Raw genomic sequence first — 55,000 nt, 5'->3', positions numbered from 1 at the left:
CAACCACCGTCGCCGATGCAAAGCGCGTGGTCGCGGCAGCCAAGGCCAACGGCAAAAAACTGGTGATCGGCTACATCCTGCGCCATCACCCGTCCTGGATCCGGCTGATCGCCGAGGCGCGCAAGCTCGGCGGCCCTTACGTGTTCCGCATGAACCTCAACCAGCAATCCTCCGGCCATAGCTGGGAGACGCACAAGCAGTTGATGCAGACGACATCGCCGATCGTCGATTGCGGCGTGCATTATCTCGACGTGATGCTGCAGATCACCGACGCCAGGCCAGTCGAGGTGCGCGGCATGGGGCTGAGGCTGAGCGACGAGATCGCGCCGTCAATGTACAATTACGGTCATCTGCAGGTGCTATTCGACGACGGTTCGGTCGGCTGGTACGAGGCCGGCTGGGGGCCGATGATTTCGGAGACGGCTTTCTTCGTCAAGGACGTGATCTCGCCCAATGGCTGCGTGTCGATCGTCATGAAGGAGGGTGTCAGGTCCGACGACATCGACACCCACACCAAGACCTCGACCATCCGCCTGCACAGCGCGGCGACCGGCGCGGATGGCAAGTTCGCCAAACCCGACGAAATGCTGTCGATGCAAGGCGAGCCCGGCCATCAGGACCTCTGCGACCTGGAACAGGCGTTTGTGCTGAAGGCGATCCGCGAGGATCTGGACTTGACCCGCCACATGGACGACGCGGTGAAGTCGCTCGCCGTCTGTCTTGCCGCAGACGAGAGCGTGCGCAGCGGCCTCGCCGTGAAACTCTAGAACAGGGACGAAGCCGTGGGCTCGCTGAACATCGAGAATGTGAAAAAAGCCTTCGGGCCGGTCGAGGTGCTGAAGGGCATCAACCTCGAGGTGACGGATGGCGAGTTCGTCGTCTTCGTCGGTCCATCCGGCTGCGGGAAGTCGACGCTGCTCAGGGTCATTGCCGGGCTGGAGGACTCGACCTCGGGCCGCGTGGTGATCGACGGGGCGGACGTCTCCGCCACGCCGCCGGCCAAGCGCGGTATCGCCATGGTGTTCCAGACCTATGCGCTCTATCCGCATCTGACTGTGAAGAACAATATGGGCCTCGGCCTCAAGCAGGCGGGCACGCCGGCGGCCGAGATCGACCGCCGCATCGGCATCGCTTCCTCGATGCTGTCGCTGGAGCCCTACCTCTCGAGGCGGCCGGCCGAGTTGTCCGGCGGCCAGCGCCAGCGCGTCGCCATCGGCCGCGCCGTGGTGCGTGAGCCCAAGCTTTTTCTGTTCGACGAGCCGCTGTCGAACCTCGACGCCGCACTGCGCGTCAACACCAGGCTGGAGATCGCGCAATTGCATCGCCGGCTGAAGGCCACGATGATCTATGTCACCCACGACCAGGTCGAGGCGATGACACTGGCCGACAAGATCGTCGTGCTGAACGCGGGAAAGATCGAGCAGATCGGCGGACCGATGGAGCTTTACAATTCGCCGGCAAATGAATTCGTCGCCGGCTTCATCGGCTCACCGAAGATGAACTTCGTCGACGGGGCCAGGCTTGGCGAGACGGCCAAGACCATCGGTGTCCGTCCCGAGCACCTGACCGTCGATCCGAAATCCGGTGCCTGGAAAGGCACGGTTGTCCATGCCGAGCACCTTGGCGCCGACACCAACCTCTATCTCGACTGCGAGAAGGCCGGCTTGATCACAGTGCGCATCTTCGGCGTCTATAACGCCGAACCGGGTGCCACGCTCTACGCGACGCCGGATCCGGCAAAGACATACCGGTTTGGGGCTGATGGGAAGGTGCTGAAATAGCGCAGGCGCCGACTCCCCTTCTCCCCTTGTGGGAGAAGGTGGCCGAGCGAAGCTCGGTCGGATGAGGGGTGTTGGACGGATCGCTACGCTGAAGGCGTAAGTGCCTAAAATCCCCTGATGTTTTCACGCCTCGTTTTCTTGCAGCACCCCTCATCCGTCTCGGCGCTGCGCGCCGATCCACCTTCTCCCCCAAGGGGAGAAGGAAGAGCGCCTACAAATCCGCCTTGAACGTCTGCTTCTGGATGCCCAGCCCTTCGATACCGAGCTCGACCACGTCGCCGGGCTTCAGGAAGACCGGCGGCTTCATGCCGAGGCCGACGCCGGGCGGCGTGCCGGTAGAGATGATGTCGCCCGGGTGCAGCGACATGAACTGGCTGAGATAGGAGACGAGATAAGCGACGCCGAAGACCATGGTCTTGGTCGAGCCGTTCTGCATGGTCTTGCCGTTGACCGTCAGCCACATCGGGATGTTCTGCGGGTCCTTGATCTCGTCCTTGGTCACCAGCCACGGGCCGATCGGCCCGAACGTGTCGCAGGACTTGCCCTTGGTCCACTGGCCCTGGCGCTCGGCCTGGAAGGCGCGCTCGGAGACGTCGTGCGCGACGCAATAGCCGGCGACATAATCCAGCGCCTCGGCCTCGGTGACATACTTCGCAGTCTTGCTGATCACCACGCCGAGCTCGACCTCCCAGTCGGTCTTCACCGAGCCGCGCGGGATCAGCACGTCGTCGTTCGGCCCGACAATAGCCGAGCTTGCCTTCATGAAGATGATCGGCTCCGGCGGCACGGTGGCGCCGGTTTCGGCAGCATGGTCGGAATAGTTGAGACCGATGCAGATGAATTTGCCGGTGCCGGCGACGCAGGCGCCGATGCGTGGCTTGCCGGAAACCGCCGGTAGCGTTTTCGGATCGAGCTTCGACAATGTCTCGAGCGATGCCGGATCGAGCGTCTTGCCGGCAATGTCGGTGACATGGGCGGAGAGGTCGCGGATCGTTCCATCCGCATCGAGCAGGCCGGGGCGTTCGCTCCCCGCCTCGCCATAGCGCAGCAGTTTCATGCAGTTTTCTCCCAGTTGCGACCAGAGGCCGTTTGCAAACTCGCTCCGCTGCGGCGAATGGCGTGGGTTTCGAGAACCGGAGCGGAGCGTACTTAAAGTACGTGAGCACCGGAAGCGCAGAAAGCCGCGTCAGGCGCCCGGCGGAGTAGGGTTTTCAAATGGCCTCTTAGATCGACCAGCCACCGTCGATATTATAAGCCTGCCCCGACGTATAGGTGGCGCCGGCCAGATAGACGGCGAGGTCGGCGATTTCCTCGGGCGTGCCGAGGCGGCCCATCGGCTGGCGCGCGATGAAGGCGGCGCGAGCTGCTTCGTAGTCGCCCTGCGCATGCATGCGGTCCTGCAGCGACGGGCTTTCGACCGTGCCCGGACAGATCGCATTGCAGCGTATGCCCTTGCCGACATAGTCGGCGGCGACCGACTTGGTCAGGCCGATGACGGCTGCCTTGGTTAGGCCATAGACGAAGCGGTTCGGCACGCCCTTGGTCGAACTGGCCAGCGACGCCATGTTGATGATCGAGCCGTCGCCGCGCTCCAGCATGCCGGGCAGCACGGCGCGGATGGTGCGGATCATTGAGCGGACATTGAGATCATAGGCAAAGTCGAGGTCGCCGTCCTTCATCTCGAGGATCGAGCCGGAATGGACGAAGCCGGCGCAGTTGAACAGCACGTCGACGGCGCCGATCTCGGCAAACGCGGCGTTCACCGCCTCGTCGTTCAGCACGTCGAGCTTGCGGGTCTTGATACCGGGCGTCTTGCCGAGGTCGGCGAGCACCACCTCGTTGATGTCGGTGGCATGGACGACGGCGCCGGCCTTGGCGAAAGCCAGCGCACTTGCCCGGCCGATGCCTTGCGCCGCCGCCGTGACGACAACGATCTTGCCTGTCAGATCCGCCATGCTTCTCTCCTCGCCCGTCTGTGATCGTTCGGCTTTTTACCGGCACAAGGCCGGGGCGCAATGTGCCAGCCGGGCAGTACCATCCCGCCTGTTTCGATATTCGCCCTGCCAACCAAATGTTTTTTCTCGGTAAAGAACATTTGTTGGCCCGTCAAGCCCGGACGTCCCTCCGGGACACTCAGTCGCCGTAGGGCACCCAGACGTTCTTGACCTCGATCGCACGGCGCAGCAAGGCATCGCCGGCTGCTTCGTTCGAGGGCCAGTCGAGGCTGTGGCCGTTGCCGGTCCAGACGCGTTTGAGATTGCCGATGGACTCGGCCTCGGCCTTGGCGCAAGTCTCGGCATCGGCGAACACCCAGAGCCCGTCGACATCGTCATGCTTGGCCAATACGCCGGCAAGCTCGGCGCTACGGCCGGTAACGATATTGATGGCGCCTGCGGGAACGTCGGAATATTCGATGACCTGGTAGAGGTCGGTGGCAAGCAGCGGGTATTTTTCGGATGGCACTGCGACTACGGTGTTGCCCATGGCAAGCGCCGGCGCCACCAGCGAGATCAGGCCAAGCAGAGGCGCATTGTCCGGCGCGATGATGCCGACGACGCCGACTGGCTCGTGCAGCGCCAATGTGACGGCGCGGGCCGGCGGCTGGTGGACGCGGGCCTCGAATTTGTCGGCCAAGCCGGCATAGAGGAAAAGGCGCTCGATCGACAGCTCGACCTCGTCACGCGCCGCCTTGGCGGTCGCGCCGGTGAGCTGGGTCAAACGGGCGGCAAACTCGTCTGCGCGGCCGGAAAGGTTTTCGGCCAGGTAATAGAGCACCTGGCTGCGGTTGTAGGCGGTCGCCTCAGGCCAGGCCTTGCAGGCGCGCGCGGCCGCGACGGCGTCACGGATATCCTTGCGGTTGCCGAGACCGATCTCGCCGGCAAGCTTGCCCTTGGCGCTGGCGATGGCGAAGGAATAATTGCCGTCCGGCCGGACCTGCTTGCCGCCGATGAACAGCTTTGCCGTGCGGTCGATGGCGCCACCTTCCGCCTGCTCGACAGGTTGGGCCGAAGACGTTGCCGGTTTGATGATCGGGCCGAGCGGCAGTTTTGCCGAGAGATATTCGAACATGCCCTCGCGCCCGCCTTCACGGCCAAAGCCGCTCTCGCGGTAGCCGCCGAAGCCGCAGGAGGCGTCGAACATATTGGTGCCGTTGACCCAGACGACGCCGGCCTTCAATTGCGGCGCGACGTGCAGGGCAAGATTGATGTTCTCACTCCACACCGAAGCGGCCAGGCCATAGCGTGTGTTGTTGGCGAGCTCGATCGCTTCCTCGGTGTTGCGGAAGGTCATAGTGGCGAGCACCGGCCCGAACACCTCTTCCTGTGCCAGGATGTTAGCCGGCGAAACACCGGTCGCCAGCGTTGGCAGATGGTAATAGCCCGCGGCGGGCAGTGCCGAGTCCGGCTGCCAGCAGATCGCGCCCTGCTTGGCGCCTTCGGCGATCAGGCCCTTGACGCGATCGAGCTGAGTCAAATCGACCAGCGGGCCGATATCGGTGTTCTTGTCGAGCGGACTGCCGACGCGCAGCCGGCTCATCCGCGTCTTGACCTTGGCGATGAAGGCGTCGGCGATGCCTTCTTGCACCAGAAGGCGCGAGCCGGCACAGCACACCTGGCCCTGGTTGAACCAGATGCCGTCGACCAGACCCTCGACGGCGCTGTCGAGGTCGGCATCCTCGAAAACCACGAATGCCGACTTGCCGCCAAGCTCCAGCGACAGTTTTTTGCCCGAGCCGGCAGTGGCCTTGCGGATGATCTTGCCGACCTCGGACGAACCGGTGAAGGCAATCTTCTGGACGCCGGGATGGTTGACGATGGCTGCGCCCGCCTCCGGCCCGCCCTGGACGATGTTGACGACGCCCTTCGGCACGCCGGCGCGTCCGCAGATCTCGGCAAACAGGATCGCGGTGAGCGGCGTGAATTCCGCGGGTTTGAGCACCACGGTGCAGCCCGCAGCGAGCGCCGGCGCGATCTTCCAAGCGAGCATCAAGAGCGGGAAGTTCCACGGGATGATCTGGCCGACGACGCCGACGCCCTTGTGGCCGGGAAAATCCCTGTCCAGCGCCTGCGCCCAGCCGGCATGATGGATGAAATGGCGGATCGCCAGCGGCACGTCGATGTCGCGGCTTTCGCGGATCGGCTTGCCATTGTCGATCGATTCCAGCACCGCGAACAGCCGTTGGTGGCGCTGCATGGCGCGGCCGATGGCGTAGAGCACTTTGGCGCGTTGATATCCGGTGCTGGCGCTCCATTTCGGCAGCGCTTTTGTGGCCGCCGCAACCGCCGCGTCGATATCGGCGGCACCGGCATCCGACACCTTGGCCAGCAGCTTTCCCGAGGACGGATCGCTGGTGTCGAAGGTTTTGCCTCCGCTGGCTGCCTTCCAGTCGCCGCCGATAAACAGCGCTTTGCCGAAATCCCGCGCGGCAAGCCACGCATCGGCCTCGTTGCGCGCCTCCGGCGCCGGGCCGTATTCCATGGCGTGATAGCGTTCGAGAATGTTCATGAAGCGCTCCGAATCACGCCATCGCGTGGCGATGATTGGCCGAGTAGTGGCCGGTCAGATGATGCTCGAGCTGGCGCTCGATATCGGTCAAAAGGCTCGATGCTCCGAAGCGGAACAGCTCCGGCTCCAGCCACGGCCGGCCCAGTTCTTCTTTCATCAGCACCAGCCAATCGAGCGAGGCTTTTGCCGTGGAAATGCCACCGGCCGGCTTGAAGCCGATGAGATAGCCGGTTTCCTCGAAATAGGCGCGGATAGCGCGCACCATGGCAAGGCCGACCGGCAGCGTCGCGTTGACGCTTTCCTTGCCGGTCGAGGTCTTGATGAAATCTGCACCCGCCATCATCGCCACCATCGAGGCGAGCATGACGTTGCGCAGCGTGGCGAGGTCGCCGGTACCGAGGATCACCTTCAGATGCGCCTCGCCGCAAGCGGCGCGCATCGAGACGATCTCGTTATAAAGCTCCTGCCATTTCGCCCCGAATACCAGGCCGCGCGGGATGACGACGTCGATCTCGTCGGCGCCGTCGCGGACCGATGCTTCGATCTCTTGCAGGCGCGTCGAAAGCGGTGCAAGGCCATGCGGGAAGGCGGTCGAAACGGCGGCGACATGGACGCCGCCGCCGCGCAGCGCTTCTACGGCGGTGGCGACGAAGGGATGATAGACGCAGACCGCCGCCGGGCGGATCTTTTCACCAGTAATGCCCAGCCCCTCGACGATGTCGCGACGGAACGGGTTGACTGCCTTGGCACAGAGCCTGCGCACGCGCTCTTCCGTGTCGTTCGAGTTCAGCGTCGTCAGGTCCATGCAGGCGACGGCGCGCAGCAGCCAGGCCGCCTGGTTATCCGCCTTGATCGAGCGTCTTTTGGTCAGGCTGGCGACGCGGCGTTCCAGCGCCGAGCGGTTGACGCCGCGCATCGATTCCATGAAGCCGAGATCGAGCCTCATGCCGGGATTGCGAGCAATGCCATGGGCTTGCGGCATCGGCGCATTGGCGGCGGCGCGCGCCGGCAGCGGCGTGATCTTGGACGTGCCGAGATCGGTTTCGCGGATTGTGCTGCTCATCTCCTGCCCCTTGTTCAGCGACTTATGCCGAAGATAGACCGTGAAGCAGCGCTTCACGAGTCCTTCAAGCAGTCATAGCGGAAAAAGGCGGTCAAGGCAGCCGATTTTTGACCGCATGATCAAAATCAGGGTCTCGAACCAGTGGACGCTGAGCTGCGCGTCTCAGCCGACGAAGGCGCGCTCGACGACGAAGCTTGCCGGATGGTGCAGCGAGCCTTCCTGGAAGCCGAGGCTTTCGGCCAGTTCCTTGACGTCCTTGAGCATATGCATCGAGCCGCAGATCATGATGCGGTCGGTCTCGGGATTGAGCCTGTCGATGCCGAGATCGGTGTAGAATTTGCCCGAGCCGATCAGCGCGGTGATGCGGCCCATGCGCACGGAGGTCTCGCGCGTCGTCGAATTATACAGCGTGACGCGGCCGCCGGTCAGTTCGCCGATCAGCGGGTCCTTCTCAAGCGCTGTCACCAGCTCCTGGCCGTAGGTGAGCTCGGCATTGTCGCGGCAGGTATGGGTCAGGACCACCTGCTCGAACTTCTCATAGGTGTCGGGATCGCGCAGCAGGCTGGCGAAGGGTGCGATGCCGGTACCTGTCGAGATCATGAACAGGCGCTTGGCCGGCGTCAGCGCGTCGACCACCAGCGTGCCGGTCGACTTCTGCCGCATGATGACTGTATCGCCGATCCCGATTTTCTGCAGCTCCGAGGTAAGCGGGCCGTCCGGCACCTTGATCGAGAAGAATTCGAGTTCGTCGTCCCAGGACGGGCTGGCGATCGAATAGGCGCGGAATACTGGCTTCTCGGCATTGGGCAGGCCGATCATGACGAATTCGCCGGAGCGGAAGCGCAGCGACTGCGGCCGGGTGATGCGGAACGAAAACAGCCGGTCGGTATAATGCTTCACCGAGACGACGGTTTCGGCATAGACATTGGCCGGTATCGGGAACTGCAGCGGCCGGGCGCCGGCTGTGTTGAACGCGGATGTGGTGTTCATCAAACCTAACCTTCTGGGCCGGCTCAGCGCCGGCGCCAAATCTCCACCTGCGCGCCCGAACCGGTCAGGTTCCAGCGTGCCGTTTGCACACTCCGAAGCGGTAAGCTCTTGTGTCCGGAATTTATTAGTATACAAACGATATTTGCGTCAAGACGCCGCCGTAAAACAGCTTTCCAAACTAAGGCATCTAGGCAGTTCGGGCATTTCGGGTTTCGACAATGGGACAGAATTTTTCGGCGCAAGCGCTGGATTCGACTGGCGGCGTCGTCGCCGGCATCGATGTCGGCGGAACTTTTACCGACCTCCTTCTGATCGACGGCCGTGACGGTGGCCGGGTGCATATCGCCAAGACCCCGACCACGGTCGACAACCAGGCGTTCGGCGTCGTTGCAGCACTTGGCGCCACCGGCTTTCCGGTCGACGGCATCGACCTCATCGTGCACGGCACGACGACCACCACCAACGCGGTCCTGGAGCGCCGGCTGGCCAAGACCGGCATGATCACCACGCGCGGCTTTCGCGACGTCATCGAGCTTGGCCGGCGGACACGGCCGCAGGCCTATGGCATGACGGGCACGTTCGTCCCGATCATTCCGCGCAATCTGCGGCTCGAAGTGTCGGAGCGGGTCGAGGCCTCGGGCGCGGTGCGCATCCCGCTCGACGAGGCCGAGATGCGGACAGCGATTTCACAACTGATCGCAGCCGGCTGCGAATCCCTCGTCATCCATTTCCTGCATTCCTACGCCAACCCGGCGCATGAGCGGCGCGCCGCCGAGATAGCGGCCGAGCTTTGGCCGAACGGCTACATCACGACAGGCCACGCCCTGCTTTCGGAAGCGCGCGAATTCGAGCGCGGGGTGACCGCTTCGGTCAACGCTTCGGTGCAGCCGATCCTCGAACGCTATGTCGAACGGCTGCGCAAGGAGCTGGCTGCAAAAGGCTACGCCCGCGACTTTCTGATCATGAACGGCAATGGCGGCATGATCTCGGCCCGCTTTGTCACACGTGAGTCGGCCAAGACCGTCATGTCCGGCCCCGCTTCCGGTGTCATTGCTGCCGCCTATACCGGAAAACGCGCCGGCTTCGAAAATCTGGTCACCTACGACATGGGCGGCACCTCAACCGACGTGGCGCTGATCCGCAACGCCGAGCCGGCGGTGTCGAACGAGATCGAGATCGAATATGCGATGCCGATCCACGTGCCGATGGTGGCGGTGCATACGGTCGGCGCCGGCGGCGGCTCGATCGCCCGCGTCGATGCGGCCGGCCTGATCCAGATCGGCCCGGAAAGCGCCGGCGCCAATCCCGGGCCAATCTGCTACGGACGCGGCGGCTTGGAGCCGACCATCACCGACGCCAATCTGGTGCTCGGCAGGCTGGCGCCGAAGAAGCTGCTCGCGGTGGAAAACCCGGTCACCGTCGAGCGGGTCACCGGTATATTCGAGGACAGGATCGGCCGCGCCACAGGCTTGTCCGGCGTCGAGGCGGCGGGTGCGGTGCTGCGGCTCGGCAACGTGAAGATGGCTGGCGCCATCCGCATGGTCTCGGTGTCGCGCGGCCACGACCCGCGCGATTTCGCGCTGTTCGCCTTCGGCGGCGCCGGGCCGCTGCATGCGACGGCATTGGCGCGCGAACTAGGCCTGCCGAAAGTGCTGGTGCCGGCGCGGCCGGGCATCACCAATGCTCTCGGCTGCGTCGTCGCCGATCTGCGCCATGATTTCGTCAACACGGTCAACCAGCCGGTGGCCAGTCTCGATGAAACCCAACTCCACGAGACATTGGAACGGCACCGAAACGAAGGCGAGGAGCTGATCGGCAAGGAGGCGGTGAAGCCGGAAGCAATCCGTATCACGCATTCCGCCGACATGCAGTTCGTCGGCCAGACGCATATCATCAACGTGCCGCTGCCGTTGTCTGCGGTGACACGCGAGGGACTGCAGCAACTGTTCGAGAGTGCCTATTTCGCCCGCTTCAAGGTCGAGCTACCCGAGATCCGCGCCAATCTGGTCAACCTCAACACGTCGGTCACTGGCGTGCGGCCGACCATCGATCTGTCCCGGCTGATCGATCCGGCTGGGCGCGCCAAAACGCTCGAAGAGGCGCGGCGCGAAATCCGGCCGGTCTGGTATGGCGGGCGCTGGTACGATACGCCGGTCTACAGCAGGGAAAAGCTGCCGCTCGGCGCAGTCATCATGGGGCCGGCGATCCTCGAACAGATGGACGCGACGACTGTGCTGGAGCCCGGCGACCGGGCGCGATCGGATGCCGACGGCAACATCATCATCGACATCGGTGAGGCCTGAGATGGCGCAGCTCGACACCATTACGCTTTCGGTCCTCCAGGCGGCCCTGCAGCAAGTCTGCGACGAAATGGACCTGACGTTTTCGCGCGCCGCGTTCTCGCCTGTTATCGCCGAGGCCAATGACCGTTCGGATGGCATCTATTCGGCGCTCGATGGTTCGCTGATCGCGCAAGGCAGCCAGGGCCTGCCCGTGTTCGTCGGCGTCATGCAGTATTCGACCAAAGCGGTGATCGAGATGATCGCCGACGGACGCTGCCTGCCGCCCGAGCCGGGCGATATCTACATCGTCAACGATCCCTATCTCGGCGGCACCCATCTGATGGATGTGCGCTTCGCCATGCCGGTCTACCGCGACGGGAAGATCTTCTGCTGGCTGTCGAACACCGGCCATTGGCCCGACATTGGCGGTTCGGTGCCGGGCGGATTCTCCGCCTCGGCAACGGCGGTCGAGCAGGAAGGCTTGCGGTTGCCGCCGGTGAAACTGTTCAAGAAGGGCGTGCTCGACCCGGAGATCTACGCCATCATCTGCTCCAACGTCCGTGTCGCCGACCAGCGCATTGGCGATATCCGGGCGCAGGCGGCGGCACTGCTGATCGGCCAGGACAGGCTTAACGGAATCCTGGATCGTTACGGAGATGAAACGGTTGTCGAAGCGATCGCCGAATTGCGGCGCCGCGCCGCTGAACAGATGCGCGTCAACATATCGGCCATTCCCGACGGAATCTATCGCTCGCAGGCCTTCGTCGATTCAGACGGCGTGGTAAACGAGCTGCTGATCATCGCGCTGGCAGTCGAGAAAAAAGGCGACACGCTCAGCTTCGACTTCTCCGGTTCGTCAAAGCCCTGCGCTGGGCCGATGAACAGCGTGCTGGCGACGACCTTGTCCTCGGTCTATCTCGCCATGCGGCACATTTTCCCCGATGTGCCGATCAGCGCCGGCGCCTTCGAGCCGCTGATCGTCAAGCGGCCGGAAGGCACCTTCCTCGACGCCAAATATCCGCGGCCGGTATCGGGCTGCGCGGCTGAGGTTTCGCAGCGCATCGCCGAGGCGGTGTTCGCGGCGATGGTGCAGGCCCTGCCGGACAGGGTGACGGCGGCTCCGGCTGGCTCCAGCGGCAATTTCGCGCTCGGCGGCAACGATCCGGTCCGTGGCCGCGATTATGTCATGTACCAGATCTCCGGCGGCGGCTATGGCGGCAATGCCGGTCACGACGGCCTGACCAATGGCTGCTCGACCATCGGCATCTCCAAGTCGCCGCCGGTCGAGATCATGGAGCAGGCCTTCCCGGTGCTCTACCGGCATTATGCGCTGCGCGAAGGCTCGGGTGGCGCCGGCAAGCACCGCGGCGGGTTTGGGCTCGCCTATGAGGTAGAGATCCTGCGCGGCGACGCCCGCGCCTCTTTCGTCATGGATCACGGCCGGTTCGGCCCGCAAGGCGCGCTCGGCGGCAAGGACGGCGCGGTCAACACGGTGACTGTGTTCCGCAACGGCGAGGAACATGTGCCGCCGCACCTCTCAAAGGAACAGGACATCGCGCTGAAGGCAGGCGACCGCGTGCGCGTCGGCACACCGGGCGGCGGCGGCTACGGCGATCCGTTGCAGCGCGATCCGCAATTGGTCGCTCGGGATGTCAAGCTTGGCTACTATACCGCAGAGCAAGCCAGAGACCTGTTCGGAGTCGTAGCGGATGAGCAACCCAAATCCCCTGGAGGCTGATCTCTCGTCTGAACTGGCCTACGCAGTCGAACGCGTCTATGCCGCTTTCGCGTCTTATCCATCGCCCCGCCACCTGCATGGCTCGCCGTACAAGGATTTGGAATCGATCTTTCGGGGAGTATCCAGTGGTCCGCTTCGGGAGCTCAGTGGTGAAAACCTCGGCGCCTATGCCGGATCGGCCATATGGACGGTCGGCGACGTCGATGACTACCGGCACTTTCTGCCGAGAGTGCTTGAACTTGCCATCCAAGGCGAACCTTCGATGGGGTTCGACGCCAACGTGATTGCCGCAAAGCTCGAAAGGACCTCCTGGCGCGATTGGCCGTTGGAAGAACAGCAGGCTGTCGAGGAGCTGTTTCAGGCTGCCTGGCGAAAAGCGATGACCATGCATCCCGATGAAGGGAACGCGGTTCCCTGGCTGGAGGGCATAGTGCTTGCCGGAATGGATGTAGCAGCTGCATTAGCGGCATGGCATGATAGCCCTTACCCCGAGGCCATGTTGCACTGTGCGGACTTGATTACCGGCAACATCAAGACACTCGATAAGGGGCACGTGATCTTCAGCGAACAGGTCACCACATGGCTTCTATCCGACAGTCTCGCCTGGCACTTGTTCACCGTCGCGGTCGAGGCTCCCTTGCGCCCCGACGATCGCGAAAAGCTCGCTTGGGCGAGCGAGACCATCGAGAACAATCTGAACTTTCCCGGAAATTAAAGGCATTGATTGGGCCGCGTTTCGCCGGTCACGCCCTGTGATCCAGCCTCGCGACCAGCCGGTCGCCGGCCCACTGGATGCCGCAGACCAGGACGATCAGGACGATGACCACGGCGATCATGACGGATGTCTCGAAGCGCTGGTAGCCGTAGCGGATGGCGAGGTCGCCGAGGCCGCCGGCACCGATGGCGCCGGCCATGGCCGAGGCGCCGATCAGCGTCACCAGCGTCACCGTGAAGCCGGCGACGATGCCGGGCAACGCTTCCGGCACCAGTACCTCGCGAATGATCGTCCAGCGGTTGCCGCCCATGGCGCGTGCTGCCTCGATCAGCCCGTGGTCGACCTCGCGCAGCGACACTTCGGCGATCCGGGCATAGTAAGGCGTCGCCGCGATCGACAGCGGCACGATCGCTGCCCAGGTGCCGATCGAGGTGCCGACGATCAGCCGCGTCACCGGGATCAGCGCAACCAGCAGGATGATGAAAGGCACCGAGCGGAAGCCGTTGATGACAGCGCCAAGCGCGCGGTTCACCCACAGGTTTTCGGCGATGCCGCCGCGGTCGGTGGCGACCAGCGCCAGGCCGAGCGGCAGCCCGAAAACCAGCGAGACGAGGCCGGAGGCGGCCGTCATCAGGATCGTTTCCCAGATTGAACGGACGAGAAGCTCAAACAGAACCGGCGACATGGCCAAGCACCTCCACCCGCGCTTGGCGGGCTTTCAAGAACGCGATCACCTCTGCCAGGTGAGCTTCATTGCTGCCGGCGACCGCCACGAACAGTGTCCCGACAGGCTGCTGCTGGACGTGATCGATGCCGCCATGCACGAGGCGGAACGAGCCGGGAACTGCCGAGGCAAGATCGGACAAAAGCGGGCTTCGGGCGGCCTCACCGGCCACGTCGATCCTGAGGATCGCCTCCACGCCGGCGTTCTGCGTTAGCTGGCTTGCGATCTCCGCCGGCAATTGCGGCCGGATGCCGCCGAGCAGGCTTTGTGTGATCGCCGATTTCGGGTCGGCAAAGACCGACCACACCGGCCCTTGTTCGACGATCCGCCCAGCGTCGATCACCGCGACCCGGTCGGCGATCGAGCGGATCACCTCCATCTCATGTGTGATCAGCAGGATGGTCAGACCAAGCTGCCGGTTGATGTCCCTCAGCAAGGCAAGGATGGAGCGGGTCGTCTCCGGGTCGAGCGCCGAGGTCGCTTCGTCGGACAAAAGCAGCGCCGGGCGCGCCGCAAGCGCCCGGGCAATGCCGACGCGCTGTTTCTGTCCGCCCGACAGCGACGCCGGATAGGCTTTCGCCTTCTCCGACAGCCCGACAAGCTCGAGCAGCTCGGCGGCGCGCGCCAGGCGTTCGGCCCTGGGCCGGCCTTCGATCTTGAGCGGCAGCGCTACATTGTCTTCGACGGTCTTGGCGGACAGCAGGTTGAAATGCTGGAAGATCATACCGATGCGCCGGCGCAGCGGCTGCAATTCGCGCTCGCCGAGCCGGCTGATGTCGCGGCCTTCGATGTAGACCTGTCCTGAATCCGGCCGCTCCAGGCCGTTCAGGCAGCGTATCAGCGTCGACTTGCCGGCGCCGCTGCGGCCGATGATGCCGAGGATCTCGCCCTGGCGCACGCTGAGCGACACGCCGTCCAGCGCCGCTGTCGCGCCGAAGCGGCGCTTCAGCTCGATGAGGCGCACGACATCGTTCGGTCCCGCGGAGCGGCCGCCGACGGGATGCATGACTTCGATGACCGAGGCGAAATGCTGGTTCATGAAAGTTCCTGTATTGGTGTCCCGCAAACGCGATCGCGGTCCGCGTTGAAGCGCGGACCGCTTTACCATGCCGGGCTTCGGCGCCCAGTCGAGCTCGGCATCAATAGGCGCTGATGCCGGTTCCCTTGTAGACCCGATCGAATTCGGCCTTCACCTTTTCGTTCTGATAGGAGGCGACCAATGTCTTTACCCAGGGCTGGTTTTCATTGCCGGCCTTGACCGCGATGAAATTGCGGTAGGGATTGTCGGCCACCGCCTCCTGGGCGATGCGATTCTCCGGTGTGAGGCCGCTTTTAAGCGCCCAATCCGTGTTGACTACGGCCGCGTCGAGGTCTTCCACCGAGCGCCCGACGATGCCTGCGTCCAGCTCCTTGATGACCAAGTGCTTCGGGTTTTCGGCGATGTCGGTGGTCGTCGCCAGAATGCCGGTGCCTTCCCTGAGCTTGATCAGATGTTCGCTCTGCAGGACGCGCAGTGCGCGGCCCTCATTGGACGGGTCGTTCGGCACGCCAATGACCGCGCCTTCTGGCAGGTCGGCAATCTTCGCGTACTTCTTGGAATAAAGGCCGATCGGCCAGACCCCGGTATAGCCGACCGGGACGATGTGATAGCCCTGCGTCTTGATCTGGTTGTCGAGATAGGGCTTGTGCTGGAAGGCGTTGGCGTCGATTTCGCCACGCTCGAGCGCTTCATTCGGCTGGGTATAGTCGTTGAACACCACGGTCTCGATTGTCAGGCCCCTCTCCGCCGCCTGGGCGGTGACGACGCGCCAGACGTCCTCGTCCTCGCCGCTCATGATACCGACCTTGACCGCCGTCTTGTCCTCGGCGAGCGACGGCGCAGCAAGGCCGACAATCGCAACCGCCGACGCGAAAAGTACAGCCAGACCGGCGCGCCGGCTTATACTTGCGGAGAGAAATGAGAGCAAAGTGTTGGTGTTCCCAGACATGATCTATCCCGTCGGTTCTGAAGTCGTTGCGGCCAGGCGGAGTGCCAAGCCTTGCCGGCATCATCGGGAATGCTGACCGTCGGATCAAAGCACCGTATTTCCCGCGAAATGCGAAGCCAGGAATATTCTCTCAAAGTTTCGGGCCTGGCGAGCACAGGGCGTGCTGGGATCATGTGTTCTAAGCCAATGCTGGTTCAGAAATTGTCCGGACGTCGTCTCCGCTATGAGGCCCGCCGTGCTTCGAAACGGCGGGCCTTTCTGCGTCCGAATGCCCAACACGGGCAGCAGTGTGGGATGTCGACAATGCTAGACGCGCCGCATGTCCCTTCAAAGCGACGCGCTTGCTCACTGGATGACCTTCACGATCCTGCGTGTGCCTGGATCGACCAGGACGGTCTGGTTGTCGACGACGACGTAGCGGTATTTGACGTTGGGGACTTCATGAAGCTCGACGGTATCAGGCAGGGTCGAGCCGACATTGAGCTCCACGCCGGGGAGCTGGACGGACGCCAGAGGCTGCTTTTTCACATACTCGCGTACGATCGTCTCCTGCTGCGGTTCGATGACCACGTCCTGAGCGGCAGCGGCGCCGACACCCGCAAGCAGCAAAAACCCAGCCGCGGCCGCCGAAAGATGCATTCTCATGATTGTCTCCTTTCCTCGTGAGCCACCTCTGCGCTGCGCCGCGTCATGCTGTTCGCAGCGGGGTCGCTATAGGCCGGTAACGTCATCAGGTGGAGCTTGTTCCGCCACTCGGATCGCTTGCCGTTTCCTTCCATTAGTTTGGAACAAAGTTTTTTAAACGCAGTTTTGCGGGGTGAAGGGACGCATTTTCCAAGGAGATCTCTCATGAAAGGCGTTCTGATCACCAGCATGTTAGCAATCAGCGTCAGCTGCGGGGCCGCACTTGCCCAGACGCAGCAGTCGACCGACGATCAGTCCGGCGCCAATTGTGCAGCCGGCACTGCCAATTGCCAGAACGGCGCCAAGATGGGCGAGCAGGCTCAGGGCAAGGCCGGCGCTACCACTGATCAACAGGCGCAGGGCAAACCGAAGCTGAAGACCGGCGAGCAGGCTCAGGGCAAGGCTGGTGCTACGACTGAGCAGCAGGCCACGGGCAAACCGAAACTGAAGACCGATCAGCAAGCCCAAGGCAAGGCTGGCGCCACGACTGACCAGCAGGCCACGGGCAACACGAAGATGAAGACCGAGGAGCAAGCCCAGGGCAAGGCTGGAACCACCACCACCGAGCAGGCTCAGGGCAGCTCCAAGATGCAGACCGAACAGCAGGCTCAGGGTAAGGCTGGGACCACGACCACAAACCAGGCTCAGAGCAATACTTCTACCCAGCAGGACCAGAGTTCGACCGCTTCCATCAGCAATGTGACCGTTGAGCAGAAGACAGAGATCACTCAGGTCATCAAGGAGACGAACGTCCAACCCGTTTCCAACGTCGATTTCGACATCTCCGTCGGTGTCGAGGTCCCGCGAAAGAAGGTCCGGCTGCATCGTCTGCCGGCGCGCATCGTCAAGATCGTTCCGGCTTACGAAGGCTATGAGTATTTCGTGCTCGCCGACGGCCGGATCGTCATCGTCGACCCGAATACCTACAAGATCGTGATTATCCTGACCTAGTCGTGGCCAGACGGTCTACCGTGGGTTGATTCACCAAAAAAGCCCGCCGCGCAGCTCGGGCGGCGGGCTTTTCCGTACCCAGCTCCAGCGTCTGCAAATCGCAAATCAAGGTCCGTCCTCGGGGCGAGGAGTGAGCACGGTATGATTGATGGTGTCGGGCAGGCAGGGACTGGGCAGGCAGCTTGTTCGGACTGACGCGGTGGTCATGGCATCGATATCCGTAACCAGCACCATTCTCGCGTAGTGCCGCGGCCACAGCGGCTCTCCAAACAGGACGAAGACGCCGCCAATCATCAAGGCCAGCAAAATGAGTGCCGTAACATTTGCAAATATCTCGCCGTAGCGCATGAAGGCAGCCTGTCCCGTTCGGAAAGCGATTTCAGCCTGTGACAGCGGCGACCAGGACGGCGCCGAAAGTCGGCGCTACTATCCTTGACGCCCCGCGAACGCCGCCTTCCATTGGATCCTCCCCGAACAAGCCGGGTAAATAACGGCACTCTCGGTGCTTTGTTCCCGGCCGTGTGGCCGGACGACAGCCGCGTCACACAGGCCGTGTTGGGGCGGCCTTTCGTTTGCAAAAGGCACTCTTCGCTCTCATTGATGTGCGGCAGCGAGGTCCTTGACGTGACGTTCGTGCATTTGCAGCACCGGCAGCGTCTTCTTGGCAAACTCCTTCATCGCGGGATCGTCGCCGGAATTCGCGTAAACGGAAAACAGCGCCACCGCTTCCTTATGCGCCTGGGTCTGCATGTCGATATATTTCGATTGGAAACTGTCCCCGCTGGCCTCCTTGAGTTGGTCGAGCAGCGCTTGGTGCTTGGTGTCCAGCGACGGGCCGGCCGGCGCGGTGGCCGAAGTCGTCTGCCCCTTGCTGAGCGCCGCCTTGAAGTCCTCGCCGGCCTTGGTATGGTCCGTGACCATTTGCGCCGCGAAGGCCTTCACATCGTCAGCCGTCGCCTGCGTCTGCGCAAGTCGGCTCGATTCGATTTCAAATGTATTGGCGATGGGCACGGTCTTGACGAATGTCGCGGTGTCAACCTTGCTCATGGTGTCGGTCGTCAGCGGCGTCAGCGTCGCCGATTGGGCAAAAACAGCCAAAGGCGCGCCGGCCATCATCGCTGCCGCAGTGATGGATAGAAGCGTTTTCATGGGGGGTCCTCCGAGGCTGATGTCATCCCTCCGATGGCTCAACGCGGAAGCTGCGACGAGGTTGCCTGGTCGCAGTGGCCACAGCCGCCGCGAGCCAAACAAATGATTTAAATAAAGGACGCCGGGCTGGGTCCTGCAAAGTGCAACGCAACCCGTAGGACCGTACGGAATCGTACAAGCTCTTTCGCTTTGCCGCAGTCTTGCTATCGTCTGCCGGGACAGATGGGTGGAGGCTTCCGTGGGGCAGATCAAGTCGCCGCTTGGAATCGGTATTGATACCGACAAAGCCGTTCATATCGTCATGGCCGACTACAATTCGGGCGACATTCTCTCGACCACTGTCGTCATAGCCGATTTGCGCAAACGCTTTCCCTGGTTCCGGCAAACCGACGAGGAACTGGTTGGCTTCATCGTTCGGGCGCTGGACGGTCGGGAGATCGCGGTCAGCTTCGACCACCGCTGCCGTTAGACGGCCGATTTTCATCACCAATGAGGCCGCGGAGCGTACGCTCCGCAGCCTCATCACAGACTATGATAAACCGGGCGCTTACTTGCCGCAGTGGTTGTCGTTCACCGTCGGCGCCATCGTGCCCGGAGACTTGCCGGTCGCGTCGGGCAGAGCCCCCTGCGGGCCTGGTGGGCAATTCCGGTCGGCATTCGAATTCGTCGTTGAGAAATCGCGAATGCTGTTGGTGATGGTCGAATCCGTGCCGGTGTCAGGGCCGCCATTATCCGGGACTACTATCGTCCGCCCGCTGCCGTCGGCAGCGGCTCCGGAGGGATCGCCGGCGTTCTGGGCCATCGCTGACGTGGCCAGACCGATCGTAAGCGCCGAAGCTGCGAGAATTTTCGTGAGCATGATGCTTCTCCTTTTTACGAGGGTCGTCGCGTTGCGACTACGAAAACAACCGTTCGGGCGGGCGAAGGTTCCGACAAATTCCCCATGAATTTCAGCATGTTCTTGGGTGTTCAAGGCGGCCGCCATGCCATTCTCCGCGGGCATGCATCTGTGGACTTTTCTGACGGCCCGGCCCGGCATTTTGCTCGCCGCATGAGCGTACGCCTTACCGTCCCGCCGGAACAGGAATGCTCTTTGTGAGTTCATACCTTTGTACAATGCGACGCGCTGATGCGAATGGCGGCAGCGCAAACAAGGAGAGCAGACATCATGGGCCTTGGAACCATTCTCATCATCATCTTGGTCCTTGCCTTGCTTGGCGGCTTCAGCGGCTTGGGCGGCGGACCGTTCTATGGCACCGGCTATTACGGTGGTGGCGGCCTCGGCTTGGTGCTGCTTATCGTCATTATCCTGGTCCTGCTTGGGCGCATTTGATGCATGTCGTGCAAAAGTGTGCAGCGGTTTTGTGATAACGACATGCATAAAACATGAAGTAAGCGCGTCGCATGAGGCCGGCCAAACGCGACACGCGTTAGTGTCACGCTCGCGACAAAAACGCCTGCCGCTTGGTAATTAGCGCCGGGCGTTTTGTCGTGAAAGACTAGATTTCCAAGATCCTTGGCAAACCGGGACCCTGGCTAGAAAGGGCGACTCGGTGCCGAACCTTTCGGCGCCGAGGACGCCACCATAGCAGCAGCTTATTGTTGGCGATCGGCGGCCAGCGCTTCTTTCAGATCGGCGTTGAGCACACCCTCGTTGAACAGCGACATGATACGGGCTGCCAACCGCTCGCGGACAGGACTGTCGTCCGCAACACCCAACTCGCGGCAGCAGTCGTCGAGCGCTTTTCTCAGCACGCTCAGTTCGGCTGGAGTTGCTGCACCTTGCATCGGCATGCCATCCTACCTTGAAAAGGGCGAAAGCGCGAAGCGTCTTTCAAGCGTCCACTCGCCGTGCCTGTGTGGACGACTCCAATTCAATTAGCGCCGCTCTCGTCCAAACTCAATGTACGGAAATTACCAAGCAGACAGTTTGGGAACGACTGCCTTGCACCTGCATTGTTGCTGCGATCCAACCCACCCCTCATTTGGATCACTGGGCGTAGCCCACGACGCCCGAATGGAGCCCGTTGCATCCCTCGCGACGGGCTCTTTTCGAGCCCGGCGATCTCAATTGTCGTTTTCGTACCAAACCGACTTTGGTACGTTTCCAACTCTAACTTTCAGTCGGATGTTTTCGTAGGCAAGCGGCAGGAGAAACTGCCGTGCATCGATTCATTTTTTTATTTAGTAGGCTCCATACCTTTCAGTGCTTATATAAGCGTTATCGTCCGCAGGTTATACCGGGCGCGGACGGCTGGGAGATAAAAAGGCTCTTGCCCTGTTTTGGGCCCAGCTATGTCTGATCCAGCAAATTCCAATAAAAATCCGTACAAAAACAAGCTGTTGCGCCGAATGAGCGCCGGCGATTTCGCCTCTCTCGAGCCGCACATCGAGCGCTGTTCGCTGGAGTTACGGCAATCGCTCGAAGTGTCCGGATCGCCGATCGAGGCCATTTATTTCCTCGAGGACGGCATCGGTTCGGTGGTTGCGAAAATGCCGAACGGCAGCGATGCGGAAGTTGGCCTTGTCGGCTTGGAAGGTATGACCGGCTCGGCCCTGATAATGGGCGACGACCGTACGGTCCATGATTGCTATGTGCAGCTGGCGGGAGAAGCTGCCAGGATCGACGCCGAGCCGTTCAAGGCGGCGCTGACGCAAAGCCCGACGCTGCGGCTGTTCTTGCTGCGCTACGTGCAATATCTGCATGTCCAGACTGGCTATACCGCGCTGGTCAACGCGCGATCGAAACTTGAAGACCGGCTGGCGCGCTGGCTTCTCATGTGTGACGATCGGGTGGACGGCGGCCGGCTGACGATCACGCACGAATTCCTGTCGATCATGCTTGGCGTAAGGCGCCCGGGTGTAACGGTCGCGCTGCAGCTGCTCGAGGGGCGAGGGCTCATCCGGTCCCGCCGCGGCGAAATTATCATCCGCGATCGCGATGGTCTCGTCGCACTGGCGGATGGCGGCTACGGCCTGGCCGAGGCCGAATATACCCGCCTGGTCGAGCATATCGGCGAGCGCTGACGGCGCTTTTCTGGCCGATTGCTGCCGCAGGTCGAAGGCCCCTGCGACACCACACAGCGGGTCGGAAAAATTTGCAAAGCTGCCGGACCGTCAGGGAACTTGTTTCCTGTCGGAGGGTTATCGGACGCCTCCACTTTGCGAGGCGGCACCAACCATTCGGGAGAGGATCATGGCGACTACGAAAAAGGCCCCGAAGGCGGCAAGCAAGGGCCTTGAGGATCTGTTCCTCGACGGGCTCAAAGACCTCTACTACGCCGAGAAGAAGATACTGAAAGCGCTGCCCAAAATGGCCAAGGGCGCGGAGTCGGAAGAAGTGACCGCCGCTTTCGAGAAACACCGCATGGAAACCGAAGGACATGTCGACCGCCTCGAGGAGGTGTTCGACAAATTCGGCAAGCCGGCCCGCGGCAAAACCTGTCCGGCCATTGACGGCATCATCGAAGAGGGCTCGGAAATGCTCGAGGAGTATAGTGGTGCTCCCGCGCTCGACGCCGGGCTTGTCGGTGCGGCGCAAGCCGTCGAGCATTACGAGATCGCTCGCTACGGCACTTTGATCGCGTGGGCGGAAGAACTCGGCAAGAGCGACGTTGTCGAGCTGCTCAGGGCAACTCTCAAGGAAGAGGTCGCGACCGACGAAGCGCTTTCCAAGCTCGGCGAAAGCGGCGTCAACGAACGCGCCATGCAGGAAGCTGCCTGATTTCAAAACCGCAACCGAGCCTTGGTTGCCAAGGCTCGGTTGGCCGCGGCGAACCGGTGAAATGATGCATTGGTCCGTCATGAACGGTAGAGCGGGCAGCAAGCGCCTTGAAGCGGTGTCTCGGATCGGACTTACTCGATCTGCTCGAACGTGCATTGCCGCGGCTCCTTGTCCGGCCGCCAGCGCAACAGCTTGGTTCCGTGCCGGAACCGGTCGCCTGTCACATGGTCGAACCGAACCTCGACCACCAGTTCAGGCTTTATCGGTTCCCATTGTCCGCTCCGCTCCGTGCTCCAGCGGCTTGGTCCGCCCGGCGCCTTGCCGGTGAAACCTGGTTTGGCCCGCAGTTTTTCCAGCCGTCTGGTCAGCGCCGCCCTGTCGTCCTTGCCGATGGTCGAGGTGAATCCGACATGATCCAGCCTGCCTTCGTTATTGTAGAGGCCGAGCAGCAGAGATCCGACTTCGTTGCTGCCGGCGAGATAGCGAAAGCCGCCGACCACGCAATCCGCAGTGCGCAGCCGCTTGACCTTGACCATGGCGCGCTCGCCGGGCCGGTATGGCCCGGCGATCAGTTTTGCAACAACACCGTCGGTCGAGCCGTGGCCGGCGCCCTGCAGCCAGCGCTCGGCGGTGGCGGCGTCGTGCGTATATTTGGACAGGTGCAGTTGGGGCCGTGCCGCCGACGCGACAAAGGCCCCAATCGCCTGCCTCCTGGTGGTGAGAGGCTCTTCGATGATGATCCTGCCGCCGGGCTCGGCCAGCATATCGAACAGGATCAGCATGGCGGGCGTCTCGAGGCTTAATTTGCGGATCCTGCTTTCGGCGGGATGGAGGCGCATTTGCAGGGCCTCGAACGAGGACGATCCGTCGACCTCGATGACAATCTCGCCGTCGGCAACAAACCGTCGCGAGCTCACATCGCGCAGCACCGCGACCAGTTCGGGAAAATAGCGGCCAAGCGGCTTGCCCGATTTTGCACGCAGATCGACGGCATCGTCGCCCTTGAACACGAGGCAGCGAAACCCGTCCCATTTCGGCTCGTATTGCCAAAGCCCGTCGCCGCCAGGGATTGCATCGGCGGCTTTGGCTTCCATCGGACGAAGGTCGAGCGGCAACGGAAATGCGGTCATGGCTGGTCCGCGCCGCCGCTACGGCATTCGCTACCGCCGTCGGCCATTCCTCTGTGCCCCGCTTTGCCGCCTCGGCGCCTTGCGGCCGGTTTGCTCGGGCGAAGGCGACAGCGGATCAACCTCGTCGGTCCCGCCGATCTCCTTGGTGATGCGATAGGCCAGATAAGCGACGGCTCCGGCAAGCAGCAAGCGGACCATGACTGCAAATCCTTCGTTGGTGTGAACCCACCAACCCGCAGGCCGAAGGTTTTGTTCCGCCGCTGCCCATCGCCGGGGTGAATCGTCGGCGGCGCAACCAAAATCCAGGCGCATCGTTTGTTGCTTATCGACGAAAAGAATTTGCGATGAAGACGCTCTTGCCCTTGTTCGCTTTGACCATGGCGCTATTCCTGGCCAGCAGCGCTTGGCCTGACGGGTGACCGCGATGCTCCTCGTTGTTCCGGTCTGGCAGGACATCGCGGCACGACTGCTTCTGACCGCGCTCGCCGGCCTGTTGATAGGCCTCAACCGCGAGGCGCGCGGGCACGCGGCGGGGCTACGCACCACCGTGCTGGTCGGATTGGCCGCCGCCATCACAATGATCCAGGCCAGTATTCTGCTCGAGACCGTTGGCAAGCACCCGGATTCGTTTGCATCGATGGACGTCTTGCGCTTTCCGCTGGGCGTGTTGACCGGCGTCGGCTTTATCGGCGGTGGCGCCATTCTTCGCCGCGGCAATCTTGTCAGCGGCGTCACCACGGCGGCCACGTTGTGGGTGATGACGGCGATCGGATTGGCTTTCGGTGGTGGCCAATACGGCTTGGGCGCGGCCGGCACGGCGCTGACGCTGGCCACCTTGCTGGTCCTGAAATGGGTGGACCTTCGAATGTCGCGCGAACACCATGCCCAGTTGGCACTGACCTGGAAGGCCGCAGCCCGACAGGAACTCGATACGATGATCGGGCCGCTTGGCTACCGGGCACGCCTCGTCGCGATAGAGAGGCGCCCAGATCTCAAGGACCCTGTGTTCTCGTTCGAGATCAGTTGGAGGCGGCCCGACACTGGGGCACCGCCAATGGATCTGCTGGCATCGGTTGGCGAGCATTGCGAGATCCAGAAGTTTGATCTCCTCAGCGAACCTGCCCGCTAGCTGGCGGCTTGCAACGATCGCGGCCTGAATCAGGCCATAGCTTCTCCACACCCCTTTCGATACCTATCTGTCGAGGCAGGACTCAAGGAGCAAGCAAAAGAGCGTGGCACAGCGATCGGGAAGTGCTGATCTCCCACTTCACGGCGGACGCGTGCCGAAATGGCTCGGCGACCGCATGACGCGGCTTGGCGCGGTCATGTGCGAGGCGATCATCCACCATTACGGCCGCGATGAATTGCTGCGCCGGCTGGCGCATCCGTTCTGGTTCCAGTCCTTTGGCGCCGTGATGGGGATGGACTGGCACTCCTCCGGCATCACCACCAGCGTCGTCGGAGCGTTGAAGCGCGGTCTGTCGCCGCTTTCCGGCGAACTCGGCATCCACGTTTGCGGCGGCCGCGGCGCGCATTCGCGCAAGACCCCGCACGAGCTTGCCCTGATCGGCGAGCGTGTCGGCCTCGACGGGCAAGGCCTGGCGACTGCCAGCCGGCTTGTCGCCAAGGTGGACAGCGCCGCGGTCCAGGACGGTTTCGATCTCTATCTGCACGGCTTCATCGTCACCGATGACGGCAACTGGGTGGTGGTGCAGCAAGGCATGAACGGCGACAGCAAGGTGGCGCGCCGCTATCACTGGCTGTCCGAGGGCCTGAAGAGCTTTGTCGACCAGCCGCATGCTGCCATCGAGGGCGCCAATCAGGGCGAGATCGTCAACCTGACCGACCGCCGCGCCGAAGCGTCGCGCCAGGGACAACTGGACCTTCTGCACGGCCTTGGACCGGATCGCATCGTGAGGGAGCTTGCCGCTTTGGAGCGGGGTTCGGCGCCAGCGCCGGAGCCGGCACAAAAGCTGCTGCCGCATCTGGTGATGCCGGCGCACCACGATGTACGCGAAAGCGATGTCGTCATGCGCCGCCTGCACGGCAACATCGCCGCGGCGGCCGAGCGCGGCCCGACAGATTTCGCCGGGCTTCTCCTGGTGCCCAATGTCGGCGCGCGCACAGTGCGGGCGCTGGCGCTCGTCGCCGAAGTGGTGCATGGCGCGCCGTGCCGATTTTCCGATCCCGGCCGCTTCTCGCTGGCGCATGGCGGTAAGGACAGGCACCCGTTCCCCGTGCCGCTGAAGGTCTATGACGAGACGATCGGCGTGCTGAAGTCGGCTGTCCAGAAGGCCAGGCTCGGCCGTGACGAAGAGATCGGCGCGTTGCGGCGGCTGGACGACCAGTCGAGGCAGGTCGAGCGCTATGTCACCGGCCCAAGCCTGAAGGAAATAGTCGCCGGGGAGTTCGAGCAATCGCATCTGCTCGGCGGCCGCAGCGTCTTCGGTTGGGAGGTCGTACCCGAAACGGCCGCAGTCAAATCAACGAAGTGATCGGCTCGGATCAAGCCTCCAAGTCGATCAGGGCGACGCCGAGTTCGGGACGGTGCCTGCGGCGCAGATGGCCAGGCGTCTTCACCAATGTGACCTCGAGCGTCGGCCGCACGATGCCGTCCAGCAGATGACCGCCCCTCGTGGTGCCGTCACTCAATCCAAGGACTGCGTGGACGTGCAAGCTGGGCCTGCCGTCGTCGCCGATGGCAACATCGCCGATCGCGCTCAGCACTTCACACTGTTCCCGGACGGGGATTTTCCGGTAGGTCCTTTCTCCAGGGTCGAACCAGCCGACGGTTGCACTTTCGAAAGCGCCGAGCGCGGTCAGCGACGCGCCGCCGACGCCACGGTCGACCGCAAATGACGTCAGCTGCGCAAACGCCTCTTCGCCGGGATCAAGCACAACGACGAACGTTCTCTGTCCGGCGCTTTCGGCAACAAGCTGTGATTTCATGATCTTGCTCCAGCCCGTCAGGAATTCAAATCCACCACACCAGCAATGCCAGCAAGACGAGACCCACCAGGCCGGCGATGAAAATGATCCGGCGCGCCCGCGTCCGCAGAACGATCTCGCCCTGCCGCGCCTGCTCCGCCGAAAAGACAGGACCATTCTTGTCCCGGTCGCTGCTCATCCATCGTCTCCTTCCGGGGCATTATTCGGCATTGAATGGATCTGGCGCCCGATAGAACACAATCTCGTTTGGCGGATGAGGTTCCACGGCGGGGCGCCGTTGCAGCTATTCCTTTGGCGCGGTGGCGGGCGCGGTATAGCGGCGGCGCACTGCGTCCAGGATGTGGTTGCGGCTCTCCTGCGCCGAAAGTGTGCCGTCTTTCTCCGCTTCAGCGGTCTCGCGCGCCAGTTCCTTGTCCCTGATCTGGTGGCGAAACCATTCGGAATAGTCGCCGGCGCGCAGATGATGTTCCCAGGTCCTGTCGTCGATGCCCTCGGCGATCTGGGCGAAAATCATCAGATTATGGGCGCGGAGGTTCATCGCATTGTCGGGGCCGCGGAAATAGAAGCTGCCCTTCTCGTCGAGCTGGCCCTCGGCATATTTGCGGCTGTGGCGCTTGAGCGACTGCCGCGGTTCGATCGGCTCGACCATGGCAGGTTTCTTGCACGCCTGCGGCCGCCAGAACAGCACGCGCTCGTCTTTTGGAGAGTTCAGGTCCTTGTCCTTTGGCGGTTCGGTGCCGGTCTCGTGACAGAACGTCTTGATGACCTTTTTCGCCTTGGGGCCGAGTGCGATGACGGCGGTGACCAGCCGCAATGCCTCGGTTGAGATCGCGTCCGGATGAACCGTGATCAGGATCGTGCCCGGCAATTCCATGGCCAGCACCATTGGCGTGTCGTCGCGCCGCTTCGGCAAGAGGTGATGCGCCTCGTCGATGATCAGCCAGTGTGGTCGTGCCGTGCGGAAGCGAACACCGCCAAGGCCCGGCAGCAGGTCGGCAAAGAAGTCCGGCCGCTCGTTAACGCGCAGCGCCAGGCCATTGACGACCAGATTGTTGTCCGGCTTCCCCAGGAGATCGAGCAGTTGCGTCTTCGTCGGCGCGTTCGAGCCGTCGCCCAGCCGGACGGCGCCTTCGAGGCCGTCATAGTCGCCTTCCGGATCGAAGATGCAGAACTGGAACTTTCTCTCGACGAAGCGCTCCGTCAGTGCGGTCGCCAGGGTCGATTTGCCGATGCCGGAGCTGCCGGCGATCAGCACCGTATCGGTTGGCGACAGATACACCTCCTTGCCATCCTCCGAGCCAAGCAGAATGCCGTCGCGGTTCGGCACAAGCTCGCGATCGCGCTCGACCACCTTGGCGATCAGTTCCTCGACGCCTTTTCCGCGCGCGCCGCGTGTCACGAGATCCGCCATATCCTTGACTGCCGGCAGTGCGTTGTCGACGGCGACGCTGAAGCCGCAGGCGCGCAGGAAGGCGTGGTCGTTTTCGGCGTCGCCGACACCGACGACGTTGTGCGGCGACAATCTGAGGTCCTGAAGCGCAGCTGTCAGCCCGGTCGCCTTGTTGATGCCGCTGGGCAGGATCATCACCGCGCCCTTGTTGAAGATGATTTCCAGCTCCAGCCCCAATTTCTTGATGACCTCGAGCGCGGTAGCCTGATGCGGTTCCCAGGTTGCGACGATCGAGCGTCCGACCGAAAGCGGTTTGACACCGCGTTTCCTGAGTTTGGCGATGAACTCGGGGGCGGGCGGCGGAGATATCGTCCGCTCCTCCTCGCTGGCCGGCGTGTAGATCAGCGCGCCGTTTTCGGCGACCACCTTGTCGAAAATCGCGACTTCGGGAAAGACGCGCTTGAGGTCGGGCAGCTCGCGCCCGGTGACGAGAATGAGTTTGCGGCCGCTCTTCTTGAACCGTTCAAGCGCCGCAAGCGTCTTCTCGGCAACGATCCCTTCATGCGCCAGCGTGCCGTCATAGTCAGTGGCCAGGGCAATGAAATACATGCCGTCAATAGCCGCCCACGATCGGCAATATCTCGCCGGTGATGTAGCTCGAGCAGTGCGGCGAGGCGAGGAACACGTAGGCCGGCGCGATCTCCTCCGGCTGGGCCGGCCGTTTCATCGGCGTGTCAGCGCCAAATTTCGAAACATCGCCGGCTTCCTTGTCCGAGGGGTTGAGCGGCGTCCAAACCGGGCCTGGCGCCACGGCGTTGACCCTTATGCCCTTCTCGACAAGGTTGCCCGAGAGCGCGCGGGTGAAGGCATGAATGCCGCCCTTGGTCATGGAGTAATCGACCAGTTGCTTCGAGCCCTCGATGCCGGTCACTGAACCGGTATTGATGATCGCCGAACCGGGTTTCATGTGCGGCACGGCCTCCTGCGCCATGTGGAAATAGCCGTAGAGGTTGGTCTTCAGCGTCGTGTCGAAATGCTCCTCGGTCAGCTCGCTGAAATCGCTGGAGTGGATCTGGAAAGCGGCGTTGTTGACCAGCACGTCGATCCGCCCAAACTCCTGCACGATCTCAGCCACCGCGTTGTGGCAGTGGTTGCGTTCGCTGACGTCCGCCTTGATCAGGATGCAGCGCCGGCCTTCCGCTTCGACGGCCCTTTTGGTATCTCTGGCGTCCCTATCCTCCGAGAGATAGACGATCGCCACATCGGCGCCTTCACGCGCATAGAGCACGGCCACCGCACGGCCGATGCCTGAATCGCCGCCGGTAATGACGGCCACTTTGCCGTCGAGCTTTTTCGATCCGATATAGTACGGCGCATCGTAAAGCGGCGCCGGCTCGATCGCCCATTCATGCCCCGGCTTCGGCTGGTGCTGCTCGGGGAAGGGCGGCTCGGGATATTTGCGGGCGCCCGCCTGCATGGCGCCTTTTTGCCTGCCATTGGATTTGGACTTGTCCTTCTCGTCGATCCGGCGCTGGATGTGCCGTTGCTTGGCGGCCTCGCCGGCGACTTCCGATTTCATCTGCATGGTCATCTCCCTGGCTTGAAACCCAACAACGCATGTCCGGCGAAAAGGTTTATGCGACCACGTCATTCCTTGAGCCCGGCGACACGCTCCAGCAGCGGCCGTTGCAGCAGCGGCAGATGGCCGACGACGCTGAAGGCCGCGTTTCTGACGCCTTGCATGATGCCGTTGTCCGATTGGGCCACCGAGAGGATGCGCTCGCTGAGCGTGATCCACCGTTGCCCCACCGGGTGGCGTTCGCTTGTGTAGCCGGCAAGCGTGCCGTCGACGAAACGCCTGGCGAATGACGCGGCGTCCTCGATGCCGAGATTCATGCCGCGCGCCCCCAACGGCGAATGCACATGCGCGGCATCGCCTCCCAGGAAGACGCATGCGGTTTGATAGCGCGGCGCCTGTCGTACCGGAATATGGAAGCGGTCGGCCCGCAACAACCGCGTGATCCGGTAATTGCCGGGGATGCGCGCCAACGCATCCTCGCTGTTTGAAACCGCGCGATAGCGCTTCTCGCCGATCGGGATGATAAAACCGACGTCGCCGTTCCTGTGAAGAAATGCGTGGGCGGCCATCGGCTCATAGGGCCAATCGTCGATGTCGGCGTCGGCAATGCTCCATTGCCGCCGATGCGTGTAGCCATCGAAGCCGATGCCGATGGCATCACGCACCGTGCTTTGCGCACCGTCGGCTCCGAAGACAAGGTCGAAACTTGCCTCGTCACGGCCGTCTGGCGCCTCGATCCGCACCTCGACCCGGCCTTTGTGCTCGGCCATGCCGATAAATGTGCTTCGCCATTCGACGTCGACGCCAAATCCCTTGAGCGTGTCGGTCATCAGCGATTCGGTGTCGCGCTGCGGCAATGACAGCAGAAAATTATGGCGGTGCGGCAGGATCGAGAAATCGATCTCGCCGAGCGCTCGTCCTTCGAAGTAGAAACGGGCTCGGCGAATTTTCAATCCTTCGGCGAGCAACCGGCCAGCGACTTTGGACGGTTCAAGGATGTCGAGGCTGTGCGAACTGATGCCGACCGCCTTGGCGAGCGGCGTCGGGCCTTCCTTGCGGTCGATGATGCGAGGTGCAATGCCGCGCCTTGCCAGTTCGACTGCCGCCGTCAGCCCGGTCGGGCCGGCGCCGACGATCAGGATGGAAGCGTCCCGCGAAGCCGTCATCGTCCGGCGTCAGCTTTTTGGCAGTGCGTAGGCAATGATGTCGTCGCCGATCCTGGTCTCCATGAAATGGTGGCCGCCGGGTGCAAGGGTCGCCAGCCAGATCAGGACGTAAAGCCATACACCGGCGGTATTGCCGGCAAGCAGCAGGCTGCCGGCGGCCAGCAGGGCGATCCCGGCGGGCAGATAGTACCAGGATCCGCCCAGCGCGATCAGCCAGGCACCGCCCCCTCCGATCAGCAGGCCGAGGATCGTCAGCAGCGCGCCGACGAACATCGTCCACCAGAAGGCAACGCCGGACCGGCGGCGAATGGGATGGGAGTCGGGGATGGTCATGATGCTTATCCGGGTGAAACAGAACGTGACCTCATCCGAACGTATGGAGGGGTCGATGGTTTCCGGTCAGCCCGACCTGATGGGCCAGGGCGGGGTAACCATTCTGTGATCTCCGCTGCTCCAGCCGGAACTTACCCACGCAGCCGCAGTTAGGGGTTTTGGGGGGTGAATACGGTTTGCTGGATGCGAAATCGGCGAGGGAATGCCGCAGGTCTTTTCAAGGAGCGCCAACGGCATTTCACGTTTCGCTCTGTGGGGCGCGTGTTTCATGGCGATCTTTGCGGCTCTCGGCGGCACCGCCATCCTGCGTTCGGACTTCGTCACCGGCGTTGGCCGGCCGTTGGCGCAACCAGTGCCGTTCAGCCACAGGCACCATGTCGGCGAGCTTGGCCTCGATTGCCGTTATTGCCATAGCGGCGTCGAGACTTCGTCATCGGCGGGTCTGCCGGCGACCGAGGTGTGCATGACCTGCCATTCGCAGCTTTTCACCAACGCGAACATGCTGGCGCCGGTACGGGCAAGCCTTGCCTCCGGGCAGCCATTGCAGTGGCAGCGGGTGAACAGTGTCCCCGACTTCGTCTATTTCAATCATTCGATCCATATCGCTAAAGGCGTCGCCTGCGAGACGTGCCATGGCGAGGTCGACGACATGATCGGACAATAGGCCGAAGCGGCGCACCTCGTGATGCCTTGCCTGCGCTCGGACCGGCCTCATACGGCCCGCTTTTGCCCGGCCGCCAGCGTAGAAATCTTTTGGCCGTGGCCATTGAGTTGCCGGGCCTCGTCCTCGGCTGCGTCTTCAAGCTTGGCGACGAGCAGGTCCTTGAGGTCGCCGACCTCTTCCTCGATGTCTTCGATGGGTACGCCGGCATCGGCAGCCTCTTCCTTGCATTCCCTGGCGAGGATTTCCGCCTCCCTTTCAAGCTTGATCGGAGGCGGCGGCACATGAACGTTTTCGTGGATCCAGTCCTGCAAGAATTCTATCGCACTATCACTCATGGCGCTCACCTATAGCGGCAACCTGTAGTGCACATTAACGTACGTGCTGCAAAATGGATGCTTGGCAACGCCGGATTTCGAATAGCGATACTTGACGATAGCGTGATCGCCCTAAGGGCTAGAGCTTCTGCAGCCAAATGGGATTATCGGCGTCGCGGAAATGCGGCTAGCCAGACAGTTGGAGCGGGATCATTCTGCCCTTAGGACGTGTTGCGCCGCCGCGCCGGTGCTGCTCGATTAGGATCGCCTGACGGCCGAACATCGTCATCCGCAGCAGCCGGTCGTGCCGGCCACTCGGCGGCGCGGTCCGCGCGCATTTTGCGTTTATGCGCCATCCAGAACGGCAAGAGCTCAGCAAGAAAACTGTATATCGTGGTCTTCATCGGCATGCTCCGGACACGGGTTACAACTCGTGATCCCCGAGTTCCGTTCCGACAAAGAGTTGCGTTCCGACAAATCCGTCGCTTCTACAACTGCGATTCGATCGGCAGGCACCCAACCAGCGCTGCAACGATGCGCCGATAGAGACTGGCCTCCGGTTCACGCGAATATTGCCGCATCTCGCCATCCGCCATGCCGAGCCACCGCAAGGCGCCTTTGTCCAGGACCAGCTGATAGCTCGTCTGCGGTGACTTTTCGTGCTCGAACAGCCGGCGCAACTCCATCACCAGATTGGTATCATGGAAAAGCACGCCCATTTCCGCATTCAACGACACCGAACGCGGATCGAAATTGAAGGAGCCGACAAACCCGAGCGTATCGTCGACCGTGAAGGCCTTGGTGTGGAGGCTGGCTCCCTTTGAACCGAAAACGGAAATGTTGGCCTGGCGGTCGAAGGGCTGCAATTCGAAAAGCTGGATACCTTTTTTAAGCAGCTTGCGGCGGCATTTGGCATAGGCGCCGTGCACGGCGGCGACGTCCGTCGCGGCGAGCGAGTTGGTCAGGATTGCAACCTCGGCGCCACGATCCACCAGCTTCGACAGGATGGCCAACCCGGTGCGGCTGGGGATGAAATAGGGCGAGACAATTTCGAGGCGCTGCCTGGTCGCCGCGATAGCGGGAAGCAGCTCTTTCGTCAGCCAGTTCCTGCGCCTTTTGCCGCGCACCTTTTCCGGCGGATCGGAAATGACACGAACGCCTTTGGTCCAGCAGACGTCGCTGTGCGCTGCAATGAACTCCGTGATCGTGCGCCAGGCACTGAGGCTGTTCAAAAGCTGGCCGTCCGCGGTCGCGTCGAGATTGTCGAGGAAATCGGCGCGCGAGCCCACCGCAGCCGGGTTGAGCAGCTGGATCGGCTTTGCCGCCTCGCAATTCCAGAACGCCTCGAATATCTGCATCGTCTGCCCTACGGCAGGACCGAGAAGCAACAGGTCGAGATCGCGAAAATTCGTCTCCGCAGCGTCGAAATAGGCATCGCCGATATTTCTTCCGCCGACGATGGCCAAGCCCTCATCGGCGATCCAGGCCTTGTTGTGCATGCGGCGGGTCATCGCAAACAGCCGGGCGACCATCTCCAGCGAGCGAAAGATGCTGCCGTTCCTCATGCCGCTGGGGTTGAACAGCCTCAGCTCGATGTTCTTGTAGCTGTTGAGCGCCAGGTAAGCAGCGTCGCTGTTGCGCGGATTGATATCGTCCAGCAGCATGCGGACGCGGACACCGCGCTCCGCCGCCTTGACGACCTCCTGCATCAGCAGCCGGCCGCTATGGTCGTCGTGCCAGAGATAGTACATCAGGTCGAGGCTGCTTGTGGCACTGCGCGCGGCAAGGATTCGCGCGGCAAACGCGTCATAATTGTCGGCGATCAGCAGCAGCCCGCTATTGCCGGCAGCGATCTTGTCCCGGGCAAACCGCGAGATGGCTGTATCCATGAAGTGCACCGATAAACATCAGCGAAGCAAACCGTCTGAAATCTGACTAACAACCCTTCAGGTTCATTCTGGTTGCAGCCGCGGCTGCCGTATCGCGTCCAGGTTCAGCCGGGCCTTGATCGGCAGATGATCGGAAGCCCGCTGCGCTAGCGGCGTCTTGTGCACCTCGATGCTGGAAATCAGGTGCGGCGGCCTGGCCAGGATGCGGTCGAGCGCAAACAGCGGAAAGCGCGACGGAAAGCTCGGCAGAACCGCATCGATCGGACCGAAATGCGGCAGCAGGGCCAGCAGCGAAGACCTGTTGCGGACGCGCCATTCGTTGAGGTCGCCGAGCAGGATTGTTGGCCGCAGAACCGGGTGCGTGGCTTCGACCAGCGCGTTGGCCTGCTGCGAGCGCGACCGCCGCAGCAAGCCGAAATGTGCGGCTATGATCCTGAGCGAGACGCCCTTCAGTTCCAGGTCCGCGATAACCGCACCGCGCGGCTCGAGGCCGGGCAGCCGGATCTGGTTCACGCTTTCGACCACGCCGCGGCGTGCCAGGATCAGATTTCCGTGCCAGCCATGGCTGCGGCGGTTTTCCGGGACATGGGTGGGGACGAGGTCGCTGTCCCGCTCGAGCGCTGCGAGATCCAGCAAACCCTGCCTGCTTCCGGTTCTTTCGTCGGCCTCCTGCAAAGCAATGATGTCGGCGTCGAGTTCCTTAACCACGGCCGCGACCCGCTCCGGATCGAACCTGCCGTCGGTGCCGACGCATTTATGCACGTTGTAGGATGCGACCGTGGTGCACGAAATTTCATTGCCGGGTGCCGTAAACCGCGGCACTTCCCTTCGCAGCGCAGCGCCAAGCGACCTTGGAAGGGTAGGCGATCGATCCAGCATGTTATCCATTTGCTGTTGAGTCGGTGAGTGGCGGCCATTGCGATTATGGCGCGTGCGGAGGTCTGAAACAACGACGACCTTGCAGAACCGTTCCACCATCCGGGCTCGGCGCGCCGGCGGTCTGGAACCCTGACGGGCAACAACACGTTTCGGAAAAGCAGCGCAGTCAACGGAGAAGTCGAATGCAGTCCTTAGCCGCAGATTCCGCCCCCCGCCCAGGCCCGCTCAGGATTGTCCCGTTCGATGGAACCGTGACCGTCCGGTTCTCCGACGCCATTATTGCGTCGAGCGAGCGGGCAAAGGTGCTCTATGAAGACGGCCATGATCCTGTTTTCTACATACCCTTCGAGGACATCTATTTCGACCTCTTGGAGAAGACGAACACGACGAGCCACGGCCCGCTGAAGGGCACGGCAAGCTATTGGCGTGTTCATGCGGTCGGTTCGTCGGCAGAAGACTTCATGTGGGCCTACGAGACGCCCGACACCCCGGCATTGGCGATCGCCCGCCACGGTGCGTTCGATCCCGGCAGGGCGCGGATCGACGCCGATCCCGCGGAAGACAAGCGACACACGCCGCACGTCACCGAGTAGACCCACATCGGCGACAGCCGCCAGCGGTCCGTCAGCTCGCGAACTCTTCTCTGAGGATGCGCAGGCCGTCTTCGTATTTCGCCGTCGAGGCCCCGATCTGCCGTGCCTGCCATAGATTGTCGGCAAGATCGGCGCGCTTGACAGGCAACGCCAGCGGGTTGGCCGCAGCCCTGCGAACGAACGCGGCATCGTCCTCGTTCGGCAGCCGCGTCATGGCGTCGACGGCAGACACGATGGACGGCCCGAACCCGGCCGCCTCAAGCCGGTCGCGGTTCCAGCCGTCGCCTTTTTCGATGACGTCGTGAAGATAGGCGATAGCTTTCTGGTCGAGCGTTTCGACGGCATCGACGAGCCGGCGGCAATGTTCGATATATGGCCGCCCTGTCTTGTCCGTCTGCCCGGCATGAGCCTGTTCGGCGATTTTCGCTGCGCGATAAAGCACGCTCATTGGGTCGACCCCGTAACGAACAGAGCATGTCCTGGCGCACCAACGCGCCATCGTCGGTGCGAGTTCCTACGCGCCGCGGGACCCTGCTGCCTCACTTGTGAGCGGCGGGCGCGACGCGTCAGGACACGCGTTCAAAACTGTCGAGGCTGGTTCCAAAGGCGCGCCAGGCGGGCAGTTTCCTGGCTCGGGCCGGGGCACCTTCCTTTTCCGCCGACAAAGCGGCATCCGCAACGGTGTGCCACAGCATCTCCAGCTTCCCATCCCTGAGAATGCCGGTATAGCTCACCGCTGCGGCTCCGACCCGCCCTTCGGCCGCGCAAGTGAAGCCGATGACATCTCCATGGCAGGCTCCCAACAGCGGCAACGTCATGCCGAAAAATGCGCTGTCCTCCAGCGCCGTCCTGAAGGTTCCGTTGATCCGTCCGCCCTCTTCGCTGGTCAGTTCGACCACCGACCCGTACTGGTTTTGCCAGATGCCCAGCCAACTCATCGCTGCTCCTCCTGATTGCCTCCATGGGGATTGTGCTGCCACACGGCCGCCAAGCCGCGGCCGGTGTAGCTGCCTTCAATCAGCCGCGATGCCAGCCGTCGACATCTGCACGAAGCGCAGCGGCGCTTCCAGCGTCCAGCTGATGCCGTGCCTGGCGAATTCCAGGCGGCCGGTGCCGCTGAGCGCCTGCGGCGTGACGCGTTTGAGCACAACCGTTCCGAACCCGCGTCGCGTGTTTTCATCCACCAATGGCCCGTCCAGTTCCCGCCAGACAAAGCGGAAGCCATCGCTGCCGTCGGCGGCTGGCGTCACGGTCCATTCGGCCTCGACCCGTCCGTCATGGTGCGACAGCGCTCCGTGCTTTACCGAATTCGTGGCCAGCTCGTGAAAGGCAATGCCGAGATATTGCACCGCGTTCGGCTGCAGCATGATCATCGGCCCGCTCATCGACAGACGGGCCTGTGTCGCGAAGGCCTTGGTCTGGGCATGGATCAGTTCGCCGATAGTCGCCCCACGCCATTCGGCATCGACCAGCAGATCGTGCGATTCCGATAGCGCCATGATGCGTTCCCGGACCTGTGAAAGGAAAGCCTCTGGCGTCCCCGCCAGCTTGCTGGTCTCGCGGATCATCGAGACGATCACCGAATATTGGTTTTTGACGCGGTGGTTCACTTCGCGCATGAGTGTGCGGATGCGCCGTTCGCTCTCCTTGTGCGGGCTGATGTCGCGCGCGATCTTGGAGGCGCCGATGATACGCCCAATGCCGTCGCGTATCGGCGAGATGGTGAGCGAAACCGGTACCAGGGTGCCATCCTTGCGCTGCCGGATAGTCTCGTATGAAGGAATCCGTTCGCCGGCGCGAATGCGGCTGATGATCATGGCTTCCTCATCCAGGTGGTCGGGCGGGATGAGGATCGTCACCGGGCGCCCGATCGCCTCGGCGGGCGTGTAGCCGAACAGGCGTTGTGCCGCGTCGTTCCAACTGGTGATAATGCCGTTCAGGTCTTTCGACACGATCGCGTCCATCGAGGATTCGACGATGGCAGCGAGCCTCATGCCGGCGTCGTCAGCCAGCGCCTGGGTGCGCAGGTCGAGCAGGGTGTTGATAGCGCCGACGACCTCACCGCACACATTGCGAAGCAGGACCGGGTGCGCGCTGAACGGGATGAACTGGCCGTCCGGCCGCTCGGCGATCGCCCGGCCCCCACGAACGTCCCGCTCCTCCAGCAAGGCAACGGCCATCGGACATTCGTCATGCGCCATCGGTCGCCCATCAAGGTGGCGAAGCTTCCATGAACCGCACCAGCGGTCCTGGCCAAGCATCGGACGATGTCCCCAGAGATCGGCAGCGGCTTCGTTGAAGAAGGTGATGTAGCCCTGTCTGTCGGTGGTGTAGACAGCCACAGGCAACGCCTGCATCAGATCGGCGGAAGAAACTTGCGGGATTCCGCCAGTCCTTAGTTCAACGACGTCCACCAGTCCCCCGCTCCGCTTGGATTGCCGACGGATTGCTACGTCATCTAAATGCGCGCGAGTGTTTTCGGTTCCGTTCGATCTGCTTTCGGACATTCAGGCCGATTTGCGTTTCGCCGCCGCCCTCGGACTTTTGTTCGGAGCCTTGCCGCCCTCCTGCGCCAGGCTCTTGCGCAGAACATCGGCGAGATTGACGACGTTCGTCCTCGGCTCGGGTGCCGGCTTGGGCGGTTTCTTGCCCTTGCGCTTGGCGTCGATCATCGCAACCAGCGCCTGTTCATAAGTGTCTTCGAACTTCGACGGGTCGAATTTGGCCGGCTTCTTGTCGATCAGCAGTTGCGCGATTTCCAGCATCTCGGGATCGACCTTGCGAGCCTTCAGCCCTTCGAACACCGCGTCCGCCGCGACCACTTCATTGTGGTTGCGTAGTTCCGTCATTACCATGCCCTTGCCAAGCGGCTGGATCAGCACCTCTCGGCCACGCTGGTACAGCACGACGCAGGAGCGGGCTGCCACTTTCTTCCTGGCCATGGCGTCCCGGATCACCGCGAAAGCCTCCGTGGAGGGCGCGTCGGCCGGAACCAGATAATAGGGTTTTTCGAGGTAGCGTGCGTCGATTTCGGCGGCGGGCACGAACTCGCCGATCTCGAGCGTATGCTGCGATACCATCTTCAGTTTCTTGATTTCGTCCGGCTCTATATGGATGAACTCGCCCTTTTCGACCTCATAGCCTTTTACCTGCTCCGCCGCCTCGACCGTGTCGCCGGTCTCCTCGTCGATATAAGCGCTCTTGACCGGGAGACCGTCCTTGCGGTTCAGGATCCTGAAATGCACTTTCTCGGCCTCGCTGACGGCGCCGATGATCTTGACGCCACAGGAAACCGATCCGACTTTCATAAAGCCCTTCCAGGCAGCTCGCGGCGTCGCCATGTCGATCACTCATTTGTCGAACGGACGGAACGGCTGCGAGCCGAAATCGTTCCGCCATGGCAGGCTGTTCCATATGCCGGCCCGGACGTTCGTTTCAGTTTCGTCAGGGGAATAGCGGGATGGCCCAACGCAGCGCAGGATTGCTCATCTTTCGCCGAAGGGAAGGACATCTCCAGGTCTTGCTGGTGCATCCGGGCGGACCATTCTGGGCGAAGAAGGACGACGGCGCATGGTCGATCCCGAAGGGCTTGGTCGACGAGAACGAGGACGACCTGGCGGCAGCAAAACGCGAGGCCGAAGAGGAGCTAGGCGTCGCCATCGATGGCGTTTTCGAACACCTTGGCAGCTACAGGCAGCCGGGCGGCAAGCTCGTCATCGCATGGTGCGTCGAGGCGGATTTCGACAGCGACGCCATCAACAGCAACACCTTCGTCATGGAATGGCCGCCAAGGTCCGGCTCGATGAAGGAATTTGCCGAAGTCGACAGAGCGGGCTGGTTCTCCCTGCCTGAAGCCAACCTCAAGATCCTGAAAGGCCAGCGCGCCATGCTGGCGGAGTTTGCCGGTCGGCATGGCGACGGATGAATTTGTTTCAGCCCAGTTCTTAAGGGCAGTGCTCGGGCTTGCTCCCGCTCTGCTTTAAGCGCGTTGCGGCCGCAGCGTGCGCAACGTGATCGAATAGCGGTGCTCGGCAACCGGCGGAATGCTGTGCTCCCATTCGTTGCGCGCAGCACCCGTCATCAGATAGGCCGATCTTGGATCGACGGTGACCGTCTTGCGGTCCCATCGCGTGCCGTTTTTCCGGCGCAGGCGGAAGCTGCAGGCGGCCAGCAGCGAAACGCCGGCGACCGCCTCGAAATGAGGCTTGTCGCGGTGCCAGCCGATACCGGCGCCCGGCCGGTACTCGTTGATCAGCACCTGCACGAAGGTTTCGGCGGGCAAGCGGGCAAAGGCTGCAACCTTTTCCCTGAGCGGCAGCAGAAAGCCGGGTATCGGCGGTGCCTCGACGACTTCGCCCCGGTCGTAATCATAACGCTGCCCAAAACCGACCACCCGCCGGTTTGCCAGATGGCCATAGAAGTCGAAGGGCTGAAAAGGCAGGGTTGCGAGCTGGCTCGCCAACGCTGCCTCCTCGTCCGGCGTGATCAGTTCGGGCTGGTAGCGGAATCCTTCCGGCAGGTCGTCGGCGGCGGCAAAGAGATCGCCCTGGCGGGCTGCAGCCGATGTCTTGAGCGGTGGCATCAACCGTATTTGGTGAAGCCGGCCCGTAGCGGCAAGGCTACTTCGGCAGGAAGGAACCTCGCTCTCCGTGCAGGGTTATTCACACGACGGCGTGGATTGGACCTGTTGAGAATGCCTTCAACTGCGATCAGAAGCATCGATTACCAGCCGGCGACGAGGGTACTCTCCGTATGGTTCGTCCCGAGCGGAAACCGCTATGATTACGAGGACGTGCCGCCGCAGGTCCACGCGGCATTCCGCAAAGCCTCGTCGAAGGGCCGGTTCTTCAACGCGCATATTCGCGACCGGTACAAATACCATCTGGTCGAGCAGAGCCATTCGAGCTGAGCCGAGGCCATCCGCCTCAGCCGGGCCCCTCCATCACCTTGCGCGTGTGGCGGGCGATCACACCTTCCTCGTCGGTCGCGACGATGCGGACTTCCACTTTGCTCTCCGCCTGGCTCATCAGCGCGGCATGAGAGCTGTTGGCGGCCTCGTCGATCGCCACGCCGAGCCAGTCAAGCCTGTCGCAAATCGCTTTACGGGCCGTGGCCGAGTGCTCGCCGATGCCGCCGGTGAACACCAGGCATTCCAGCCCGCCCAGCGTGTTGGCGAGGGCGGCAACTTCCCTGGCGGCGCGGAAGGCGAAAAGCTCCACCGCTTCGCGGGCCCGGCGGTCGTCGCTGGCCTCCAGCGTGCGCATGTCGCCGGAAATGCCGGACACGCCGAGCAGGCCGGATTCCTCGTAGAGCATGTCTTGCAGCGCCTCTCCGGAAACGCCTCTTTCCAGCAGCAGGTACAAAAGCACGCCCGGATCGATGGCGCCGCAGCGTGTGCCCATGACCAGGCCATCAAGCGCCGAAAAGCCCATCGTCGTATCGACGCTTCGCCCGTCGCGCATGGCGCACAGGCTCGCCCCGTTGCCGAGATGGGCGACGATGGTTCTTTTCGCCGCCAGATCGGGCGATATCTGCTTGAGCCGGCCGGCAACATATTCGTAGGAAAGCCCGTGAAAGCCGTAGCGGTGGATGCCGTCCGCCTCGTAGCGGCGCGGCAGCGCAAAACGGCTGACCAGAGGCTCGATGGTCCGATGGAAGGCCGTGTCGAAGCATCCGACCTGCGGCAGGTCGGGCCGCAGCGCGGCAAGCGCCCGGATTGGTGCGAGGCTGCGTGGCTGGTGCAATGGCGCAAGCGGGGTCAGCCTGTCGAGAGCCTCGATAACTGTCGGCGTCAGGCGGACAGGTTCGACGAACTCGCGTCCGCCATGGACGATGCGATGGCCGGCGGCGATCAACTTCCTTCCGCCAAGTTCGTTCTCGATCCACTGCAGCATCTGGCCGAGGCCCATGTCGCGTGATGCGTCCGCGGTAAGTGGCCGATCGCACTGCAGCTCCCCATCGGCGGCTTTCGCGGTCAGCCTTGGCGCATCGCCCAGATCCAGCGAACCGCGCGAGGCAAGATCCGGCTCGGCGGACGCTGCAAGGTCGTAAAGTCCGAACTTGATGCTGGACGAGCCGGCATTCAACGCAAGGATCGATCGTCGCATCAATCGCCGGCCCTCGTCGCGCCGTCCTGCGGCCAGGACCATTTCTGGATCTCGGGCATGTCCTCGCCATGTTCGCGGACATAGGCCGTATGCTCAGCCAATTTCCCATGCAGCGCCGCGGCAAGCTCCTTCGCCCGCTCGGCCAGCCCCGGCACGCGCGCGATCGCAGCGAGCGCCAGATGATAGCGGTCGAGCTGGTTGAGCACGACCATGTCGAACGGCGTCGTCGTCGTGCCTTCCTCGCGAAAGCCGTGCACATGCATGTTGTCGTGATTGGCGCGCCGGTAGGTCAGACGGTGAATGAGATAGGGGTAGCCGTGATAGGCGAAGATGACCGGCTTGGCCCTGGTGAACAGTGCGTCGAATCTGTCGTCGGCAAAGCCATGCGGATGCTCGGAATTCGACTGCAAGATCATCAGGTCGACGACATTGACGACGCGGATCTTCAGGTCCGGAATGCCCGAGCGCAGGATGTCGGCTGCGGCAAGCGCCTCCAGTGTCGGCACGTCGCCGGCGCAAGCCAGGACCACATCCGGTTCTTCGCCCTTGGCAACCGTCCCGGCCCATTCCCAGATGCCGGCGCCGGCCTGGCAGTGCGCTTCCGCGTCCTCGGCCGACAGCCATTGCGGCGCCGGCTGCTTGCCGGCGACGATGACGTTGATGCGGTTGTAGGTTTTCAGGCAATGGTCGGTGATCCACAGCAGCGTGTTGGCGTCGGGCGGGAAATAGAGCCTGACCGTGTCGGCCTTCTTGTTGGCGACGAAATCGGCAAAGCCCGGGTCCTGATGGCTGAAGCCGTTATGATCCTGCCGCCAGACATGCGAGGTCAGCAGGTAGTTGAGTGAGGCGATCGGCTTGCGCCAGGCAAGCTCGCCGGAGGTCTTCAGCCATTTGGCATGTTGGTTGACCATGGAATCGACGATGTGGACGAACGCCTCATAGCACGAGAACAGGCCATGGCGGCCGGTCAGCAGATAGCCCTCCAGCCAGCCTTGGCAAAGATGCTCGCTGAGCACTTCCATGACGCGACCGTCACGGGAAAGATGGACGTCGTAGGGCTCGATCCGCTCCATCCAGACCCGGTCCGTAACCTCGAACACGTCGTCGAGGCGGTTGGAGGACGTCTCGTCCGGTCCCATCAGCCGGAAATTCCTGGCATCGGCGTTCAAGCGGATCACGTCGCGAAGATAGCTTCCCACGGTCCGCGTCGCCTCTCCGACAGCGCCGCCGGGACGCTGTACGTCGAGCGCCAGGCCTCTCCACTCGGGCAGCACCAGGTCCTGTTTCAGCAGGCCGCCATTGGCGTAGGGGATTGCGCCCATTCGTCTTGGTCCTGTTGGCGCTAGCGCCGCGAGCTCCGCCAGGAGATGGCCGCCTTTGTCGAACAGTTTTTCCGGCTCGTAACTGCGCATCCAGTCTTCCAGGATCTGGCGGTGCGCCGCATCGCCGCGTGCATTCGACACCGGCACCTGGTGCGAACGCCAGAAATCCTCGACTCGTCTGCCGTCGACCTCTTTCGGCCCGGTCCAGCCCTTTGGGCTGCGCAGCACGATCATCGGCCACAGCGGCCGGTCTCCCTTCCAGCCCGCGGCTCGTGCCGGCTCCTGGATGGAGTGGACCCGGTCGAGCACCGTATCGAGCGTGCGGGCCATCTCGCGATGCATCGCGGCAGGTTCATGACCTTCGACAAAAAAGATTTCGTAGCCATAGCCGAGGAACAGGCTGCGCAACGCCTCGTCTTCCATGCGGCCGAGGATCGTCGGGTTGGCGATCTTGTAGCCGTTGAGATGCAGGATCGGCAGGACGGCACCATCGGATGCCGGGTTCAGGAACTTGTTGGAATGCCAGGCCGCGGCGAGCGGGCCGGTCTCGGCTTCGCCGTCGCCGACGACGCAGGCAACGACAAGGTTTGGATTGTCGAAGGCGGCGCCGAAGGCATGGACCAGCGCATAGCCGAGTTCTCCGCCTTCGTGGATCGAGCCGGGCGTCTCCGGAGCGGCGTGGCTCGGCACTCCGCCGGGAAACGAGAATTGCCGGAACAGCTTTCGCAGGCCGTCTTCGTCCCCGCCGACCTCGGGATAGATTTCGCTGTAGGTGCCCTCGAGCCAGGTGTTCGCGACCATTGCCGGGCCGCCGTGACCCGGACCGCAGATGAACAGGACATCGAGACCACGTTCACGGATGATCCGGTTCAGATGCACATAGATGAAATTGAGGCCGGGCGTCGTGCCCCAATGGCCGAGCAGCCGCGGCTTGATGTGCTCGGGCCGCAAGGGCTCGCGCAAGAGCGGATTGTCGAGCAGATAGATCTGGCCAACCGAGATGTAGTTCGCGGCGCGCCAGTAGCGGTCCATCAGATCGATCTGGTCAAGGCCGGTTGTATGCGCAGCGGTGCGGGCCTCGTCGTTCATGGAAATGCCTCCGGAATACCCTCGTCCGTCGTTATCTGGAGTGGCGTCGCGTCGGAGAAAGGATTTGCCTCGAAATAAGTTTGGGCGGCGCGGCCGGCGCCCGCTTGTCGATCCTGCAACGCGCCTCGCCAGACAAAAGCGGGTCGGTCTTTTGGGGAACCTCGGGGCTTGCCAACGGTTAGGAAGATGCACCGCATTGCTTGAATCCAAGGGGACCGCCGAGGCCCTGAGATATGAGCCGGCCGAAGTGCCGTTGAGTAGCTTGGGCGATTGCAGCGGAAGCCCTAGGAGGAGCAGAAAGATGCTCGATCTCTCCCATGCCCGCAACCAAATGGTCGATATCCACCTGAGCCGCCGTGGCATTCGCGACCGCAATGTCCTTCTAGCGATGCGCGAGGTCCCGCGCGAGGCTTTCGTCGAGCCTGGTTTCGAAGAATTCGCCTATGAGGACGGGCCGCTGCCGATCGCCGAAGGTCAGACGATATCGCAGCCCTATATCGTTGCGTTCATGATCGAAATGGCGGAGGTCGGAGCCGGTGACCACGTCCTCGAGGTCGGCACCGGATCAGGCTATGCGGCTGCCGTGATGAGCCGTATCGTCGAACGCGTCTACACGATCGAGCGCCACGCCGCGTTAGCTGAAACGGCGAGGCAACGGTTCAAAAAGCTCGGCTACGATAATATCGAAGTCCGCACCGGCGATGGCACCAAGGGCTGGCCAGAGGCGGCACCCTTCGATGCGATCCTGGTTGCGGCCGCCGGACCCGGCGCACCTCTCGCTCTGCAGGAACAGCTCGACGTCGCCGGCCGGCTTGTCATCCCGGTCGGCGACGAATTCGACTCGCAGCGTCTGCTCAAGGTCACCCGGACCGGCGCAGCAACTTACACCGAGGAGGATTTCGGCGGCGTGCGGTTTGTTCCGCTGATCGGCGAGCAAGGTTGGGGCGAGCCAGGCAGCGACAGCCAGATAGCGGCCGAGCTTCCGCACCGGCATCAGCGCAGGAGCAGCCTGCCGCAGATGATCGCGGCCGCCGCCGAGCCGCTTCCGGATTTCGACGATCCGGCCTTCGGTGCGCTGTTCGACCGGTTTGCCGACCGCCGCGTCGTCTTGCTCGGCGAAGCCAGCCACGGCACGTCGGAGTTCTACCGCGCGCGCGCCGCGATCACTCGCAGGCTGATCGAGAAGCATGGCTTCACCATCGTCGCGGTCGAGGCCGACTGGCCCGATGCCGCGGCGATCGACCGTTATGTCCGCCATCGGCCGCGGCGGCCGGGCGCCGCGCCGCCGTTCCAGCGCTTTCCCACCTGGATGTGGCGCAACACCGACGTCGCGGCGTTCGTCGACTGGATGCGAGTGCGTAATGAGCGGATCAGCAAATCCTCCCGGCGGGCCGGATTCTATGGCCTGGACATCTACAATATGGGCGGATCGATTGCGGCGGTCCTGCAATATCTCGACCGGGTCGATCCGCAGGCGGCGAGGATCGCGCGCGAACGCTATGGCTGCCTGACGCCGTGGCAGAACGACCCGGCCACCTATGGCCGTGTCGCACTCACCTCCGGTTACCAGAAATGCGAGAAGGCCGTGCTCGAGCAATGCCGGGAACTGCTTTCCAGAGAGCTCGACTATGCGCAGCAGGACGGTATCGATTTCCTCGACGCCACCCAGAACGCCCGCCTGGTCGCCTCCGCCGAGCGTTATTACCGCACCATGTATTATGGCGGCGCGCAATCCTGGAACCTGCGCGACACCCACATGTTCGAAACGCTGGAGCACCTGCTGCAGGCCCGCGGCCCGAATGCCAAGGCGGTGGTGTGGGCACATAATTCCCATATCGGCGATGCCCGCTATACCGAAATGGGGATCGTCAGGGACGAACTGAATATCGGCCAGCTCTGCCGCCAGCGTTTTGGCGACGAGGTTGCCTTGATCGGGCTCAGTACGCATTCCGGGACGGTGGCCGCCGCCACCGACTGGGACGGCGACATGGAAGTGAAACCGGTTCGGCCTTCCCACAACGACAGCTATGAGCGGCTTTGCCACGACAGCGGCGTCTCGCCTTTCCTGCTCGATTTCGAGCGCGACGACACGCTGCGCGAACGGCTTCTGGAGCGCCGGCTGGAACGCTTTATCGGCGTCATCTACCGGCCCGAAACCGAGCTCCACAGCCATTATGCGGACGCCTCGCTCGCCCGCCAGTTCGATGCTTTCGTCTGGTTCGATGAAACCAGTGCCGTGACGCCGCTTGGGCCGGAACATGCGGGGACAGGCCTTCCCGAGACCTATCCTTTCGGGCTGTAGCGAATTTGGACCTTGGGAAAGCGGAAAATCAAAAGAAGGAGGTCACCGATGGCCGGAAAAAAGACTCATGAGCAGCAATTGCGCATCATCGAAGAGCGCGAGAACACGAAAAACGCCGGCAAGGATTTCGACGCGGAAGCGGATTTGAAAAAGACCAGGCAAGAGCGCGAGGCGTTCCGGCGCGGTGCCGAGCTCAGATCGGACCCGAAGGATATTGCCGATCCCGACGATCGCAACATCATCCGCGGCGAGCACCAGGAAAGCGCCCACAACAAGCATCGCGCCGACCGCTGAACGGCCGGATCGCTTGACGTTAAGACAATACGGCGCCGGGTCCGTTCCCTGATCTGACGGATGCAGCGTTCGTGGCCGCAAAATTGGCGGACGAGGGCGCCGTCTCGATCCCTGGGGCTATTCGGCAAAAAATGTCGCGGCGACAGCAATTGAGACGAGGCTCAGCATCGCCAGGCCTGCCCTGGCGACATGCGAAGCCTCCCAGACGCTGCGCAAATCTCTCCAGTCGCCGGTCTGCTTTCGAGAGAACATTGAAAAGAACGTCGCGGCGGATTTCGGCAGGGCAGTGTCTTGCACCCAGAAATTATTGACGGGGTGCGTGACCAACCAATAGGTCGCGTGCTCCGCCAGCAGGAAGACAAGCGCCGCCAAGGTCCACCAGAATCGGGCGCTTGGATAGGGCGTCAGGTAAAGCAGGACGGCGAGTGCAATGATGCCGCCGATCTCGGCGAACCCGCCGATCGTGAAGCCGGGATAGTAGATCGCCTGCACTGATCTGTAGGTGGCCTCCTTGAGGCGCAACTTGCCGGGCAATTCCAGAGCGTGCGCGAGCGAGAGCGCCATCGACACGGCGACCAACAGAAGCGTGGCGATCGTCAATGCGCGCATGTTCCTGCTCCCGACCATGCCCTCGTGGTGCGCGCGTAGATAGGGTGGTTGGTGATCCGGTAAAGGCAACGACACCCGACTTCGCCGGCAAGTCCGGTTCGGTCATTCCCCAATCTGGCTGGTCGACCGTTCGTGGACTGTGGCGCCGGTCTGCGCGTCGACCGCGACCATGCTGACCTCGTAGCCCCAGAGCTTGCGGATATGCCGCAGTGTGGCGTCGCGGCTGCCGCCTTCCAGCACTATGCCGTCCTTGACCTTATGCTGCAGGCGCAGATGCCGGTCGCCGAGCAGGTCCACGTCCACCACCTGGATGTCCGGCCGGCTGGCGCCGATATCGTAGCTGTGGGCGAGTGCGGCGCGGATGCTCTCGTAGCCGCGCTCATTGTGTATCGAGGCGACTTCGTAGTGCGGATCGTTGGCCGCATCGGCAAGCACAAAGAACCGCCATTTCCGGATCAGGGTAGGGCTCAGATACTGGCGGATGAAGGACTCGTCGCGATGGTTGGCCCAGGCGTCCAGCAGGGTCTGGCGCCAGTCGCCATTGCCGGCGATATCGGGAAACCAGTCGCGGTCCTCGGCAGTCGGCGCGGTCGAGATGCGCTGGATGTCCTGCATCATGTCGAGGCCCAGCGCGTAAGGGTTGATACCGGAAAAGCGCGGATCGTCGAAGCCCGGCTGGAAGATCACGTTCGAATGGTTGCGCAGGATCTCCAGCATGGCACCTTCGCCGATCAGGCCGCGGTCGAACAAAAGGTTCATCAGCGTGTAATGCACGAAGGTGGCGCAGCCCTCGTTCATCACCTGCGTTTGGCGCTGCGGATAGAAATACTGCGCGATGACGCGGACAATCCGGATGACCTCACGCTGCCACGGTTCCAGGATCAGGCTGTTCTTCTCCAGGAAATAAAGCAGGTTTTCCTCGGGCAGCTTGAGCGATTTCTTGCGCTCCGCCATGATGTCCGTCTCGCGGGGCTTGGCGCCGTCCTTCGAAGGCGGCAGCGTGCGCCATAGGTCGTTGTAGGAACGCTCCTCGTATTCCAGGCGCTCGCGAACGCCCTCGCGCTGCTTTTCCGACGACAGCTTCGGCGGCCGGTGATATCTGAACACGCCCTGCTCCATCAGCGCATGTGCGGCATCGAGGATCTCTTCCACCGCATCGACGCCATGCCGCTCCTCGCAGCGGGCAATGTAGCCCTTGGCGAAGTCGAGATAGCTGAGGATGGCGCTGGCGTCCGTCCACTGCTGGAACAGATAATTGTTCTTGAAGAAATGGTTATGGCCGAGTGCCGCGTGCGCCGTCACCAGGGCCTGCAAGGCCATGGTGTTTTCTTCCATCAGATAGACGATGCAGGGATTGGAATTGATGACGAGTTCATAGGCGAGCCCCCGTCCGCCTTTGCGATAGAGCAATTCCTGGTAGAGGTAGTGCTTGCCGAACGACCAGTGCCGGTACATCAGCGGCATGCCGACCGAGGAATAGGCGTCGAGCATCTGTTCGGACGAGATTATCTCCATCTGTACCGGATAGACGTCGAGGTGGAGCTCTTCGGTGGCGATCGCCTCGATGGTCTCGTAGGCGCGCGACAGCGTCCTGAAATCCCAGTCGGAACCGGAAAACAACAACCCGGATCTGCTCGCCATCAGCCCCCTCTTTCACCGCTCTTTTGATAACCCGGCTGTCTGGCGAAGAGCTGGCGGAAAACCGGGTAGATGTCGGCCGCCGTGGCGATGCGGCTCATCTGGAAGTTCGACCACCTCAGCTTGACCGCACTGTAGGCACGCCACAGCGACGTGCCGTTGTCGGTGGCGCCGAAGATGTGGCTCTCGCGCTCGTCGAGGATCTCGACGTAGGCAAAATACTGGCAAAGCCGCATGATCTGTTCGTCGAGCAGGGTGATGCAGCGCTCCGAATCGGTGACGAAATTGTCGCCGTCCGAGGCCTGGGCGACATAGATGTTCCATTCGCGGCTGGGATAGCGCTGCTCGACGATGCGGTGCATCTCCTCGAGCGCCGTGGAAACCACCGTGCCGCCGCTCTGGGTGTTGTAGAAAAAGGTCTCCTCGTCCACCTCCTGCGCCTCGTGCGTGTGGCGGATGAAGACCACCTCGGTCCGGTCGTAGCGCCGTTTCAGGAACAGGTGCAGCAGCACGAAGAAGCGCTTGGCCAGATCCTTCTCGCGTTCGCCCATCGAGCCGGACACGTCCATCAGGCAGAACATCACCGCATTGGCATTCGGCACCGGCTGGGCGTCGAAGCGGTTGAAGCGGATGTCGACCGGGTCGACATAGGCGATTCGCTTGCGGCGGCGCTCCAGTCGCTCAAGCTCTTCCTGCAGCGCCACGATGCGCTGGCGCCTCTCGGCGTTCTGCGGCTTCGCCTCCAGCGACGTGATCTCCTGCGCGATTGCGTCGAGTTCCTCCTGCTTGGGGCGCCTGAGTGCTATGCGGCGGCCATGGCTATTGCGCATTGTGCGCCCGACATTGATGTTGGTCGGCGAGCCGGTCGCGGCGAAGCCGGCCCGGCGCGGCTTGAAAGCGAGGATCTCCTTGAGGTTGAGCTTGACCATGTCCGGCAGTTCGAGGTCTTCGAAAAAGAGGTCGAGAACCTCTTCGCGCGACAGCACGAAACGGAAATCGTCCTCCGATTCGGTTCTTCCCGGGGCTGATCCCATGCCGCCGCCCTGGCCGGGCTTGGGCAGCCGGTCGCCTGGGGTGAAATGCTTGTTGCCGGGCAGGACGTGCTGGCGGCTGCCGCTGTTCCTGGCATCGTTGAAGCTCGGCTCGCCGGTACCCCGCGCTGGCATCGAAACGGCATGCTCGGCGTCCACGTCGGCGATCTTGCCGGCGCGGATCTGATCGCGGATGGTGCGCTTCAACTCTTCGCGCGCCCGCCGCAGGAAACGCTGCCGATTGCCGAGGCTTTTGTCCTTCGGGTTCAGTCGGCGATCAATGAAGATCGGCATATGTTACCCCGGGCTGGCTTCAACCCGCCTTGTTCACCCGCATGTACCAGTCCACCAGCCGGCGGACCTGGCGCTCGGTGTAGCCGCGCTGGATCATCCGCTGCACGAATTCGGTATGCCGCTTCTCCGTCACGCTGTCCTGCTTGGAGCCGAAGCTGATCACTGGCAGCAGGTCCTCGACCTGCCCGAACATCCGCTTCTCGATGACTTCGCGCAGCTTTTCATAGCTTGTCCATGACGGGTTGCGGCCATGGTTTCTGGCCCGCGCGCGCAGCGTGAACTTCACCACTTCGTTGCGGAAGTCCTTGGGATTGGCGATGCCGGCCGGCTTTTCGACCTGCGACAATTCGTTGTCCAAGACCTCGCGATTGAGGATCTGGCCGGTATCGGTATCCTTGTAGTCCTGATCCTCGATCCAGGCATCGGCGTAGGCGATATAGCGGTCGAACAGGTTCTGGCCGTATTCGCTGTAGGATTCCAGATAGGCCTTCTGGATCTCGTGGCCGATGAACTCGGCATAACGGGTGGCCAGCTCCGACTTTATGAAATCGAGATAGTCCGCCTCGGTCTCCTTCGGGAACTGCTCGCGCTTGATCGCCTCTTCAAGGATGTACATCAGATGCACCGGATCGGCCGCCACCTCTTCGGTGTCGTAATTGAAGGTCTGCGACAGGATCTTGAAGGCGAAGCGGGTGCTGACGCCGGTCATGCCTTCGTCGACGCCGGCGGCGTTTCGGTATTCCTGGACCGACTTCGCCTTGGGATCGGTTTCCTTGAGGTTCTCGCCGTCATAGACGCGCATCTTGGTGTAGAGCGGCGAATTGTCGTGTTCGGCCAGGCGGGTCGAGACGGTGAACCGGCTGAGGATATCGAGCACTTCCGGAGCGCAGGGGCTGTTAGCCAATTCGCTTTCGCGCAACAGCTTCTCGTAGATCTGCCGCTCTTCGGTGACGCGCAGGCAATACGGCACCTTGACCACCAGGATGCGGTCGAGGAACGCCTCGTTGTTCTTGTTGTTCTTGAACTGCAGCCATTCCGATTCGTTGGAATGGGCAACGATGATGCCCTGATAGGGGAAAGCGCCGAAATTCTCGGTGCCGTTGTAGCTGCCTTCCTGGGTGGCGGTCAGCAGCGGATGCAGCACCTTGATTGGCGCCTTGAACATCTCGACGAATTCGAGCAGCCCTTGCGTCGTCCGGTTCAGCCCGCCGCTATAGGAGTAGGCGTCCGGATCGGACTGGCTGAAGTTTTCCAGCTGCCTGATGTCGACCTTGCCGACCAGGGCCGAAACGTCCTGGTTGTTCTCGTCGCCCGGCTCGGTCTTGGCAATGCCGATCTGGCGCAGCCTGGACGGCATCAGCTTGACGACGCTGAATTTGGAGATGTCGCCGGACAATTCGTCGAGGCGCTTGGCCGCCCAGGGCGAGATCAGGCCGTTCAGCCGCCGTCGGGCGATGCCGTATTTGTCCTCCAAAAGGTCGCCCATGCGGTCGGGGTCGAACAGCCCGAGCGGCGATTCGAAGACCGGGCTGACCTGGCCGCCGACCTTCAGCGTATAGATCGGACGCTGCTCCATCAGCCTTTTCAGCTGCTCCGCAAGCGAGGACTTGCCGCCGCCGACCGGGCCAAGCAGATAGAGGATCTGCTTGCGTTCCTCGAGCCCTTGCGAGGCATAGCGGAAATAACCGGCGATACGCTCGATCGTATCCTCCATGCCGTAAAAGTCGGCGAAGGTTGGATAGATCTTGATCGTCCGGTTCGAAAAAATACGGCCGAGCCGCTCGTCCTTGCTGGTATCGACAAAGGTCGGCTCGCCGATCGCCTCGACCATCCGTTCGGGTGCCGAGGCGTACATCGACTTGTCCTCGCGGCAGGCAAGCAGATATTGCTGGAGGCTTATCTCCTCCTGAGCCGCATTCTTGTAAACCTCGGAAAACAGATCGAAGACGTCGGATTGATTCTCACGCATGGTATTCCTAGCCCCGGAGCCGGTGTGGCTGCACGTTTGTCTCTTGAACAACCAAATGTCAGAAAGCCCTTGTGGTTCCCTTCACTTCGCAGAGAGTGCATGTGATCGAAGGATAAGAGTCTAGATAAGGACATCCTGAGTGCAGACAAGGCGTGCAACGTCCTGACCGAGGCATAAAATCCTGAATTGCACCGCGCCCCGCTGACGACTCCCAACAAGACGGAGGAACGGTTCGGGTCCTTCCCGGTTGTGAGGGAAAGGAGACGGTCGATGTCTGGGAATAGTTTGTGGTTGCTCGTTGTTGCAGGCGGTCCACTGCTGCTGGCAATCCTGATCGCCTACGCCCTGCTCACGCAGCGCCGTCGCGGCCCGGCGGAGCGCAGGGAAAGCGAGCGCGCCACCGAGCGCCTGTATCAGGAAAAGAAGGACTGACCGACAGGATCGCAGCTCAGCTGCCGGCGGCCGCCAGCCCGGTCGCTTTTTCGGCGCGCAGCAGCATGCCAAACAGGTCACGCGGCTCATCGGGATCGGCCAGAAGGTCTAGTTCCTCGTAAAGGCCGGTCCGCTGAAGCTGATCGCGAACGTAACGCAACGCGGAAAAATCCTCGATCGCAAAGCCGACGGAATCAAACAATGTGATCTGTCGGGCGTCCGTCCGGCCTGCTGCCTTTCCTGTCATCACCTGCCACAATTCGGTGACCGGATGATCCGCATCGAGCTGCTGGCTCTCGCCTTCGATGCGCGTCTGCGGCGGGTATTCGACGAAAATATCCGAGCGCAGCAGAATGTCGCGATGCAGCTCGGTCTTGCCCGGGCAATCGCCGCCTACCGCATTGATGTGCACGCCGGATCCCACCATGTTGTCGGTCAGGATTGTTGCCGACCGCTTGTCGGCGGTAACCGTGGTGATGATCTCTGCACCCTCAACGGCCTCCTGCGCCGACGCGCAGAGCTTGATGTCGAAGCCCAGGCCGCCGGCAAGGTTCTTCATGCATTTGGTCGAGGCCGCCGGGTCGATATCGTAGAGACGCAGCCTGTCGACGCCAAGCAGCGCCTTGAAGGCAATGGCCTGGAATTCCGATTGCGCGCCATTGCCGATGATCGCCATGCAACTGGCGGCCTCTGGAGCGAGGTATTTCGCCGCGACGGCCGAGCTTGCGGCGGTTCTGAGCGCCGTCAGGATGGTCATTTCCGAAAGCAGCATCGGATAGCCGTTGCCGACATCGGCAAGCACGCCGAAAGCGGTCACGGTCTGGCGGCCGTCACGCGTGTTCTTCGGATGCCCGTTGACGTATTTGAAGCCGTAAAGCTGCCCGTCGCTGGTCGGCATCAGCTCGATGACGCCGTCAATGCTGTGCGAGGCGACGCGCGGCGTCTTGTCGAACAGCTCCCAGCGCCTGAAATCCTCTTCGATATAGGCGGCAAGCTCGACCAGAAAGCGCTCGATGCCGATGGCAAGCACCAGCTTCATCATGCGGTCGACGCTGACGAACGGGACGATGTTCAAATTGACGGTCATGGCTCAGAACCCCCTCGTCGGGCGGTCCATGATCCGCCGGCCCATCAGGCTTGCGGTCAGGTCAACCAAAAGCGTGGCGGTGCGGCCGCGCTCGTCAAGAAATGGGTTGAGCTCGACCAGGTCGAGACTGGTGACGAGGCCGCTGTCATGTAGCATTTCCATCGCCAGATGCGCCTCGCGGAAGGTGGCGCCGCCGGGAACGGTGGTGCCCACCGCCGGGGCGATCGACGGGTCGAGAAAATCGACGTCGAGGCTGACATGGAGCATGCCATTGGCGGCGCTCACCCGTTCGAGAAAGGCGCGAAGCAGTTGCGCTATGCCGTGCTCGTCGATCGAACGCATGTCGTGGACCGTCACGCCGGCTCTGCGCAATGCATCCCGTTCCGCCAGGTCCACGCTGCGGATCCCCAGCGCGCATATGCAAGCCGGCTCCACCTGTGCTGCAAGCCGGGGGAAATAGCCCTCGAAGCCGGGCTGCCCGCTGGCATAGGCCAGCGGCACGCCATGCAGATTGCCGCTGGTCGTCGTGTCGAGCGTATGAAAATCGGGGTGGGCGTCGAGCCACAGCACGAAGAGCGGCCGACCGGCATTCGCCGCGCGGCGGGCTATGCCGGCGAGCGTGCCGGCCGAAATGCTGTGGTCGCCGCCGAGAAAGATCGGCATCGCATCGGCGCTTGCGGCATAGGCAGTTTCGCTGATCGCTGCCGTCCAGGCGGCGATTTCCGGCAGCGCCTTCACCGCCGCGTTGCCGTGTACGACAGGGCGCATATCGGCAGGGACAATCGTTCCGAGGTCGGTCAGCGTATGGCCAAGCTCGGTCAGCGCGCCGGCCAGACCTGCCGTGCGAAGCGCGCTCGGCCCCATCTCGCAGCCCATGCGGCCTGAGCCGGCCTGGATCGGCGCCCCAACGATCGTGCAATGCATTTGTCATACCCCGCCAATTACGATGGCTTTATTGAAGCCGGCATCGCTGGCAGAATGAACATGTCAAATTGGCAAATTTGTCGAAGTGCCTTACCATAGCGGCAGCATCTACTTCCGTTGTGAGCAAACATGGACCGTCTCGATGAGCAGATCATCACCTCTTTGCGGCACGACGCCCGGCGCAGCATTTCCGACCTTGCCGTTAGCCTGGGTGTCTCCCGGGCAACGGTAAGGTCCCGGATCGAGCGACTTGAAAGAGACGGCGTCATCGTCGGCTACACCGTCATTCTACGCGCCGACGCGGTCGATCAGCGGGTGCGTGGCATCATGATGATCGAGATCGAGGGCCATGCCGCCGATCGCGTCATCCGGGCGCTGGGCGGCTTCTCCGAGGTCTCGACCATCCACACCACCAATGGCCGGTGGGACCTGGTGATAGAACTCGGAACCCAGACGCTGAGCGAGTTCGATGCGGTGCTGAGACGTATCCGGCTGATTCCCGGAATTACCGGCAGCGAAACAAGCCTGCTCCTGGCAACGCCGCGCACCACCAAGGCGCGGCTGTGATCTTCGCCCTTGACCTCCAGCGGCAATGAAATCCCAAGCCAGGGAACCTTCAATTGCCGCCGCGGTTAGAGTATCCGTGTTGGTCAAGGGAGAGATGGTGTCCAGGTCCGATTGTCCCTGAGTAGTGCGTTTGCGAGGATGATGAGCTTTCGCA

The 55,000-nt window shown here is 62.5% G+C and carries 56 protein-coding genes and 1 pseudogene (1 of these 57 cut by a window edge); 20 read left to right on the top strand and 37 right to left on the bottom strand.

Translation table 11 applies throughout. The features are described 5' to 3' along the window. Both NKI39_RS21645 and NKI39_RS21640 read left to right on the top strand, forming a co-directional pair. Nucleotides 1-767: the 3' portion of a Gfo/Idh/MocA family protein gene (locus NKI39_RS21645; RefSeq protein WP_352834242.1), read on the top strand. It extends 295 nt beyond the left edge of the window; only the last 767 of its 1,062 coding nucleotides appear in the window; its start codon lies off the left edge, out of view; its stop codon occupies nt 765-767. A 15-nt stretch (nt 768-782) separates the two neighbouring features. Beyond that, a complete protein-coding gene (locus NKI39_RS21640; protein ID WP_352527632.1) occupies nt 783-1,781 on the top strand; it encodes an ABC transporter ATP-binding protein in 999 nt (332 codons plus the stop codon). A 211-nt stretch (nt 1,782-1,992) separates the two neighbouring features. Here NKI39_RS21640 and NKI39_RS21635 read toward each other — a convergent pair whose 3' ends face one another. The 5 genes from NKI39_RS21635 to NKI39_RS21615 form a co-directional block, all read right to left on the bottom strand. Beyond that, complete coding sequence (locus NKI39_RS21635; RefSeq protein ID WP_352834239.1) at nt 1,993-2,838, bottom strand: fumarylacetoacetate hydrolase family protein; 846 nt, start codon at nt 2,836-2,838, stop codon at nt 1,993-1,995. Between the two features lie 166 nt (nt 2,839-3,004). After that, nucleotides 3,005-3,736: an SDR family oxidoreductase gene (locus tag NKI39_RS21630; protein WP_254815741.1), complete on the bottom strand. Its 732-nt coding sequence runs from the start codon at nt 3,734-3,736 to the stop codon at nt 3,005-3,007. A 178-nt stretch (nt 3,737-3,914) separates the two neighbouring features. After that, nucleotides 3,915-6,287 carry an aldehyde dehydrogenase family protein gene (locus tag NKI39_RS21625; protein WP_352834236.1) on the bottom strand — a complete coding sequence of 791 codons (2,373 nt, stop codon included), beginning with the start codon at nt 6,285-6,287 and terminating at the stop codon, nt 3,915-3,917. A gap of 13 nt (nt 6,288-6,300) precedes the next feature. Continuing rightward, nucleotides 6,301-7,350, bottom strand: coding sequence for a deoxyribose-phosphate aldolase (gene deoC / locus NKI39_RS21620; RefSeq protein ID WP_352834233.1), 1,050 nt, complete (start codon nt 7,348-7,350; stop codon nt 6,301-6,303). 162 nt (nt 7,351-7,512) lie between these two features. Continuing rightward, entirely contained in the window at nt 7,513-8,340 is an 828-nt protein-coding gene (locus tag NKI39_RS21615) for a ferredoxin--NADP reductase (protein WP_352771472.1), read from the bottom strand. 218 nt (nt 8,341-8,558) lie between these two features. Between NKI39_RS21615 and NKI39_RS21610 the strand changes: the two genes are divergently transcribed. From NKI39_RS21610 to NKI39_RS21600, 3 genes are read left to right on the top strand one after another with little or no spacing between them, the layout of a single operon-like run. Next, on the top strand, nt 8,559-10,643 hold the full coding sequence (locus NKI39_RS21610; RefSeq protein ID WP_352834232.1) for a hydantoinase/oxoprolinase family protein: 2,085 nt from the start codon (nt 8,559-8,561) through the stop codon (nt 10,641-10,643). A gap of 1 nt (nt 10,644) precedes the next feature. Next, nucleotides 10,645-12,360, top strand: coding sequence for a hydantoinase B/oxoprolinase family protein (locus NKI39_RS21605; RefSeq protein WP_352834229.1), 1,716 nt, complete (start codon nt 10,645-10,647; stop codon nt 12,358-12,360). Then, nucleotides 12,332-13,075 (top strand): hypothetical protein, encoded by a 744-nt coding sequence (locus tag NKI39_RS21600; protein WP_352539846.1) that lies wholly within the window; start codon nt 12,332-12,334, stop codon nt 13,073-13,075. Before NKI39_RS21605 ends, NKI39_RS21600 begins: the two co-directional genes overlap by 29 nt. A gap of 28 nt (nt 13,076-13,103) precedes the next feature. Here the strand turns inward: NKI39_RS21600 and NKI39_RS21595 are convergent, their stop codons facing one another. The 4 genes from NKI39_RS21595 to NKI39_RS21580 all read right to left on the bottom strand — a co-directional run bounded on the left by NKI39_RS21595 (nt 13,104) and on the right by NKI39_RS21580 (nt 16,432). Beyond that, nucleotides 13,104-13,760 (bottom strand): methionine ABC transporter permease, encoded by a 657-nt coding sequence (locus NKI39_RS21595; protein ID WP_352820853.1) that lies wholly within the window; start codon nt 13,758-13,760, stop codon nt 13,104-13,106. Beyond that, nucleotides 13,741-14,805: a methionine ABC transporter ATP-binding protein gene (locus NKI39_RS21590; protein ID WP_352834272.1), complete on the bottom strand. Its 1,065-nt coding sequence runs from the start codon at nt 14,803-14,805 to the stop codon at nt 13,741-13,743. Before NKI39_RS21590 ends, NKI39_RS21595 begins: the two co-directional genes overlap by 20 nt. 133 nt (nt 14,806-14,938) lie before the next feature. Then, a complete protein-coding gene (locus NKI39_RS21585; RefSeq protein WP_352539848.1) occupies nt 14,939-15,787 on the bottom strand; it encodes a MetQ/NlpA family lipoprotein in 849 nt (282 codons plus the stop codon). A 345-nt stretch (nt 15,788-16,132) separates the two neighbouring features. Beyond that, a complete protein-coding gene (locus NKI39_RS21580; RefSeq protein WP_352614254.1) occupies nt 16,133-16,432 on the bottom strand; it encodes a DUF1236 domain-containing protein in 300 nt (99 codons plus the stop codon). Between the two features lie 204 nt (nt 16,433-16,636). Here NKI39_RS21580 and NKI39_RS21575 point away from each other — a divergent pair, with 204 nt between their 5' ends. Further along, nucleotides 16,637-17,422 carry a DUF1236 domain-containing protein gene (locus tag NKI39_RS21575; RefSeq protein ID WP_352834226.1) on the top strand — a complete coding sequence of 262 codons (786 nt, stop codon included), beginning with the start codon at nt 16,637-16,639 and terminating at the stop codon, nt 17,420-17,422. Between the two features lie 105 nt (nt 17,423-17,527). Here NKI39_RS21575 and NKI39_RS21570 read toward each other — a convergent pair whose 3' ends face one another. Then, the gene (locus NKI39_RS21570; RefSeq protein ID WP_352834223.1) at nt 17,528-17,770 is read right to left on the bottom strand and encodes a polymerase; all 243 of its coding nucleotides are present in this window, start codon (nt 17,768-17,770) and stop codon (nt 17,528-17,530) included. A 246-nt stretch (nt 17,771-18,016) separates the two neighbouring features. Then, the gene (locus NKI39_RS21565; RefSeq protein WP_352834221.1) at nt 18,017-18,571 is read right to left on the bottom strand and encodes a DUF4142 domain-containing protein; all 555 of its coding nucleotides are present in this window, start codon (nt 18,569-18,571) and stop codon (nt 18,017-18,019) included. 238 nt (nt 18,572-18,809) lie between these two features. On the opposite strand from NKI39_RS21565, the gene NKI39_RS21560 reads away from it, so the two are divergent. Continuing rightward, on the top strand, nt 18,810-19,040 hold the full coding sequence (locus tag NKI39_RS21560; protein WP_352473085.1) for a hypothetical protein: 231 nt from the start codon (nt 18,810-18,812) through the stop codon (nt 19,038-19,040). A 78-nt stretch (nt 19,041-19,118) separates the two neighbouring features. On the opposite strand, the gene NKI39_RS21555 is transcribed toward NKI39_RS21560, so the two are convergent. Beyond that, a complete protein-coding gene (locus NKI39_RS21555; RefSeq protein WP_352834218.1) occupies nt 19,119-19,556 on the bottom strand; it encodes a hypothetical protein in 438 nt (145 codons plus the stop codon). 183 nt (nt 19,557-19,739) lie between these two features. On the opposite strand from NKI39_RS21555, the gene NKI39_RS21550 reads away from it, so the two are divergent. Then, nucleotides 19,740-19,904, top strand: a complete 165-nt coding sequence (locus NKI39_RS21550; protein ID WP_023677107.1) for a DUF3309 family protein — start codon at nt 19,740-19,742, stop codon at nt 19,902-19,904. A 263-nt stretch (nt 19,905-20,167) separates the two neighbouring features. On the opposite strand, the gene NKI39_RS21545 is transcribed toward NKI39_RS21550, so the two are convergent. Next, on the bottom strand, nt 20,168-20,365 hold the full coding sequence (locus NKI39_RS21545) for a hypothetical protein (protein WP_352449586.1): 198 nt from the start codon (nt 20,363-20,365) through the stop codon (nt 20,168-20,170). A 501-nt stretch (nt 20,366-20,866) separates the two neighbouring features. On the opposite strand from NKI39_RS21545, the gene NKI39_RS21540 reads away from it, so the two are divergent. Then, entirely contained in the window at nt 20,867-21,598 is a 732-nt protein-coding gene (locus NKI39_RS21540; protein ID WP_352473082.1) for a Crp/Fnr family transcriptional regulator, read from the top strand. 169 nt (nt 21,599-21,767) lie between these two features. Then, nucleotides 21,768-22,295: a YciE/YciF ferroxidase family protein gene (locus NKI39_RS21535; protein WP_352834216.1), complete on the top strand. Its 528-nt coding sequence runs from the start codon at nt 21,768-21,770 to the stop codon at nt 22,293-22,295. 131 nt (nt 22,296-22,426) lie between these two features. Here the strand turns inward: NKI39_RS21535 and NKI39_RS21530 are convergent, their stop codons facing one another. Continuing rightward, nucleotides 22,427-23,425 carry an ATP-dependent DNA ligase gene (locus tag NKI39_RS21530; protein ID WP_352614259.1) on the bottom strand — a complete coding sequence of 333 codons (999 nt, stop codon included), beginning with the start codon at nt 23,423-23,425 and terminating at the stop codon, nt 22,427-22,429. 30 nt (nt 23,426-23,455) lie between these two features. After that, nucleotides 23,456-23,623, bottom strand: a complete 168-nt coding sequence (locus NKI39_RS21525; protein ID WP_352614260.1) for a hypothetical protein — start codon at nt 23,621-23,623, stop codon at nt 23,456-23,458. Nucleotides 23,624-23,849: 226 nt separating this feature from the next. Between NKI39_RS21525 and NKI39_RS21520 the strand changes: the two genes are divergently transcribed. Together NKI39_RS21520 and NKI39_RS21515 are read left to right on the top strand one after the other, a co-directional pair. Further along, complete coding sequence (locus NKI39_RS21520) at nt 23,850-24,554, top strand: MgtC/SapB family protein (RefSeq protein WP_352771063.1); 705 nt, start codon at nt 23,850-23,852, stop codon at nt 24,552-24,554. A gap of 103 nt (nt 24,555-24,657) precedes the next feature. Further along, nucleotides 24,658-25,920: a DUF763 domain-containing protein gene (locus NKI39_RS21515; protein ID WP_352769225.1), complete on the top strand. Its 1,263-nt coding sequence runs from the start codon at nt 24,658-24,660 to the stop codon at nt 25,918-25,920. Nucleotides 25,921-25,930: 10 nt separating this feature from the next. Here NKI39_RS21515 and NKI39_RS21510 read toward each other — a convergent pair whose 3' ends face one another. The 6 genes from NKI39_RS21510 to NKI39_RS21485 form a co-directional block, all read right to left on the bottom strand. Then, on the bottom strand, nt 25,931-26,374 hold the full coding sequence (locus NKI39_RS21510) for a PPC domain-containing DNA-binding protein (protein ID WP_352834213.1): 444 nt from the start codon (nt 26,372-26,374) through the stop codon (nt 25,931-25,933). 25 nt (nt 26,375-26,399) lie between these two features. After that, nucleotides 26,400-26,552: a peptide ABC transporter permease gene (locus NKI39_RS21505; RefSeq protein WP_352834211.1), complete on the bottom strand. Its 153-nt coding sequence runs from the start codon at nt 26,550-26,552 to the stop codon at nt 26,400-26,402. Nucleotides 26,553-26,657: 105 nt separating this feature from the next. Further along, entirely contained in the window at nt 26,658-28,373 is a 1,716-nt protein-coding gene (locus NKI39_RS21500) for an HAD family hydrolase (RefSeq protein ID WP_352834210.1), read from the bottom strand. Nucleotides 28,374-28,377: 4 nt separating this feature from the next. Continuing rightward, nucleotides 28,378-29,349, bottom strand: coding sequence for an SDR family oxidoreductase (locus NKI39_RS21495; protein WP_352473074.1), 972 nt, complete (start codon nt 29,347-29,349; stop codon nt 28,378-28,380). A 62-nt stretch (nt 29,350-29,411) separates the two neighbouring features. After that, on the bottom strand, nt 29,412-30,509 hold the full coding sequence (locus tag NKI39_RS21490) for an FAD-dependent oxidoreductase (protein ID WP_352834207.1): 1,098 nt from the start codon (nt 30,507-30,509) through the stop codon (nt 29,412-29,414). 9 nt (nt 30,510-30,518) lie between these two features. After that, complete coding sequence (locus NKI39_RS21485) at nt 30,519-30,842, bottom strand: hypothetical protein (protein WP_352834204.1); 324 nt, start codon at nt 30,840-30,842, stop codon at nt 30,519-30,521. A gap of 202 nt (nt 30,843-31,044) precedes the next feature. Here NKI39_RS21485 and NKI39_RS21480 point away from each other — a divergent pair. After that, nucleotides 31,045-31,494 (top strand): annotated as a pseudogene (locus tag NKI39_RS21480) (cytochrome c3 family protein); the annotation flags it as partial. 59 nt (nt 31,495-31,553) lie between these two features. On the opposite strand, the gene NKI39_RS21475 reads toward NKI39_RS21480, so the two are convergent. The 3 genes from NKI39_RS21475 to NKI39_RS21465 all read right to left on the bottom strand — a co-directional run bounded on the left by NKI39_RS21475 (nt 31,554) and on the right by NKI39_RS21465 (nt 34,588). After that, on the bottom strand, nt 31,554-31,841 hold the full coding sequence (locus tag NKI39_RS21475; protein WP_352449563.1) for a hypothetical protein: 288 nt from the start codon (nt 31,839-31,841) through the stop codon (nt 31,554-31,556). A 467-nt stretch (nt 31,842-32,308) separates the two neighbouring features. Then, nucleotides 32,309-33,709, bottom strand: coding sequence for a phospholipase D family protein (locus NKI39_RS21470; protein ID WP_352834198.1), 1,401 nt, complete (start codon nt 33,707-33,709; stop codon nt 32,309-32,311). 63 nt (nt 33,710-33,772) lie between these two features. Then, entirely contained in the window at nt 33,773-34,588 is an 816-nt protein-coding gene (locus NKI39_RS21465; RefSeq protein WP_302893445.1) for an endonuclease/exonuclease/phosphatase family protein, read from the bottom strand. A gap of 182 nt (nt 34,589-34,770) precedes the next feature. Here NKI39_RS21465 and NKI39_RS21460 point away from each other — a divergent pair, with 182 nt between their 5' ends. Further along, nucleotides 34,771-35,181 (top strand): DUF427 domain-containing protein, encoded by a 411-nt coding sequence (locus tag NKI39_RS21460; RefSeq protein ID WP_352473066.1) that lies wholly within the window; start codon nt 34,771-34,773, stop codon nt 35,179-35,181. A 31-nt stretch (nt 35,182-35,212) separates the two neighbouring features. Here the strand turns inward: NKI39_RS21460 and NKI39_RS21455 are convergent, their stop codons facing one another. The 4 genes from NKI39_RS21455 to ku all read right to left on the bottom strand — a co-directional run bounded on the left by NKI39_RS21455 (nt 35,213) and on the right by ku (nt 38,522). Beyond that, a complete protein-coding gene (locus NKI39_RS21455) occupies nt 35,213-35,629 on the bottom strand; it encodes an HD domain-containing protein (protein WP_352473064.1) in 417 nt (138 codons plus the stop codon). Between the two features lie 118 nt (nt 35,630-35,747). Further along, on the bottom strand, nt 35,748-36,119 hold the full coding sequence (locus tag NKI39_RS21450) for an avidin/streptavidin family protein (protein ID WP_352473062.1): 372 nt from the start codon (nt 36,117-36,119) through the stop codon (nt 35,748-35,750). 75 nt (nt 36,120-36,194) lie between these two features. Further along, the gene (locus NKI39_RS21445; protein WP_352834269.1) at nt 36,195-37,538 is read right to left on the bottom strand and encodes a PAS domain-containing HWE histidine kinase family protein; all 1,344 of its coding nucleotides are present in this window, start codon (nt 37,536-37,538) and stop codon (nt 36,195-36,197) included. 150 nt (nt 37,539-37,688) lie between these two features. Beyond that, complete coding sequence (gene ku, locus NKI39_RS21440) at nt 37,689-38,522, bottom strand: non-homologous end joining protein Ku (RefSeq protein WP_352539869.1); 834 nt, start codon at nt 38,520-38,522, stop codon at nt 37,689-37,691. A gap of 119 nt (nt 38,523-38,641) precedes the next feature. Between ku and NKI39_RS21435 the strand changes: the two genes are divergently transcribed. Further along, complete coding sequence (locus NKI39_RS21435; RefSeq protein WP_352501155.1) at nt 38,642-39,106, top strand: NUDIX hydrolase; 465 nt, start codon at nt 38,642-38,644, stop codon at nt 39,104-39,106. Nucleotides 39,107-39,160: 54 nt separating this feature from the next. On the opposite strand, the gene NKI39_RS21430 is transcribed toward NKI39_RS21435, so the two are convergent. Continuing rightward, nucleotides 39,161-39,763: an alpha-ketoglutarate-dependent dioxygenase AlkB gene (locus tag NKI39_RS21430; protein WP_352473056.1), complete on the bottom strand. Its 603-nt coding sequence runs from the start codon at nt 39,761-39,763 to the stop codon at nt 39,161-39,163. A gap of 111 nt (nt 39,764-39,874) precedes the next feature. Between NKI39_RS21430 and NKI39_RS21425 the strand changes: the two genes are divergently transcribed. Continuing rightward, on the top strand, nt 39,875-40,090 hold the full coding sequence (locus tag NKI39_RS21425) for a KTSC domain-containing protein (RefSeq protein ID WP_352473055.1): 216 nt from the start codon (nt 39,875-39,877) through the stop codon (nt 40,088-40,090). Nucleotides 40,091-40,106: 16 nt separating this feature from the next. Here the strand turns inward: NKI39_RS21425 and NKI39_RS21420 are convergent, their stop codons facing one another. Both NKI39_RS21420 and NKI39_RS21415 read right to left on the bottom strand, forming a co-directional pair. Further along, on the bottom strand, nt 40,107-41,288 hold the full coding sequence (locus tag NKI39_RS21420) for an acetate/propionate family kinase (protein WP_352614274.1): 1,182 nt from the start codon (nt 41,286-41,288) through the stop codon (nt 40,107-40,109). Further along, on the bottom strand, nt 41,288-43,699 hold the full coding sequence (locus NKI39_RS21415) for a phosphoketolase family protein (protein ID WP_352834195.1): 2,412 nt from the start codon (nt 43,697-43,699) through the stop codon (nt 41,288-41,290). Before NKI39_RS21415 ends, NKI39_RS21420 begins: the two co-directional genes overlap by 1 nt. 301 nt (nt 43,700-44,000) lie before the next feature. On the opposite strand from NKI39_RS21415, the gene NKI39_RS21410 reads away from it, so the two are divergent. Together NKI39_RS21410 and NKI39_RS21405 are read left to right on the top strand one after the other, a co-directional pair. Continuing rightward, on the top strand, nt 44,001-46,001 hold the full coding sequence (locus NKI39_RS21410; protein WP_352614276.1) for a protein-L-isoaspartate(D-aspartate) O-methyltransferase: 2,001 nt from the start codon (nt 44,001-44,003) through the stop codon (nt 45,999-46,001). A gap of 48 nt (nt 46,002-46,049) precedes the next feature. After that, nucleotides 46,050-46,295, top strand: coding sequence for a hypothetical protein (locus NKI39_RS21405; protein WP_023720508.1), 246 nt, complete (start codon nt 46,050-46,052; stop codon nt 46,293-46,295). A gap of 117 nt (nt 46,296-46,412) precedes the next feature. On the opposite strand, the gene NKI39_RS21400 is transcribed toward NKI39_RS21405, so the two are convergent. The 4 genes from NKI39_RS21400 to NKI39_RS21385 all read right to left on the bottom strand — a co-directional run bounded on the left by NKI39_RS21400 (nt 46,413) and on the right by NKI39_RS21385 (nt 51,836). After that, complete coding sequence (locus tag NKI39_RS21400; protein WP_352614277.1) at nt 46,413-46,904, bottom strand: DUF1772 domain-containing protein; 492 nt, start codon at nt 46,902-46,904, stop codon at nt 46,413-46,415. 102 nt (nt 46,905-47,006) lie between these two features. Beyond that, nucleotides 47,007-48,545 (bottom strand): SpoVR family protein, encoded by a 1,539-nt coding sequence (locus tag NKI39_RS21395; RefSeq protein WP_352473050.1) that lies wholly within the window; start codon nt 48,543-48,545, stop codon nt 47,007-47,009. Next, nucleotides 48,545-49,867, bottom strand: a complete 1,323-nt coding sequence (locus tag NKI39_RS21390; RefSeq protein ID WP_352473049.1) for a YeaH/YhbH family protein — start codon at nt 49,865-49,867, stop codon at nt 48,545-48,547. The genes NKI39_RS21395 and NKI39_RS21390 overlap by 1 nt, the downstream gene beginning before the upstream one ends. Before the next feature lie 19 nt (nt 49,868-49,886). Beyond that, nucleotides 49,887-51,836, bottom strand: a complete 1,950-nt coding sequence (locus tag NKI39_RS21385) for a PrkA family serine protein kinase (RefSeq protein WP_352449545.1) — start codon at nt 51,834-51,836, stop codon at nt 49,887-49,889. 270 nt (nt 51,837-52,106) lie between these two features. Here NKI39_RS21385 and NKI39_RS21380 point away from each other — a divergent pair, with 270 nt between their 5' ends. Continuing rightward, entirely contained in the window at nt 52,107-52,268 is a 162-nt protein-coding gene (locus NKI39_RS21380; protein ID WP_292655465.1) for a hypothetical protein, read from the top strand. A gap of 16 nt (nt 52,269-52,284) precedes the next feature. On the opposite strand, the gene ocd is transcribed toward NKI39_RS21380, so the two are convergent. Both ocd and rocF read right to left on the bottom strand, forming a co-directional pair. Next, nucleotides 52,285-53,355: an ornithine cyclodeaminase gene (ocd, locus tag NKI39_RS21375; protein ID WP_352834193.1), complete on the bottom strand. Its 1,071-nt coding sequence runs from the start codon at nt 53,353-53,355 to the stop codon at nt 52,285-52,287. A gap of 3 nt (nt 53,356-53,358) precedes the next feature. After that, a complete protein-coding gene (rocF, locus tag NKI39_RS21370) occupies nt 53,359-54,279 on the bottom strand; it encodes an arginase (RefSeq protein WP_352473047.1) in 921 nt (306 codons plus the stop codon). A gap of 129 nt (nt 54,280-54,408) precedes the next feature. Here rocF and NKI39_RS21365 point away from each other — a divergent pair, with 129 nt between their 5' ends. After that, nucleotides 54,409-54,846, top strand: coding sequence for an Lrp/AsnC family transcriptional regulator (locus NKI39_RS21365; protein WP_352449541.1), 438 nt, complete (start codon nt 54,409-54,411; stop codon nt 54,844-54,846). The last annotated feature ends 154 nt before the right edge of the window (nt 54,847-55,000 follow it).

Origin of the sequence: Mesorhizobium sp. M0664, from assembly GCF_040320565.1 — a bacterium.
Lineage (GTDB): Bacteria > Pseudomonadota > Alphaproteobacteria > Rhizobiales > Rhizobiaceae > Mesorhizobium.
Note: the sequence above shows the minus strand (reverse complement) of the source record. Positions and strands in the feature narration are given on the sequence as shown.

Coding starts and splice junctions, on each gene's coding strand:
- NKI39_RS21450 (WP_352473062.1), bottom strand. CDS start 36,119: ATGAGTTGGCTGGGCATCTGGCAAAACCAGTACGGGTCGGTGGTCGAA.
- NKI39_RS21405 (WP_023720508.1), top strand. CDS start 46,050: ATGGCCGGAAAAAAGACTCATGAGCAGCAATTGCGCATCATCGAAGAG.
- deoC (WP_352834233.1), bottom strand. CDS start 7,350: ATGAGCAGCACAATCCGCGAAACCGATCTCGGCACGTCCAAGATCACG.
- rocF (WP_352473047.1), bottom strand. CDS start 54,279: ATGCATTGCACGATCGTTGGGGCGCCGATCCAGGCCGGCTCAGGCCGC.
- NKI39_RS21635 (WP_352834239.1), bottom strand. CDS start 2,838: ATGAAACTGCTGCGCTATGGCGAGGCGGGGAGCGAACGCCCCGGCCTG.
- NKI39_RS21580 (WP_352614254.1), bottom strand. CDS start 16,432: ATGAGAATGCATCTTTCGGCGGCCGCGGCTGGGTTTTTGCTGCTTGCG.
- NKI39_RS21475 (WP_352449563.1), bottom strand. CDS start 31,841: ATGAGTGATAGTGCGATAGAATTCTTGCAGGACTGGATCCACGAAAAC.
- NKI39_RS21565 (WP_352834221.1), bottom strand. CDS start 18,571: ATGAAAACGCTTCTATCCATCACTGCGGCAGCGATGATGGCCGGCGCG.
- ku (WP_352539869.1), bottom strand. CDS start 38,522: ATGGCGACGCCGCGAGCTGCCTGGAAGGGCTTTATGAAAGTCGGATCG.
- NKI39_RS21505 (WP_352834211.1), bottom strand. CDS start 26,552: ATGAGCAGCGACCGGGACAAGAATGGTCCTGTCTTTTCGGCGGAGCAG.
- NKI39_RS21595 (WP_352820853.1), bottom strand. CDS start 13,760: ATGTCGCCGGTTCTGTTTGAGCTTCTCGTCCGTTCAATCTGGGAAACG.
- NKI39_RS21550 (WP_023677107.1), top strand. CDS start 19,740: ATGGGCCTTGGAACCATTCTCATCATCATCTTGGTCCTTGCCTTGCTT.
- NKI39_RS21425 (WP_352473055.1), top strand. CDS start 39,875: ATGCCTTCAACTGCGATCAGAAGCATCGATTACCAGCCGGCGACGAGG.
- NKI39_RS21490 (WP_352834207.1), bottom strand. CDS start 30,509: ATGACGGCTTCGCGGGACGCTTCCATCCTGATCGTCGGCGCCGGCCCG.
- NKI39_RS21590 (WP_352834272.1), bottom strand. CDS start 14,805: ATGCATCCCGTCGGCGGCCGCTCCGCGGGACCGAACGATGTCGTGCGC.
- NKI39_RS21585 (WP_352539848.1), bottom strand. CDS start 15,787: ATGTCTGGGAACACCAACACTTTGCTCTCATTTCTCTCCGCAAGTATA.
- NKI39_RS21410 (WP_352614276.1), top strand. CDS start 44,001: ATGCTCGATCTCTCCCATGCCCGCAACCAAATGGTCGATATCCACCTG.
- NKI39_RS21510 (WP_352834213.1), bottom strand. CDS start 26,374: ATGAAATCACAGCTTGTTGCCGAAAGCGCCGGACAGAGAACGTTCGTC.
- NKI39_RS21625 (WP_352834236.1), bottom strand. CDS start 6,287: ATGAACATTCTCGAACGCTATCACGCCATGGAATACGGCCCGGCGCCG.
- NKI39_RS21555 (WP_352834218.1), bottom strand. CDS start 19,556: ATGGCGGCCGCCTTGAACACCCAAGAACATGCTGAAATTCATGGGGAA.
- NKI39_RS21615 (WP_352771472.1), bottom strand. CDS start 8,340: ATGAACACCACATCCGCGTTCAACACAGCCGGCGCCCGGCCGCTGCAG.
- NKI39_RS21540 (WP_352473082.1), top strand. CDS start 20,867: ATGTCTGATCCAGCAAATTCCAATAAAAATCCGTACAAAAACAAGCTG.
- NKI39_RS21420 (WP_352614274.1), bottom strand. CDS start 41,288: ATGCGACGATCGATCCTTGCGTTGAATGCCGGCTCGTCCAGCATCAAG.
- NKI39_RS21470 (WP_352834198.1), bottom strand. CDS start 33,709: ATGGATACAGCCATCTCGCGGTTTGCCCGGGACAAGATCGCTGCCGGC.
- NKI39_RS21600 (WP_352539846.1), top strand. CDS start 12,332: ATGAGCAACCCAAATCCCCTGGAGGCTGATCTCTCGTCTGAACTGGCC.
- NKI39_RS21525 (WP_352614260.1), bottom strand. CDS start 23,623: ATGGTCCGCTTGCTGCTTGCCGGAGCCGTCGCTTATCTGGCCTATCGC.
- NKI39_RS21415 (WP_352834195.1), bottom strand. CDS start 43,699: ATGAACGACGAGGCCCGCACCGCTGCGCATACAACCGGCCTTGACCAG.
- NKI39_RS21605 (WP_352834229.1), top strand. CDS start 10,645: ATGGCGCAGCTCGACACCATTACGCTTTCGGTCCTCCAGGCGGCCCTG.
- NKI39_RS21385 (WP_352449545.1), bottom strand. CDS start 51,836: ATGCGTGAGAATCAATCCGACGTCTTCGATCTGTTTTCCGAGGTTTAC.
- NKI39_RS21535 (WP_352834216.1), top strand. CDS start 21,768: ATGGCGACTACGAAAAAGGCCCCGAAGGCGGCAAGCAAGGGCCTTGAG.
- NKI39_RS21530 (WP_352614259.1), bottom strand. CDS start 23,425: ATGACCGCATTTCCGTTGCCGCTCGACCTTCGTCCGATGGAAGCCAAA.
- NKI39_RS21570 (WP_352834223.1), bottom strand. CDS start 17,770: ATGCGCTACGGCGAGATATTTGCAAATGTTACGGCACTCATTTTGCTG.
- NKI39_RS21400 (WP_352614277.1), bottom strand. CDS start 46,904: ATGCGCGCATTGACGATCGCCACGCTTCTGTTGGTCGCCGTGTCGATG.
- NKI39_RS21545 (WP_352449586.1), bottom strand. CDS start 20,365: ATGCCGATGCAAGGTGCAGCAACTCCAGCCGAACTGAGCGTGCTGAGA.
- NKI39_RS21495 (WP_352473074.1), bottom strand. CDS start 29,349: ATGCAGATGAAATCGGAAGTCGCCGGCGAGGCCGCCAAGCAACGGCAC.
- NKI39_RS21610 (WP_352834232.1), top strand. CDS start 8,559: ATGGGACAGAATTTTTCGGCGCAAGCGCTGGATTCGACTGGCGGCGTC.
- NKI39_RS21380 (WP_292655465.1), top strand. CDS start 52,107: ATGTCTGGGAATAGTTTGTGGTTGCTCGTTGTTGCAGGCGGTCCACTG.
- NKI39_RS21455 (WP_352473064.1), bottom strand. CDS start 35,629: ATGAGCGTGCTTTATCGCGCAGCGAAAATCGCCGAACAGGCTCATGCC.
- NKI39_RS21500 (WP_352834210.1), bottom strand. CDS start 28,373: ATGTATTTCATTGCCCTGGCCACTGACTATGACGGCACGCTGGCGCAT.
- NKI39_RS21520 (WP_352771063.1), top strand. CDS start 23,850: ATGCTCCTCGTTGTTCCGGTCTGGCAGGACATCGCGGCACGACTGCTT.
- NKI39_RS21365 (WP_352449541.1), top strand. CDS start 54,409: ATGGACCGTCTCGATGAGCAGATCATCACCTCTTTGCGGCACGACGCC.
- NKI39_RS21390 (WP_352473049.1), bottom strand. CDS start 49,867: ATGCCGATCTTCATTGATCGCCGACTGAACCCGAAGGACAAAAGCCTC.
- NKI39_RS21460 (WP_352473066.1), top strand. CDS start 34,771: ATGCAGTCCTTAGCCGCAGATTCCGCCCCCCGCCCAGGCCCGCTCAGG.
- NKI39_RS21445 (WP_352834269.1), bottom strand. CDS start 37,538: ATGCAGGCGTTGCCTGTGGCTGTCTACACCACCGACAGACAGGGCTAC.
- NKI39_RS21395 (WP_352473050.1), bottom strand. CDS start 48,545: ATGGCGAGCAGATCCGGGTTGTTGTTTTCCGGTTCCGACTGGGATTTC.
- ocd (WP_352834193.1), bottom strand. CDS start 53,355: ATGACCGTCAATTTGAACATCGTCCCGTTCGTCAGCGTCGACCGCATG.
- NKI39_RS21465 (WP_302893445.1), bottom strand. CDS start 34,588: ATGCTGGATCGATCGCCTACCCTTCCAAGGTCGCTTGGCGCTGCGCTG.
- NKI39_RS21630 (WP_254815741.1), bottom strand. CDS start 3,736: ATGGCGGATCTGACAGGCAAGATCGTTGTCGTCACGGCGGCGGCGCAA.
- NKI39_RS21430 (WP_352473056.1), bottom strand. CDS start 39,763: ATGCCACCGCTCAAGACATCGGCTGCAGCCCGCCAGGGCGATCTCTTT.
- NKI39_RS21435 (WP_352501155.1), top strand. CDS start 38,642: ATGGCCCAACGCAGCGCAGGATTGCTCATCTTTCGCCGAAGGGAAGGA.
- NKI39_RS21575 (WP_352834226.1), top strand. CDS start 16,637: ATGAAAGGCGTTCTGATCACCAGCATGTTAGCAATCAGCGTCAGCTGC.
- NKI39_RS21485 (WP_352834204.1), bottom strand. CDS start 30,842: ATGACCATCCCCGACTCCCATCCCATTCGCCGCCGGTCCGGCGTTGCC.